This window comes from Bradyrhizobium sp. AC87j1 (genome assembly GCF_002936975.1).
GTDB lineage: Bacteria > Pseudomonadota > Alphaproteobacteria > Rhizobiales > Xanthobacteraceae > Bradyrhizobium > Bradyrhizobium shewense.
Genome location: NZ_PTFE01000051.1, coordinates 1 through 57,671 on the forward strand (window position 1 = coordinate 1; position 57,671 = coordinate 57,671).

50 protein-coding genes and 1 pseudogene are annotated in these 57,671 nt (G+C 58.6%); 27 read left to right on the plus strand and 24 right to left on the minus strand.

The annotated features are described in order from the left end of the window. Together CV770_RS43430 and CV770_RS44250 are read right to left on the minus strand one after the other, a co-directional pair. Nucleotides 1–1,467, minus strand: a 1,467-nt coding sequence (locus CV770_RS43430; RefSeq protein ID WP_245453844.1) for an Ig-like domain-containing protein, incomplete at its 3' end; no start/stop codon positions are given. An 822-nt stretch (nucleotides 1,468–2,289) separates the two neighbouring features. Beyond that, a pseudogene (locus CV770_RS44250) lies at nucleotides 2,290–2,655 on the minus strand (FecR domain-containing protein); the annotation flags it as partial. On the opposite strand from CV770_RS44250, the gene CV770_RS43435 reads away from it, so the two are divergent. Continuing rightward, the gene (locus CV770_RS43435; RefSeq protein WP_245453845.1) at nucleotides 2,548–2,856 is read left to right on the plus strand and encodes a hypothetical protein; all 309 of its coding nucleotides are present in this window, start codon (nucleotides 2,548–2,550) and stop codon (nucleotides 2,854–2,856) included. The pseudogene CV770_RS44250 and the gene CV770_RS43435 overlap by 108 nt on opposite strands. A 661-nt stretch (nucleotides 2,857–3,517) precedes the next feature. On the opposite strand, the gene CV770_RS24050 is transcribed toward CV770_RS43435, so the two are convergent. Continuing rightward, nucleotides 3,518–3,736 carry a hypothetical protein gene (locus CV770_RS24050; protein WP_104464108.1) on the minus strand — a complete coding sequence of 73 codons (219 nt, stop codon included), beginning with the start codon at nucleotides 3,734–3,736 and terminating at the stop codon, nucleotides 3,518–3,520. 137 nt (nucleotides 3,737–3,873) lie between these two features. Further along, on the minus strand, nucleotides 3,874–4,365 hold the full coding sequence (locus tag CV770_RS24055; protein ID WP_245453846.1) for a hypothetical protein: 492 nt from the start codon (nucleotides 4,363–4,365) through the stop codon (nucleotides 3,874–3,876). Nucleotides 4,366–4,549: 184 nt separating this feature from the next. On the opposite strand from CV770_RS24055, the gene CV770_RS42195 reads away from it, so the two are divergent. Together CV770_RS42195 and CV770_RS24065 are read left to right on the plus strand one after the other, a co-directional pair. After that, the gene (locus tag CV770_RS42195; protein WP_161500021.1) at nucleotides 4,550–4,714 is read left to right on the plus strand and encodes a hypothetical protein; all 165 of its coding nucleotides are present in this window, start codon (nucleotides 4,550–4,552) and stop codon (nucleotides 4,712–4,714) included. Between the two features lie 245 nt (nucleotides 4,715–4,959). Continuing rightward, nucleotides 4,960–10,830 carry an AAA family ATPase gene (locus CV770_RS24065; protein ID WP_104464110.1) on the plus strand — a complete coding sequence of 1,957 codons (5,871 nt, stop codon included), beginning with the start codon at nucleotides 4,960–4,962 and terminating at the stop codon, nucleotides 10,828–10,830. 1,063 nt (nucleotides 10,831–11,893) lie between these two features. Here CV770_RS24065 and CV770_RS24075 read toward each other — a convergent pair. Next, nucleotides 11,894–12,751 carry an HD domain-containing protein gene (locus tag CV770_RS24075; protein ID WP_104464112.1) on the minus strand — a complete coding sequence of 286 codons (858 nt, stop codon included), beginning with the start codon at nucleotides 12,749–12,751 and terminating at the stop codon, nucleotides 11,894–11,896. 353 nt (nucleotides 12,752–13,104) lie between these two features. Here CV770_RS24075 and CV770_RS41725 point away from each other — a divergent pair, with 353 nt between their 5' ends. Beyond that, nucleotides 13,105–13,284 carry a hypothetical protein gene (locus CV770_RS41725; protein ID WP_146101338.1) on the plus strand — a complete coding sequence of 60 codons (180 nt, stop codon included), beginning with the start codon at nucleotides 13,105–13,107 and terminating at the stop codon, nucleotides 13,282–13,284. A 154-nt stretch (nucleotides 13,285–13,438) separates the two neighbouring features. On the opposite strand, the gene CV770_RS43440 is transcribed toward CV770_RS41725, so the two are convergent. Beyond that, on the minus strand, nucleotides 13,439–13,648 hold the full coding sequence (locus tag CV770_RS43440; protein WP_104464150.1) for a hypothetical protein: 210 nt from the start codon (nucleotides 13,646–13,648) through the stop codon (nucleotides 13,439–13,441). Between the two features lie 562 nt (nucleotides 13,649–14,210). Between CV770_RS43440 and CV770_RS24085 the strand changes: the two genes are divergently transcribed. The 3 genes from CV770_RS24085 (at nucleotide 14,211) to CV770_RS24095 (ending at nucleotide 16,901) form a co-directional block, all read left to right on the plus strand. Continuing rightward, entirely contained in the window at nucleotides 14,211–14,846 is a 636-nt protein-coding gene (locus tag CV770_RS24085; protein WP_104464113.1) for a hypothetical protein, read from the plus strand. 271 nt (nucleotides 14,847–15,117) lie between these two features. Next, nucleotides 15,118–16,479, plus strand: coding sequence for a DNA modification methylase (locus tag CV770_RS24090; protein ID WP_104464114.1), 1,362 nt, complete (start codon nucleotides 15,118–15,120; stop codon nucleotides 16,477–16,479). After that, nucleotides 16,476–16,901, plus strand: a complete 426-nt coding sequence (locus CV770_RS24095; protein ID WP_104464115.1) for a DUF5681 domain-containing protein — start codon at nucleotides 16,476–16,478, stop codon at nucleotides 16,899–16,901. Before CV770_RS24090 ends, CV770_RS24095 begins: the two co-directional genes overlap by 4 nt. 80 nt (nucleotides 16,902–16,981) lie before the next feature. On the opposite strand, the gene CV770_RS24100 is transcribed toward CV770_RS24095, so the two are convergent. Beyond that, complete coding sequence (locus CV770_RS24100) at nucleotides 16,982–17,911, minus strand: hypothetical protein (RefSeq protein ID WP_104464116.1); 930 nt, start codon at nucleotides 17,909–17,911, stop codon at nucleotides 16,982–16,984. A 114-nt stretch (nucleotides 17,912–18,025) separates the two neighbouring features. Here CV770_RS24100 and CV770_RS24105 point away from each other — a divergent pair, with 114 nt between their 5' ends. Continuing rightward, entirely contained in the window at nucleotides 18,026–18,292 is a 267-nt protein-coding gene (locus tag CV770_RS24105) for a helix-turn-helix domain-containing protein (protein WP_104464117.1), read from the plus strand. Between the two features lie 92 nt (nucleotides 18,293–18,384). Here the strand turns inward: CV770_RS24105 and CV770_RS24110 are convergent, their stop codons facing one another. Beyond that, on the minus strand, nucleotides 18,385–18,780 hold the full coding sequence (locus tag CV770_RS24110; protein ID WP_104464118.1) for a hypothetical protein: 396 nt from the start codon (nucleotides 18,778–18,780) through the stop codon (nucleotides 18,385–18,387). Between the two features lie 249 nt (nucleotides 18,781–19,029). Here CV770_RS24110 and CV770_RS24115 point away from each other — a divergent pair, with 249 nt between their 5' ends. The 4 genes from CV770_RS24115 to gmd all read left to right on the plus strand — a co-directional run bounded on the left by CV770_RS24115 (nucleotide 19,030) and on the right by gmd (nucleotide 23,982). After that, a complete protein-coding gene (locus CV770_RS24115; RefSeq protein WP_502693610.1) occupies nucleotides 19,030–19,881 on the plus strand; it encodes a YqaJ viral recombinase family nuclease in 852 nt (283 codons plus the stop codon). Next, a complete protein-coding gene (locus CV770_RS24120; RefSeq protein WP_104464120.1) occupies nucleotides 19,865–21,007 on the plus strand; it encodes an ERF family protein in 1,143 nt (380 codons plus the stop codon). The genes CV770_RS24115 and CV770_RS24120 overlap by 17 nt, the downstream gene beginning before the upstream one ends. Beyond that, nucleotides 21,004–21,579, plus strand: a complete 576-nt coding sequence (locus CV770_RS24125) for a hypothetical protein (RefSeq protein WP_104464121.1) — start codon at nucleotides 21,004–21,006, stop codon at nucleotides 21,577–21,579. The genes CV770_RS24120 and CV770_RS24125 overlap by 4 nt, the downstream gene beginning before the upstream one ends. 1,311 nt (nucleotides 21,580–22,890) lie before the next feature. After that, nucleotides 22,891–23,982, plus strand: coding sequence for a GDP-mannose 4,6-dehydratase (gmd, locus tag CV770_RS24135; protein WP_104464123.1), 1,092 nt, complete (start codon nucleotides 22,891–22,893; stop codon nucleotides 23,980–23,982). Nucleotides 23,983–24,087: 105 nt separating this feature from the next. Here gmd and CV770_RS24140 read toward each other — a convergent pair whose 3' ends face one another. From CV770_RS24140 to CV770_RS24155, 3 genes are all read right to left on the minus strand, one after another. Next, on the minus strand, nucleotides 24,088–25,395 hold the full coding sequence (locus CV770_RS24140; RefSeq protein WP_104464124.1) for a WcaI family glycosyltransferase: 1,308 nt from the start codon (nucleotides 25,393–25,395) through the stop codon (nucleotides 24,088–24,090). A gap of 59 nt (nucleotides 25,396–25,454) precedes the next feature. Further along, complete coding sequence (locus CV770_RS24145) at nucleotides 25,455–26,429, minus strand: GDP-L-fucose synthase family protein (RefSeq protein ID WP_104464125.1); 975 nt, start codon at nucleotides 26,427–26,429, stop codon at nucleotides 25,455–25,457. A 757-nt stretch (nucleotides 26,430–27,186) separates the two neighbouring features. Further along, complete coding sequence (locus tag CV770_RS24155; RefSeq protein WP_245453848.1) at nucleotides 27,187–28,215, minus strand: ABC transporter substrate-binding protein; 1,029 nt, start codon at nucleotides 28,213–28,215, stop codon at nucleotides 27,187–27,189. A 354-nt stretch (nucleotides 28,216–28,569) separates the two neighbouring features. On the opposite strand from CV770_RS24155, the gene CV770_RS24160 reads away from it, so the two are divergent. From CV770_RS24160 to CV770_RS24195, 9 genes are all read left to right on the plus strand, one after another. After that, nucleotides 28,570–29,937 (plus strand): undecaprenyl-phosphate glucose phosphotransferase, encoded by a 1,368-nt coding sequence (locus CV770_RS24160; protein WP_104464126.1) that lies wholly within the window; start codon nucleotides 28,570–28,572, stop codon nucleotides 29,935–29,937. 35 nt (nucleotides 29,938–29,972) lie between these two features. After that, nucleotides 29,973–31,178: a polysaccharide pyruvyl transferase family protein gene (locus CV770_RS24165; RefSeq protein ID WP_104464127.1), complete on the plus strand. Its 1,206-nt coding sequence runs from the start codon at nucleotides 29,973–29,975 to the stop codon at nucleotides 31,176–31,178. A gap of 263 nt (nucleotides 31,179–31,441) precedes the next feature. Next, the gene (locus CV770_RS44255; protein WP_502693611.1) at nucleotides 31,442–31,753 is read left to right on the plus strand and encodes an LbetaH domain-containing protein; all 312 of its coding nucleotides are present in this window, start codon (nucleotides 31,442–31,444) and stop codon (nucleotides 31,751–31,753) included. Nucleotides 31,754–31,781: 28 nt separating this feature from the next. Next, nucleotides 31,782–32,903 (plus strand): glycosyltransferase family 4 protein, encoded by a 1,122-nt coding sequence (locus CV770_RS24175; protein ID WP_104464129.1) that lies wholly within the window; start codon nucleotides 31,782–31,784, stop codon nucleotides 32,901–32,903. Further along, nucleotides 32,900–33,853, plus strand: a complete 954-nt coding sequence (locus tag CV770_RS24180) for a glycosyltransferase family 2 protein (RefSeq protein WP_104464130.1) — start codon at nucleotides 32,900–32,902, stop codon at nucleotides 33,851–33,853. Before CV770_RS24175 ends, CV770_RS24180 begins: the two co-directional genes overlap by 4 nt. Before the next feature lie 152 nt (nucleotides 33,854–34,005). Further along, nucleotides 34,006–35,211 (plus strand): O-antigen ligase family protein, encoded by a 1,206-nt coding sequence (locus CV770_RS24185; protein WP_161500022.1) that lies wholly within the window; start codon nucleotides 34,006–34,008, stop codon nucleotides 35,209–35,211. A gap of 196 nt (nucleotides 35,212–35,407) precedes the next feature. Further along, on the plus strand, nucleotides 35,408–36,076 hold the full coding sequence (locus CV770_RS41730) for a LamG domain-containing protein (protein ID WP_146101339.1): 669 nt from the start codon (nucleotides 35,408–35,410) through the stop codon (nucleotides 36,074–36,076). 64 nt (nucleotides 36,077–36,140) lie between these two features. Further along, nucleotides 36,141–37,214 (plus strand): acyltransferase family protein, encoded by a 1,074-nt coding sequence (locus tag CV770_RS24190; protein WP_104464132.1) that lies wholly within the window; start codon nucleotides 36,141–36,143, stop codon nucleotides 37,212–37,214. A 159-nt stretch (nucleotides 37,215–37,373) separates the two neighbouring features. Next, on the plus strand, nucleotides 37,374–37,742 hold the full coding sequence (locus CV770_RS24195) for a VanZ family protein (RefSeq protein WP_104464133.1): 369 nt from the start codon (nucleotides 37,374–37,376) through the stop codon (nucleotides 37,740–37,742). 405 nt (nucleotides 37,743–38,147) lie between these two features. On the opposite strand, the gene CV770_RS24200 is transcribed toward CV770_RS24195, so the two are convergent. From CV770_RS24200 to CV770_RS24245, 10 genes are all read right to left on the minus strand, one after another. Continuing rightward, nucleotides 38,148–39,083, minus strand: coding sequence for an aldo/keto reductase (locus CV770_RS24200; protein WP_104464134.1), 936 nt, complete (start codon nucleotides 39,081–39,083; stop codon nucleotides 38,148–38,150). Then, nucleotides 39,080–40,660, minus strand: a complete 1,581-nt coding sequence (locus CV770_RS24205; protein WP_104464135.1) for an FAD-dependent oxidoreductase — start codon at nucleotides 40,658–40,660, stop codon at nucleotides 39,080–39,082. Before CV770_RS24205 ends, CV770_RS24200 begins: the two co-directional genes overlap by 4 nt. Continuing rightward, entirely contained in the window at nucleotides 40,657–41,934 is a 1,278-nt protein-coding gene (locus tag CV770_RS24210; protein WP_104464136.1) for a lipopolysaccharide biosynthesis protein, read from the minus strand. Before CV770_RS24210 ends, CV770_RS24205 begins: the two co-directional genes overlap by 4 nt. A 28-nt stretch (nucleotides 41,935–41,962) precedes the next feature. Then, nucleotides 41,963–42,910 (minus strand): nitroreductase family protein, encoded by a 948-nt coding sequence (locus tag CV770_RS24215; RefSeq protein ID WP_104464137.1) that lies wholly within the window; start codon nucleotides 42,908–42,910, stop codon nucleotides 41,963–41,965. Between the two features lie 467 nt (nucleotides 42,911–43,377). Further along, a complete protein-coding gene (locus CV770_RS24220; protein WP_146101340.1) occupies nucleotides 43,378–44,187 on the minus strand; it encodes a hypothetical protein in 810 nt (269 codons plus the stop codon). Further along, entirely contained in the window at nucleotides 44,135–46,390 is a 2,256-nt protein-coding gene (locus CV770_RS24225) for a polysaccharide biosynthesis tyrosine autokinase (protein ID WP_104464139.1), read from the minus strand. Before CV770_RS24225 ends, CV770_RS24220 begins: the two co-directional genes overlap by 53 nt. Nucleotides 46,391–46,642: 252 nt before the next feature. Beyond that, nucleotides 46,643–47,251 carry a hypothetical protein gene (locus CV770_RS24230; protein ID WP_104464140.1) on the minus strand — a complete coding sequence of 203 codons (609 nt, stop codon included), beginning with the start codon at nucleotides 47,249–47,251 and terminating at the stop codon, nucleotides 46,643–46,645. A 150-nt stretch (nucleotides 47,252–47,401) separates the two neighbouring features. After that, nucleotides 47,402–48,730, minus strand: coding sequence for an O-antigen ligase family protein (locus CV770_RS24235; RefSeq protein ID WP_245453849.1), 1,329 nt, complete (start codon nucleotides 48,728–48,730; stop codon nucleotides 47,402–47,404). A gap of 194 nt (nucleotides 48,731–48,924) precedes the next feature. Continuing rightward, complete coding sequence (locus tag CV770_RS24240) at nucleotides 48,925–49,662, minus strand: hypothetical protein (protein WP_245453850.1); 738 nt, start codon at nucleotides 49,660–49,662, stop codon at nucleotides 48,925–48,927. Nucleotides 49,663–49,671: 9 nt separating this feature from the next. Next, on the minus strand, nucleotides 49,672–50,874 hold the full coding sequence (locus tag CV770_RS24245) for a polysaccharide biosynthesis/export family protein (RefSeq protein WP_104464143.1): 1,203 nt from the start codon (nucleotides 50,872–50,874) through the stop codon (nucleotides 49,672–49,674). 224 nt (nucleotides 50,875–51,098) lie between these two features. On the opposite strand from CV770_RS24245, the gene CV770_RS24250 reads away from it, so the two are divergent. From CV770_RS24250 to CV770_RS24260, 3 genes are all read left to right on the plus strand, one after another. Beyond that, entirely contained in the window at nucleotides 51,099–51,722 is a 624-nt protein-coding gene (locus CV770_RS24250; protein WP_245453851.1) for a hypothetical protein, read from the plus strand. Between the two features lie 76 nt (nucleotides 51,723–51,798). Beyond that, nucleotides 51,799–52,074: a hypothetical protein gene (locus CV770_RS24255; RefSeq protein ID WP_091956213.1), complete on the plus strand. Its 276-nt coding sequence runs from the start codon at nucleotides 51,799–51,801 to the stop codon at nucleotides 52,072–52,074. Nucleotides 52,075–52,219: 145 nt separating this feature from the next. Further along, nucleotides 52,220–53,491: a hypothetical protein gene (locus tag CV770_RS24260; protein ID WP_104464145.1), complete on the plus strand. Its 1,272-nt coding sequence runs from the start codon at nucleotides 52,220–52,222 to the stop codon at nucleotides 53,489–53,491. 11 nt (nucleotides 53,492–53,502) lie between these two features. Here CV770_RS24260 and CV770_RS24265 read toward each other — a convergent pair whose 3' ends face one another. Continuing rightward, nucleotides 53,503–54,129 (minus strand): transglutaminase-like cysteine peptidase, encoded by a 627-nt coding sequence (locus CV770_RS24265; protein ID WP_038949591.1) that lies wholly within the window; start codon nucleotides 54,127–54,129, stop codon nucleotides 53,503–53,505. A 193-nt stretch (nucleotides 54,130–54,322) separates the two neighbouring features. Here CV770_RS24265 and CV770_RS24270 point away from each other — a divergent pair, with 193 nt between their 5' ends. Both CV770_RS24270 and CV770_RS24275 read left to right on the plus strand, forming a co-directional pair. Beyond that, nucleotides 54,323–55,060 carry a metallophosphoesterase family protein gene (locus CV770_RS24270; protein WP_104464146.1) on the plus strand — a complete coding sequence of 246 codons (738 nt, stop codon included), beginning with the start codon at nucleotides 54,323–54,325 and terminating at the stop codon, nucleotides 55,058–55,060. A 62-nt stretch (nucleotides 55,061–55,122) separates the two neighbouring features. Further along, nucleotides 55,123–55,785, plus strand: coding sequence for a hypothetical protein (locus tag CV770_RS24275; protein ID WP_104464147.1), 663 nt, complete (start codon nucleotides 55,123–55,125; stop codon nucleotides 55,783–55,785). A 3-nt stretch (nucleotides 55,786–55,788) separates the two neighbouring features. On the opposite strand, the gene CV770_RS24280 is transcribed toward CV770_RS24275, so the two are convergent. Beyond that, nucleotides 55,789–56,187, minus strand: coding sequence for a hypothetical protein (locus tag CV770_RS24280; protein ID WP_104464148.1), 399 nt, complete (start codon nucleotides 56,185–56,187; stop codon nucleotides 55,789–55,791). 282 nt (nucleotides 56,188–56,469) lie between these two features. Here CV770_RS24280 and CV770_RS24285 point away from each other — a divergent pair, with 282 nt between their 5' ends. After that, nucleotides 56,470–56,847 carry an Ig-like domain-containing protein gene (locus CV770_RS24285; RefSeq protein WP_091956218.1) on the plus strand — a complete coding sequence of 126 codons (378 nt, stop codon included), beginning with the start codon at nucleotides 56,470–56,472 and terminating at the stop codon, nucleotides 56,845–56,847. A gap of 427 nt (nucleotides 56,848–57,274) precedes the next feature. Here the strand turns inward: CV770_RS24285 and CV770_RS24290 are convergent, their stop codons facing one another. After that, a complete protein-coding gene (locus CV770_RS24290) occupies nucleotides 57,275–57,520 on the minus strand; it encodes a hypothetical protein (RefSeq protein ID WP_104464149.1) in 246 nt (81 codons plus the stop codon). Between the last annotated feature and the right edge of the window lie 151 nt (nucleotides 57,521–57,671).

Consider the following 57,671-nt stretch of genomic DNA (forward strand, 5'->3'; position numbering starts at 1 on the left):
GGTGAGGTGGTCGGTGGCCGACGTGCCGGTGTCGGCAACCAGGGCCTCGGTCACGGTCGGGCCGGTGGTGCTGAGGGTGTAGACCACCGCGCCGCTGGTCGCGGTATTACCGGCCGCATCGCTGACCCGTGCGGTCAGGGAGTTGCCACCCTGGTTCAGCGTGACCGTGGTGCTCCAGCTGCCGTTGCCCTGCACGATCGCGGTACCGATCGTCGTGGCGCCATCCAGGATGGTGACGCTGGCGCCGGCATCGGCGACGCCCACCGTGCCGGTGATGGTCTGGCTCGCCTGGTTGACCGGTCCGCCCGCACTGGTGATGGCGACCGCGGGCGCCGACGTGTCGAGGGTGAAGTTTAGCGAGGCCGAGCCGGTGTTGCCAAAAGCGTCGGTTTGGCTCGCCACGATGGTGTGTAATCCGTCAGTCAGCCCGCTCGGCGTAAACGACCAGGCGCCTTGCGCATCGGTGGTGGTCGTCGCCGCGATCGGGCTGCCGTCGATGGTGAAGTGCACCACGGTGTTGGCAAGGCCGGTGCCGCTCAGCGCCGAATTGGCGGTGAGGTGGTCGGTGGCCGACGTGCCGGTGTCGGCAACCAGGGCCTCGGTCACGGTCGGGCCGGTGGTGCTGAGCGTGTAGACCACCGCGCCGCTGGTCGCGATGTTGCCGGCCGCATCGCTGACCCGTGCGGTCAGGGAGTTGCCACCCTGGTTCAGCGTGACCGTGGTGCTCCAGCTGCCGTTGGCCTGCACGACCGCGGTACCGATCGTGGTGGTGCCATCCAGGATGGTGACGCTGGCGCCGGCATCGGCGACGCCCACCGTGCCGGTGATGGTCTGGCTGGCCTGGTTGACCGGCCCGCCCGCGCTGGTGATCGCGACCGCGGGTGCCGTGGTGTCGAGCGTGAAGCTCAGCGAAGCCGAGCCGGTGTTGCCAAAAGTGTCGGTCTGGCTTGCGACAATGGTGTGCAATCCGTCGGCCAGCCCGCTCGGCGTAAACGACCAGCCCCCTTGCGCATCGGTGGTCACTGTCGCCGCGATCGGGCTGCCGTCGATGGTGAAGTGCACCACGGTGTTGGCGAGGCCGGTGCCGCTCAGCGCCGGGTTGGCGGTGACGTGGTCGGTGGCCGAAGCGCCGGTGTCGGAGACGAGACTCTCGGTCACGGTCGGACCGGTGGTGCCGAGGGTGTAGACCACCGCGCCGCTGGTCGCGGTATTACCGGCCGCATCGCTGACCCGTGCGGTCAGGGAGTTGCCACCCTGGTTCAGCGTGACCGTGGTGCTCCAGCTGCCGTTGGCCTGCACGATGGCGGCGCCGACTGCGGTGGCATTATCCAGGATGGTGACGGTCGCCCCGGCATCGGCGACGCCGACCGTGCCGGTGATGGTCTGGCTGGCCTGGTTGACTGGCCCGCCCGCGCTGGTGATCGCGATCGCGGGTGCCGTCGTGTCGAGCGTGAAAACAACGGGCACGCTCGTTGTAACGTTGGCGCTAGGGTCCAAAGCCACGATGCTGTGGTCGCCATCACCAGCCAGGGTGACCGTCAGGCTCCAAACGCCGCCGGAGCCAACGGTAACGGTTCCAATCTGCGTCGTAACACCATTGTATGTGTCGTACAGCGTCACCGCGCTTCCAACGAAGGACGGATCAACTGTTCCGCTGATTGTTTGATTTCCTTGGTTGGTTGGACCGCCTGCGCTGCTGATAAGGACAGGTCCGAATGGAGCCATAACAACAGCTTGCGATGGGTCCAAAGTGGGGACGAGCGGTTTCGAGGCGGAGGCAGAAGTTCCCGCGATGGAAGCGAGGGTCACAACAACTGGAGTGATCGATCCCCCACCAGCTTGGCCTTTTATGTCGCCCCCAATAACGGTGGTTGGAGCTTCAGTGGGTGATGGTGGGGGGCTCCCAGCGAACTTCTGCAGCGACTTTGTGTCGACGTCTCCTCGCTTGCCGTCGCTAGGTGCCGGAGTGTCTGGAGCGATCTGTTTCCCGATATCGTAGGTCGTTAACACCTGTTGAAAAGCGTTGAACTCCTGCGCAACTTGCCCTGGGGTCTTGCTGACGGCTTGGGTGATCACCTCAAAATTCGCGGTTGGCGTGATGGTTAGCGATGGACCGTCGCTGGTCACTATCCCGATCGGATCCCCCGCAGTACAAACGCCTTGAAGCAAGTTCGTCGCTGGAACGCATTTGAAGACTTGTACGGAATGAACTCGGCCGTCTTGCTGATCAGCGACAGAGACCGAGACTTTCCCATCCACAGCATCGACGCTGAGAAGGACGGCAGTACCGCGAATTCCGATCGCGGCAGTAGGCGTCGCGACCTGCATGTCGCCGGTTTTCGCGACCTGCCCAGCGACGAAACTGGCGGCCCCCTGGATGAGAGTGAACATCGAATGGTTCGTGCCACTCGTCAGACTGACTAAGGTGCCACTCGCACTACTCTGCCCCTCATACCCCAATTCGTTCAACATGAACCGAGCATTGGCGCTCAGGTTGAACGTGGTGCCGTCGATAAGGACGAGACCAATGGTAGAGCCGCTTCCAGTTTGCACGACATCGTTCTGATAAACGACATCCCCATTATTCGCCTCGATCGTAACGCCGTTGCGAACGATGCTGGCGCTTCCCGTTACGGTCGCGACACGGCCAATCACCTTTCCAGCAGCGGCATTGCCTCCGGCTTGCGCAAAGGTTTGATAACCGGTGAGGGCTTCGACCACTCTCGCGTCGAGCAGCGCGCCGTCCGAGGAGCTGAGCGGCAAACGCTTCTCACCGAGAAAGTAATTGGGGATCGTGATCCGATGGTCAGAATCGGAAATGATGAGATCATGACCCGAACGTGCATAGTCCCCTGAGAACAGGAGATGCGCGTCCGAAATGATCAGTGCGTGAGCTGGAGCAGGCTCGGGGAAACTAAAGGACGCCCCAGCCATCTCAGATCCGGCAACATCGAACTTTTGGTTCAATGGGGTATTCAAACCAGCGCCCACCCATAAATTTGCCACTTAAATAATTAAATGCTAATAACACCCCGTAAATTTAATTAAAAGAGCTATTTGATCTGGGCTGGAACGCTGAAAGCCTGCGGTGGTTTGGCCCGTGATAATCACGCTGGACCGAGTGTCCGTGGCTGACGATCCAAAACGACACACGCTGGGTCCATCCGCATGGTGCAATCAAGAGGGCTTCATCGCCTGGACCTGTTGGAAGTGCGCCGTCAGCTGGTGCGCGCGCGCAATCGGCACTCCAATAACAGGCGCATTGTGAGGCGCATCAACGGTCTGTTATGTCGAATTTATCACTTGGATGCGATCGACCCCAAAGGAGGTCGGCGAATCCGCGAAGCCATTCAAATTGCGCTGCGAGATACATCCAAGGATTAGTTGACCAAAGTCCCGCGCCCCGCTCCCTTATTATCCGCGATTGCGCGGTGCGTTCACTCGCCAAGCGTATCCTGCCACATCTCGGCCAGTGGACAATTGCGACAGACCGCGGGTTGACCGCTGCTTGCGGTTTTTACCGTTTGCCGCTGGGCGGGTGATTGCACATCTTATGGAAAGCGTTCGCCGCCCCGGCCATCTGAAGCGATAGCTGGTCCATGGCCGATCCTTCTTCAGCCAGGCGCTTCTCAATGTACTGCTGCTCAACGTCGGTCAACGCAGTTTCCAGCAGGCGCAAATACCGCTCAACATTCTTCCTATGGGTCTGCAAACGGACAATCGTTTCGTCGCTCATGTTCTATCCAAATAGGCAGCGGCGCAATATTGCAAAATAGCTCTGAAAAGCCGCTTCAAAAAAACAAAAATAAAATAACAGATTTAAAATGGCAGAAAAATTAAAGCAGATCAAGTCTCAGTCTCGCGGTGAATTGCTTACAGTCGTCGGCATGCAGCTGCTCCCTGGGGTCCTTGCCCCTCCTTGGCAGCCTTGGCGGAACGGCTATTGGCCTCGATGGATTCGTTCCAGTAGCCGACGCGCGTGAAGATGTGCGAGCGCATATGCAAAGCGTGCGGCGCCACCGGCGCGATCTCGGAATAGCGCTTAGCAGCGTCGAGACCTTGTTCTGCGATCCCCGGATAGTCGTAGAGATGAGGTAATGCGCCACGCCGGGGTGGCGCGGGGCTGTCGCTTGAAGATCGGCTCCAGGATGGCAGCGCCCTTGAGCTGGTTAGCATAGTCTTGTCATTTGGTGACGCCGTGACGTTCAGCGTGATGGCGTAGGTGATCTGCGCCTCGTCATCATCAGGATTGCGCGTGGCGACGGCTTTGGTTGCCTTGGGATAGGCCTGCGCGCGCTGGTCAAACGTCGTCGCTTCGTCGCCCGAATAAAAGGCCAGCAGCGCGTCGATATAGTCGAACTCCACCGCCCGCCAATGAAATCCTGACGGATAGCGAAGCTAGCCCGCCATTCCACCCCACACCGATTTCCCGCCGGAATACTGGCAGGCGCTCCTCGACGATCCACGCTTCGGCCCGTCGGGCAAACTCTAGATGGCACCCGTAAATTTCCCAATGTCGCCTGCCTCGGGCCGGCGGCAACATGACAACATGAAAGCATCGAAGCCGAAGGAGTGGAGCGACCTCGAACGCAGGAAGCTTTCGGCAATGAGCCGCCGGCGGTACGGCGCGGCGGAGATTGCCGCGGCCCTTCGCCGGCATGTCGGCTCAGTCAAGCGGATGGCGCGAGAAATGGGGTTACTTCTGAAAAAATGACGATCAGACGAATTTCATCGATCTATTGCAAGACAGAACGCCTGTCCGCGTTCGACCGATGCCGCACCTGATCGGCAGCCAGAATTCAGGACCGCTCCGTTGGTAGTCGAGCTTAGCTCGGCTGGCCACGCCGCTCCATCTGTGGCAAGCTCGATTTTATTCAACGAGCTCAACAGGTATCTCGCCACCCGACATCGGGTTCCGTAGAGGCCAGCAGTTGAACCCAGTCTTTCGGTTCGGCGCGCATGGACAGCGACTTCCAGGCGTTATGGGAGGACGACGACCGCATCTTTTGCCGGGCATCGCGCCAGGGCTCCGATGGTGGCCGCAAAACTGTGCTGGCCGTGCTTCCCGCCGAGCATGCCCCATCAACGAGCCGGGATCGCCTGGTGCACGAATATGCACTAAAGGACGAACTCGACAGCGCGTGGGCCTTGCGGCCGCTCGAACTTGTCAGTGAGGGCGGCCGGCCCGTGCTGCTGCTCGAGGATCCCGGCGGCGAGCCGCTGGAGCGCCAGCTCCAAGCGCCTATGCAGGTGGGATCATTCTTGCATCTCGCCGTCCACATCACGGCGGCTCTTGGCAAGGTCCATCAGCGTGGGCTCGTGCACAAAGACATCAAGCCGCACAACATCATCGTGAATCGCGCGACCGGCGAAGTCAGACTCACGGGTTTCGGCATTGCCTCGCGACTCCCGCGCGAGCGCCAATCACCCGAACCGCCTGAAACCATCGCCGGCACCCTCGCCTATATGGCACCCGAGCAGACCGGACGAATGAACCGCTCGATCGACGCGCGCAGTGATCTATACGCGCTGGGCGTCACCTTCTATCAGATGCTCGCCGGCGCGCCCCCGTTTACCGCAGCCGATCCGATGGAATGGGTGCACTGCCATATCGCCAGGAGGCCTGTGCCACCCGCCCAGCGTCGGAAGCAAGTGCCCAATCTCCTTTCGGCCATCATCATGAAGCTGCTCGCCAAGACCGCCGAGGAGCGCTATCAGACCGCGGCCGGTCTGGAGAGCGATCTCCGGCGCTGCCTCGCCGCCTGGGAGGCTCGGCAGGGGATCGACGACTTCCCCCTGGGCGAGCGCGACATCCCGGACCGGCTGCTCATCCCCGAGACGCTCTATGGGCGCGCGCGAGACATCGAAGTCTTGCTCGCGGCCTTCGACCGTATGGTCCAGAGCGGCACGCCTGAGTTGGTGTTGGTCTCGGGATACGCCGGCATCGGCAAGTCAGCTGTCGTCAACGAGCTGCACAAGGTGCTGGTGCCCTCGGGCGGCCTGTTCGCCGACGGCAAATTCGACCAATACAAACGCGACATTCCCTATGCCACACTGGCGCAGGCGTTCCGCAGCCTGCTCCGGGGCCTTCTGGCGAAGAGTGAGGTCGAGCTGGCGCCCTGGCGCGATGCCCTGCACAAGGCGTTAGGCCCGAACGGCGGGCTTTTGGTGGACCTCGTCCCCGAGCTGAGGCTCATCATCGGCGAGCCGCCTCGGGTACCCGACCTGGCTCTGCAGGATGCGCAAAGGCGCTTCCACCAAGTGGTGCGGCACTTCATCGGCGTGTTCGCGCGACCGGAGCATCCACTGGCGCTATTCCTCGACGACCTGCAATGGCTAGACTCGGCGACGCTGGACCTGCTCGAGGATCTGCTGACTCAGGCGGATGTGAGCCATCTGCTGATGATCGGCGCTTACCGCGATAACGAGGTCGACGCCGCGCATCCTCTGCGGCGCAAGATCGCCGCCATCAAGAATTGCAGCGGCATCGTTGAGGAGATCGCGCTAGCGCCGCTTGCCACCGAGCATGTCGGGCAGCTGATTGCCGACTCGTTGCGTTGCGAGCCGAGTTATGCCGCGTCCCTGGTGCAGTTAGTGCAGGAGAAAGCGGGCGGCAATCCGTTCTTCGCCATCCAGTTTCTTTACGAGCTCGTCGAGGAGCGTCTGCTTGCGTTCGATCATACGTCGTCGTGCTGGACGTGGGATCTCGATCTCATTCGCGCCAAGGGCTATACCGACAATGTGGTGGACCTCATGGTCGGCAAACTCGCGCGCCTTCCGGCCGAGACGCAGGCATCGTTGCAGCAGCTCGCCTGTCTCGGTAACACCGCCACGATCACGCTGTTGGCTCTTGTTCTGGGGAGATCGGCGGCTGAAGTCGACGCAGCGCTGTGGGAAGCCGCGCACGAGGAGCTGGTCGAGCGACGGCAAGGCTATTACAGATTCACCCACGACCGGGTGCAGGAAGCGGCCTATTCAAGCAAACCGGAAGCCGAGCGTGCGGAAGCCCATCTCGCCATCGGCCGGCTGCTCGTGGCGAATACTCCCACAGAACAGCACGGGGACGTGATCTTCGACATCGTCAATCAGCTCAACCGCGGCGTTGCGTTGATCACCTCACGAGACGAACGAGCGAAGCTGACCGAGCTCAACCTGCTCGCAGCCAAGCGCGCCAAAGCGTCCACCGCCTATGACTCGGCACTGACTTATCTCAAAGCCGGCGCGGCCCTGTTGCTGGAGGATTGCTGGGAGAGCAGGCATGAACTGGCCTTCTCGCTGGAGATCAACCGGGCAGAATGCGAGTTTCTGACCGGCGCGCTGGCGGAAGCGGAGCGACGCCTGATGGCTCTCTCAGCCCGCGCGGCCGGCCCTGTCGAGTTAGCCATGGTCTCATGCCTGCGTATCGACCTGTACACGAGGCTCGATCGGAGTAGCGATGCAATTGCTGTTGCTCTCGATTACCTCCGCCACCTGGCCATCGACTGGCCAGCCCATCCGACGGAGGAGGAGGCGCGAGGTGAATACGACCGCGTCCGGTCCCAACTTGGCGGGCGCCATATCGAAGCTCTGATCGAACTGCCCTTGATGAGTGATCCGGTGTCTCTCGCGACTCTGGGCGTGCTGACCAGGCTGCTGCCGCCTGCACTATTCACGGATTTGAACCTCTTTTCCTTGACCGTTTGTCGAGCGGTTAATCTCAGCCTTGAACACGGAAACTGCGATGCCTCGTGCGTTGCCTATATGAGGCTTGGGATGATTGCCGGTCCTCGCTTCGGCGACTACGAGGCGGGATTTGGATTTGGTCTGCTCGGATATGAATTGGTCGAACGGCGCGGATTGACGCGATTTCATGCGCAGACCTATATGCTCTTCGGAGCGCACCTCGCGCCATGGACGCGACATGTCCGGAGTGCGCGTGATTCGCTGCTTCGGGCTTTCGACGTCGCAAACAAAACCGGCGATCTCACGTTCGCCGCGTATGCCCGTGTCAATCTGAATTCGAATCTGCTCGCGGCTGGTGACCCGCTCGCCGAGGTGCAACGCGAAGTCGAGAGTGGCCTCGCATTTGCAAAAACGGCACAGTTCGGGCTGGTCGTTGACGTTGTCGTCAGCCAACTGCAGCTCATCCGGACCCTGCGGGGGCTGACGTCGAAATTCGGCTCCTTTGACGACGAGCACTTTGAAGAGCTTCAGACCGAGCGCCGGTTCGCCGAGAATGCCAACCTCATGCGAGCGGACTGCTGGTATTGGATCCGAAAGCAGCAGGCGCGCTTTTTTGCAGGCGACTACGCGGCTGCGATTGAGGCGTCACAAAGGGCGCAGCGGCTGCTGTGGACGTCTATATCGCAGCTCGAAACTGCCGAACACGAATTCTATGGTGCATTGTCCCTCGCGATGGCCTGCGCCTCCGCCGCGCCTACCCAGCACCGGGAGTACCTCGCGGCACTGGCGGCGCACCGGCGACAGCTCCAGATCTGGGCAAGGAATTGTCCGGAGAATTTCGAGAATCGCGCCGCACTCGTCGAGGCGGAGGTCGCCCGCTTGGAAGGCCGCGAGCTCGATGCCGAACGCCTCTATGAACACGCTATCCGCTCGGCCCGCGCCAATGGCTTTGTTCAGAACGACGCGCTTGCCAACGAACTCGCCGCACGCTTCTACGCGGCGCGCGGGTTTGAGAGAATCGCTCGAGCGTACTTGGCCGACGCTCGGCGTGCTTATTTGCGGTGGGGGGCTGATGGCAAGGTGCGGCAACTCGACCGCGTCTATGCCCACCTGGCAGAGGAAACAGCGGCGCCCGGCCCGACGAGCACGATCGGGACCCCCTTGGAGCAGCTCGACCTCGCCACCGTCATCAAGTTGTCGCAAGCGGTCTCGGGCGCAATCGTCCGGGAGAAGCTGCTCATCACCGTCATGCGCACCGCTATCGAGAACGCGGGCGCCGAGCGCGGCCTGTTGGTTCTGTCGCACGGGACCGAGTTGCGAATTGCCGCCGAAGCGACCACCGAGGGCGACACGGTCGTCGTACAGCTGCGCGACGAGCCCGTGACTGCAGCGCTCCTGCCGGAGGCGATCCTCAACTACATCTTGCGTACGCGGGAGAGCATCATTCTCGATGATGCCGCAGCCCAGAAACCGTTTTCAGCGGATCCCTACATCATTCATCGCCAAGCGCGCTCCGTGCTCGGCCTGCCGGTGATCGCTCATGTCAATTTCATCGGCGTGCTGTACCTGGAAAACAATCTGGCTGCGCACGTCTTCGCACCGGGTCGGATTGCGGTGCTAAAGCTGCTCGCCTCGCAGGCGGCAATCGCGCTGGAGAACGCTCACTTGTACCAGGATCTCGCAGAACGCGAGGCTAGGATTCGGCGCCTGGTCGAGGCCAACATCATCGGGATTATCATCTGGGAGCTTGGAGGTCGGATTCTGGAGGCGAATGATGCGTTTCTCCGCATCGTGGGATACGACCGCGAGTATCTCATTTCGGGCCGCCTACGCTGGACTGACCTTACACCGCCGGAGTGGCTCGACCGCCACATGCGATTGTGGATCCCGGAGCTAAAGATGATGGGGAGCGTGCAGCCGTTCGAGAAGGAATATTTCCGCAAGGACGGCAGCCGCGTGCCCGTGTTGATCGGCATGGCTGCATTCGACGAGCGACGAGATTACGGCGTCTCTTTTGTCGTCGACCTGACGGAGCGCAAGCGGTCGGAAGAGGCTCTGCGGCAGAGCGAGGAGCGCTTTCGCACCCTTGTGCAATTCTCCTTCGACGTCTACTGGGAATCCGATGCGCAGCATCGCTTCACCCGCCAGGAGTTCGGCGAGGGTCTTGCCGATGCGCCAGCGCCTGGCTCCGAAATTGGGAAGACGTGGTGGGAAGTGCCCTATTTGGAGCCCGACGCGGAGGCCTGGCGCAAGCACCGGGAGACTCTCGATGCGCACCTGCCGTTCCGTGATTTCGAGCTGGCGCGGCCTACGCCTGACGGCGGCAAACGCTACATGTCCATCTCGGGACTGCCGGTCCTCGACAATGCAGGGCGCTTCATCGGTTACCGCGGCGTCGGACGGGACACCACCGAGCGCAAGCGAGCCGAAGAGACCTTGCGGGAGGCGCAAAGGGAATTGGCGCATGCGAACCGCCTCGCCACCATGGGTGAGCTCACGGCCTCGATCGCCCATGAAGTAAGCCAGCCGATCGCTGGCGCATCGATGAATGCCGATGCCGCCCTGCATTTCCTGGACAGAAACCCGCCGGATGTCGGGAGAGCCAGGGATACGCTCGGTTATGTTGTGAACGATACTGATCGAGCCCGCGACATCATCGGGCGGATACGTGATCTCATCAAAAAAGCACCGCCACGGAAGGATCGGTTGGATATCAACGAGGCGATCCGGGACGTGATCGAGCTCGCCCGCAGCGAAGCGGTGAAGAACGACGTCGCGATGCAGACGGAACTCGGAGACGGTTTGCCACTCGTCGAAGGTGATCGCGTCCAATTGCAGCAAGTGATCCTCAACCTGATCGTCAATGCCATCCAAGCCATGGGCACGGTCGCGAGGGGATCGCGAAGCGTGCTCATTACGACCGCTCGGGCCGAATCTGACGGCATTATCGTCGCGGTGAAGGATTCGGGACCAGGATTGGTCCCGGACGCTCTCAAGCGCATCTTCGACCCCTTCTACACGACGAAGCCTGGCGGTCTGGGGATGGGACTGTCGATCTGCCGCTCGATCATCGAAGCGCATTCCGGGCGCCTGTGGGTGACCTCCAATGCGCCCCATGGCGCGACTTTCCACTTCACGGTGCCAGCCCATCCGGGCAGCGCGTCGTGACGATCCCGCATGGCTGCTTTTGATGTGTCATAGCGATGTCGGTACCACCGCTGTCGGCAATAACTTGCTCCACTGCCAATGCGAGCACGTCAAGGTGTTCAGCCAATCTGGCAAACAGCTCGCGCTTCTTGGGATCAGTCGCCAAGTCGCGAATAAGGGCGCACTCAGCGGCGCCTCGGCGAAGCTTCTCAGACTGGGCCTGCATGTCTCATAGCCAGCCGCCATGTTCCTTTGTTGGAACATTACAAATAGCTGTCCCGGTCACAAGTGAACACAGCGATTTCGCCGACTGGGCCTAGCCTCAATTGCGTGGCGCTCCTCAGCGCCATCCGTCGGACCGCCTTGGCCCCGCACTGTCCCCTCCAGCCCCCAAGGGGCCAAGGCTGGCCCGAGGGGGCTTGCAGCATCAAGGTGAGAGCCTGCCATCCCGATCGTTAGGAGCGATGCCGCGAATTCGGAAACGCAAGACCTCAGGCAAGAGATCGCACGGCAGCTCAGCAAAGCAGCAGATGGGGAGTGCCCACGCTGCGCTTCACATTGATCCAACCTCAACGCGTGGGGCGCGCGCCCGGACGGCGGCGGGAGAAAGAGTTCGTTAGCTTTCTTGTGGCTTGCTGGGAGCGTGCCGATTACCGCTGATTACGGCACACGGAATGGGAATGTCGGCCCCGGCTGTTTCTCCCAACCTGCGGCTGGGGCCGTTTTGAACTTTCGCTGCATCGTTCAACCCGGTCCACAACCATGTTTAGAGGCATTGCCATCGCGCTGTTTGGAATGGGCATCTTTTCGCAGCTTGATCGAGCGTTCTTCTATGGTCGCAATACCGACGCCGCGCTCAAGCTTGCGCGGGAGATTGGCCGAGGCTTTGGGCTGTAGGTCAGCCGCGCTCCGCTCAAGATCGCTCGGGGACTACTAATTCAACAATATTGGTCACTTGCGGACTTTCGGCCAAACGACAACGGACGTCAGCACGCGCCTAAAGCCGCCGGCAATGTCAGCTATCGTCAGTTCTGAGCGTCGGAGGATTGATCGGAATCAACCCGAAATCACAGTATTGGAATGCCTATAGCTCCGGACCAGAAAGTCCCACCTCTCGCTCAGCGCGAAGGATGTTGCCATAGAGACTGCCGATCCATTGTCTTCCGCTCGAGGTTACATTCAAATAGCGGATGGCAGTTTGGACGTGCGGTGCGACCTTGGTCCAGTAGAACTGAGGATATTTGTACACCACGTCCGCGGGTGTGGTGTATCCGAGCGACTTGTTGAGTCCTATCTCCTCGAACTCGTAGAACAGCGCATTTGATTTCTTCATGTAATTCGGGTCGCCGAGCTGACCGATCAGGTCGGCGGCGCGAAGCAACAAACCTTCCTCTTCGTCAAGATCATCCTTGAGTTCGTTCGCTGATGCGTCTGCATAAGGAAAACGAGTGTATTCGATGGCTTGGGTAACGCGAGCAGCGTCAATTTCGTCAACTGCGTCGAGACGCTCCATGGCGAATAATTTGGAGCGGTCGACATGATAGGGCGCAAGCGCTGCATCGGAAGAGCCGATCGGTAACTCAACCGTTCGGCCGGTACCATCAACCACATAGGCACCGTCCTGGTCTCCGTGAACTATTCCCCGAACGTAGCCAATATCGTGAAGCAGGCACGCCAGGATGAAGTGAGCATAGTCACCAGCCGTCGTTGGCCTAAGAAGGGAGCGCCCGATCAGGATGTCATGCCCCACCAGCGTGACCAACAAGGTGTGCTCGACGTTGTGGTAGAGTGCATCGCTGTTACCAATACATTCCAGGGCCAGCTTTGCTGCATAGGGCAGCAATTCCGGCAAGCTGGCGTGGGACGAGCCGAAGCGACCGCTTGTCTCCGAGATCAGGAACGCACCAAGAGCCTGGGACGTCAGTTCTGGGATTGTTATCATGAGCAATCTCTCACTTTGGCGCCGAACCTTCAGGAGGCCTTCTGCAGGATCGGGAGGAGAGGACGACTTTAATAGTTTGAAGCCAAAGGATGGGCGATAATTGACATAGATCAACAGCAGCGACGCCGCACTACGCATGTGCCCAGTAGCGACTTCCTCTGAGGGTCACACGCGGCGGTCAGGAAGCCCTAGCCCGCGTCCGCTCTGCCTCCCAAAACCGACATTGCGAATGCCTCGGCCCGGTTGGGCTAATCGTGTCGAGCTAGTCGCGTTCTCGGCACGTTCGGGGTTACCTTATCTGCCGACATGCCGAGCTGAACCGCGATCTTCGCCTCAGGGCTAGGAGCATAAGCATGACTTCGTCATTCGATCACTTCGTCGGCGCGAGCGAGGATAGCGACCTCGAACGCAGGAAGCTTTCGGCAATGAGCCGCCGGCGTTACTGCGCGGCGGAGATTGCCGCGGCCCTTCGCCGGCATGTCGGCTCAGTCAAGCGGATGGCGCGAGAAATGGGGTTACTTCTGAAAAAATGACGATCAGACGAATTTCATCGATCTATTGCAAGACAGAACGCCTGTCCGCGTTCGACCGATGCCGGGCCTTAGGTGCGGCATCTTACCGAGCATCGCATTACTCTCATTCGGTGTAGGAGCGGCGGCGCTCGGCTTCGACCGATTCGTTTGAGGCCTAACAACGGCGCGCCCGCTCGATCTGTGCTTCGGTGGCGCCGCGACTTCGGGCATAAATCTCGGCCACGGGCGCCGAGTACTTCGCGACATAGTATCTGACGTCCGTACAAGATACGCGTCCGGTGGGGCTGTGATTGCGCGCTGCGAACGCTTCGGAGCTCAGAGAGATCAGCAAGACGGTAGCAGCGCCGAGAGCACGCACAATCATTCTGGTCATTCCCCGCATCTGAAGACTTCACCGCAGCAGGCCTGAATCGCGTCGAGTGCGCAAATGAACAATCACGCGTTGGCGCAAAGTACTGCGACACTGTTGCTTTCATGCGTCGACTTCGCCGATAGGGCTGAGTTTCGGCTCCTGCGGCGGAAAGCAATGCTCGAGCGCATGTCTAACCGGCATCCCATCAGCCGCCTCGACGAGCTCCTACCTTGGAACTCGCGACCATCGACCGCTGTCAACTGGCATCACGTCAAAAATGGAGCTCCAGCAGCGAAAAGGCACTGGCCTTGGAGGTGCGGATCGCTGCAAACTGATGGACACGGGACATCCGCCAGCATTGAAAACCGACCAGGCCTCGACCTAACGATCGAAATGAGAGATGGAGCTCTGTCGCCAGCGGACGAGGTTGCGCCACGTGCAATCACCTGCACGGCGAGCGTCGCCGCAAGCACCTCAAGCGGGCTTACGCCTCCCCGAACAGTACCGCGAGCGGGCCCACCATGATGTCCAGACCCTCTGGACAGCCCGGTTTGTAACCTGATATCATGCTCCAATGACTGCCTACAAGCGCAACCAGGTCGAGGACGCCATTGTGGCTGGGCTCGGCGCCGATGACGCCAAGTCAGAGGCGAACCTGGTGACGCGCCTAAAACGCCTATTGGATACCGACCGTGCGTTGGACGTACGTCCGCAATCGAACCGCGCCGAACTAGCTAACTACGCTTTTGTTACTGGCGATGCTCCGGGTAAGGGCGGCGAGATCCAGTTTTCGGAATATGAGAGCTTTGCCTTGCTGATCGGCTTGCAAATGCTCAATCACAGATGGCCACAGAAGTTTGTCGTCGAATCGTTGCGGCGCATCAGGCCGGCGCTGGAACGCCAGCACAAAAAGATCATGAGGCTCGATCGCGCCAAGTTGTTCGATCCGGATCAGATCCGGCTGCAAGCCAAACCTGGGAGTCCAGCTTTGGCCACGAACTCACCGGTAATTTTACTGATTTGGTCGGATCAACGGACCGCGGAAGACCCCGCCCCGAACGTCGAGATTTTCGAGGACCCGAGCGCGGCGTTCAAGCGTGGGATTGAAAAGCCGGGCCGTTCCATGACCTGGCTCGAACTCACGCGATCAGCCCACGCGTTGTCAGAACAGCTCGCCAAAACGCGACCGCGCAAGCGAGGACGCAGCTGAACCTGCCGAATAGAAAGGAGAAGGACCATGCACTCACGTCTAATTGAACCCCATATCAACGCTTCAAAACAAAGTTGGCGCCACTGGTACATCGGCTGGCGTAGCCACCGCGGCCATGGACGCGCGCATACGGGACGAGCGGACTGAATGAGCCGAAGGAAAAGTACGATGCACGCACGTCCAATTGAAACCTATATCGACGCTTCTAACAAGCTCGCACGCGACCCAACATCCGCGCTGCGGCGCCAAGGTCAACCCAAAGGAGTAGATTATGACGACATCATCCAAACACAACGAGGTCTTCACAGAAGTGGGACCGGTCGAGCGGCTTGCCATCGATGCAATTTCGCTGCCGCGGCGATTGGTCCGCAAACACACCGATCGCCACAAGAAACAATACGCGAAATGCATCGAGGCCTTAGGCTTGATCAGCCCTGTTATCATCGATTCTGCGGGCGTGATCGTCGCCGGTTTGATCTGGTACCTTGGCGCGCTGCAGCTTGGCTTACGCCACCTCTCGGTCATCCGGGTCACGCATCTCACTCCAGAACAACTCGAACTCCACCGGATTGCTGAGCAGCGGCTCGGCGAGCTAGCGCCTTGGGACGATCGCGCTGTTGCGGAAACCTTCAAGGAGCTCTCTCAGCTCGACCTCGGGTTCAGTCTCGAGGTCACCGGCTTCTCCCAGGGAGAGATCGATTTTCGAATCGAGAACCTCGAATCTCTGCAGGTTGAGCCGTCTCCTGACCCAGCCGACATCGTTCCTGCGGCTCTCCCGACCACGGTTTCGGCTGTCAACGATCTCTGGCAAGCCGGACCACATCGGATATTGTGCCAAAGCGCGCTTCATGCCGATTCATTTTCCGCCCTCATGGCCGGCGAACGCGCCCGCGCCGTGATCACCGATCCGCCATTCAACCTCCCTATTCAAGGGCACGTCTCAGGCAAAGGACGCATTCGCCACCCCGAGTTTGCGATGGCGTCCGGCGAAATGTCCAACGAGGAGTTTACCGCATTCCTGCACGGCTACCTTGGCCGCTCAACCGAGCACCTCTCCCAGGGATCCCTCCTCTACATCTTCATGGATTGGCGTCATTCCGCCGAGATTCTTGCTGCCGCTACGCAATTTGGACTCGAGCTCAAGAACATATGCGCATGGGTCAAATCAAACGCTGGCATGGGATCACTCTATCGCAGCCAGCACGAATTGGTCTTTGTCTTTAAGCACGGCAAGGTGCCCCATCGCAACAACGTCGAGCTTGGCCGACACGGTCGCTTCAGAACCAACGTATGGCAATATCCAGGATGCAATAGCTTCGAACGGAGGGGCGAAGAAGGTAACCTGCTTGCCTTACACCCCACTGTGAAGCCGGTTCAGTTGCTCGCCGATGCAATCCTCGACTGCACAGAACGCAATGACATTGTTTTGGACAACTTCCTGGGCAGCGGCTCGACGTTGCTGGCAGCCGAAAGGGTCGGCCGGCGCCTCTATGCGACCGAGCTAGAGCCGCTTTACGTTGACGTCGCGATAAGGCGCTGGCAGCGCCACACCGGCCAAAGCGCTGTCCACGTCCAAACCGGGCGCTTGTTCGACGAAATTGCCGCAGATCAGCAACGGGGGTGCGCGGAATGACCAAGCGCAACTCCGAAAACTATTCAGTTGGTTACGGAAAACCTCCCAAAGAGCGACGCTTCAAGCCCGGCCAGTCCGGCAATCCACGCGGTAGGCCGAAAAAATGTCTCTCTTTGATTGAACTTTTTGCGCGCGAGTTGAAGCGGAAGCGAACCATTGTCGAAGATGGACAACGATTGCGCATCCAGACAGACGAGGTATTGGTGAAGCGAGTAGTCGATCTCGCGGTCAAGGGCAATGAGAAAGTCTTGAGGATGACAATGAAACTGACCGAGCAAATTCGCGAAATCGAAAGTGCAAAGATCGAACGCGATTATGACGCGAGGTCGATAGAGGAGATAAGGGCCGACTTCAATCGGATGCGGGCCATCACGCTGGCCGACCTCACCCGCGCCAAGGGGATTGACGATTCTTTCCCGTAGCCCGGAGAAGATCCAGTTGCGATGTTGTGCGACCCAGCGTGCAGCCTCGCGCTGAGTCGTCTCTGATCGATCGCGGTTGGCTAGGTGAGTCTCTCCATCACCCAATCGTGCAGCCCGAGCCGCATGATGGTCGAACCTAACTCGCGACCGGTCCAGACGTGAATGTCAGAGCGGTCGTCGGGGGCGCTCAGCGCCCCCTTTGGCGAATGACAAATGAAGAAGAACCGGTCGAACTGCTCGGTGGCGTCCATCCGGCGGATATAGGCATCCAAGGTCTTTTGGCTGGCGGCAGACTTGACCTGAACTGCTGCCCGCTCGTTGATCACCGCATGCTCCAGCTCGAGGTCGACCAGCTTCTTGGTGCCGCCGAGCACGGAGATCCGGTTCCAGCCACTGCGCGCAAAGATGATGTCAACAAGGGTTTCGAAATCGGCCCAGTGCAGCAGCTGCAGGGCCTCGATCGTCACCTCGAGCAGCGCGGTTCGGGCTTGGCTCGCCTTTGCGACGATCGGCTCTTCGATGCCATTGATCCGCCGTAGCAGGTAGTCCTGCGCTTTGACGGCGCAGATCGTCCGACGATAGCTTGCGACCTTGGTTAGCTTGGTGCTCAGCGAATTTATTTTGAGCGGGGTCCCATTGATGTCGGTGTTGCGCCACCCGGCGATGGCCTTCCTGAAGCGTTCGCCTGCACGCGTTGGTTCAGGTTTGACCCAGGTGACCTCTCGCTCCGCAAACGTCCACCACAAATGATCGCGCGCGATTGTGATCCAAAGACACCTTTCGTCCAATTCGTAGAAGTCGGCGACTTCCTGCGCGTCGCGCCCCGCCGCTTGTGGCGATCGGCCCAGCGCAATCAGATGCGCGATGATCTTCGCCCGGTTGCCGTCAACGGCAAGTTCATGGCTGACCGAACCATAGCCGAAGTGCAGCTCAGCGCGGTCCAGGCTGTTCTCCCAGCGGCCGCCGGCGCCGAGCTTGATGTACCGAACCGTTGTCGCTGAAACCTTCATCAGGTGCCCCGTAGCTGCCGCCACTGATAGCTCGGGCCGCCAAATTTATCCAGTTTTGGGATAATCCATCTTCGGGATCAAATTGACCGCCGCCGATTCCCTGGCCCGGCGGTCATGCAGAAGTCCCTAAGATCCGCGCAACATGCCCGCCTGATCGAACTTCTTGTCGCAGCGCGACAGCAGGCCGGCATCCGCCAGCATGCATTGGCCAAGAAGCTCGGCCGGCCGCAATCGTTCATCGCCAAATGCGAAGGCGGCGAACGGCGGATCGACGTCGTGGAATTTGTCGCCATCGCCCAGGCGCTGGGCGTTGATCCGTTAAAGTTGTTTCGCGACTTTCTGTCGGCTCGTGGTTCGGCGCCGAAGCAGCCCAGGCGCTAAGCCCATCACCTTCGGTACGCAGTGGAGGAGCTTTGCCGCAGCACCACAGGGCCATTCGACCGAAAGTGCAGAACGAAGCCAAGTGACCAGGCTCAACCTCGTTCGAGGCTGAGCAAGCGAAGCGCCCGCCTCTGCTGCACCAAAGCAGCCCGGTCGTAGCGCTCCAGGCCTTGAAGGCCTTTCAGATCTGCCGCCAACGGGCCGGTCAAAAGCGCGCCTAACATCGCCTGCCGCAGGCTGCGGATCCTCAGCAGCGCCAGCTTGGAGCGTGCCAGCGCCGTCGCCGCATCGGGCGTGATCGGATGCCGGAGCCCCGAAGCAATCGCGACGGCAAGATTCTCCACCTCGGCAGGATCGCTGATAATGCTCCGCGCCAGCCCATGGCGCAGCGCATTGCGGCTGGACCTCGTCTTTCCGGCCGCCGTTTTCGGCCCCGTGCTGCGCTTCGCATTGCCGCGATTGGCTTTGATTTGTCGAATGGACGCCATGTCCGAGGCCCTCGGCCGATGCTGATCGTGGCGGCCGAAAGCTCGCTCCAACGCATTGAGAGATCAAGGGTTTTCAGACCCATAGAACAACGATTTTGCTGCAGAAAGGACTGGCATTCCCGCGCAAAAGGAGCGTTAATCATTAAACCGGCCGGCGGGCCCTTGGTCCCGGTCTCTCCCCTCGCAGTGGCGGGGCTTTTGGTGGTGCGGCGGCAAGCCGCGTCAACCCAGGAGAGACCGGTGAGCACGATTGCATCCGACGGCGCCGCGGCGCCCCACTCCGTCATCACATTCAACCGCCACGACCGCCGCGCCTTCATCGGCGGCTCGGACGCCCGCATCATCATGGGCCAGGACCAGGACGAGCTCCTGCGCCTGTGGCGGGAAAAACGCGGCGAGATCGCGCCGCAAGATTTGTCGCGCAACCTGATCGTCCAGCTTGGCAGTGCCACCGAAGACCTCAACCGCAGCTGGTACCAGCGCGCCACCGGGCATGCGATCACCGACATCCAGAAGCGGGTGCGGCACCCCGTCCATTCCTGGATGGCAGCTACCCTGGACGGCATCGTCGCGCCGACCGGCGCGGTGTTCGAGGCCAAGTTCATGCTGCCCTGGGCCTTTACTGAAGAGGCGGCGGCCGACAAGCACATGGCGCAGCTGCAGCACAACATGTGGGTGGTGGCGGCGCGCTCGGCCGTGCTCTCGATCATCACCGGCGGCGGCAAATGGGTCGAGATCACCGTGCATGCCGACCCGCTCTATCAGCACCTGCTGCTGACCGCGGAAAAGAAATTCTGGCGCTGCGTGCAGAGCGGCGAGCCGCCGCTATTGTTTGGGATCGAGACCCCACGGCCGCGGCTTGCCGCCGTCAAGGTCGTCGACATGACCGCCTCCAATCTCTGGGCAGAATGCGCGGCGACCTATCTGCGCACCCGAGAGGCCCATGCCGAGCATGAGCTGGCCAAGACCGAGCTCAAGAAGCTGCTGCCGGAGGATGCCAAGGAGGCGTTTGGCCACGGCGTTCGCGCCAAGCGCTCAAAGGCCGGCGCCGTCAGCTTTGATCCGGTCGAGATGGAGGCCGTCCATGCACCAGGCCAGTGAGCATATCGGCGCGATCGCAGCAGCCTTGGCCCGCGCGCAAGCCGAACTGACCAATCCGGAAAAGACTCTGACGGCTCAGATCCGCTCGCCATTCCTGCGCGATGACGACCGCACCTTTCGCTACGCCTCGCTGGCGAGCGGCCTCGACATCGTGCGCAAGACGCTGAGCCAGCAGGAGATCGCCGCCATCCAGACCACCCGGGTCGAACAGACCACCGGCCACATCCATCTCACCACCCTGCTCGCCCATTCCTCGGGCGAGTGGATCTCCTCGGACTGGCCGGTCTGCGCCGCACGGGACATCGAGGCGCCGCATCGCATGGGTGCGGCACTCACCTACGCGCGACGCTACGCCCTGTTCGCGCTGGTCGGGATTGCCGGCGAGGATGATCTGGACGCCCCGGTTACGGCCGCCGGTTCCCCTGCACCACCTAACCTCAAGGCCTCGCCCGGCAAGGGCGCTCTCAACCGTGCCCCGGTGCTGCGGCCGGGCGAGTCCGCCGCACTCCGGGAGCAGCTGTTGCGCCAGCTCGAAGCGCTGCCTGCCAGCACCGATCTGCTCAGCTGGGCCATGGCGAGCCTCCCGCTCAAGAACAGCCTGCAGGAGCCGGATGCCCGGCACGTCGAGGCAGCTTATCAGGCCAAGCTTGAGGACGCTGGCCGTGCTCAGGCCGAGCAGACGCCCGACTTGAACGGCACGCCAAGCCTGCCCGCAGCACCTGCTGCTGACGCCGAGGCCGCGCTGCAGCCAACGCTACCTGAGGCCGGGCTCGCCTATCCCAAGGAGCCGCCCCGCAAACGCAGCAAGACGCACCTGTCGTTTGTTAGGGGGCAGCCCTGCCTGGTGTGCCGGCAAACCCCGTGCGATGCCCATCATCTGAAATTCGCTCAAGCCCGGGCGCTCGGCCGCAAGGTCAGCGATGAGTTCACTGTCCCCCTGTGCCGCGAGCATCACCAGGAGCTGCATCAGCATGGCAATGAACGGGCGTGGTGGGCCAACCTGCAGATCGCGCCGCTGCCGGTGGCGCAGGAGCTGTGGACGGCGAGCCCCGTCCACGATCCCGCCAACGTCGCCGTCGGCGCCGCGTCGCTTGCGGCAAACCTGGATTCGGAGGCCGCCGGATGAACGGTCTGTTCCAAACCGCGCGCGAGCTTACCGCCACGGCGCTGCCGGTCGAGTTTGAGTCCTTGGCGCCGCCGCCCCTGCTGCTGCCGGGCGAACAGCTCGAACACTACCAGGCACTCCAGCAGGCGATCTTTGCCGACCTCGCGCCGCGGTCCGCCATCGAGTGGCTGCTCGCCATCGACGTCGCCGAGCTGTCCTGGGACATCCAGCGCTACCGCATGCTGCGGCATAAATTGCTTGAGACCTATCGCCAAAAGGCGGTTGAGGCGGCGCTGCGGCGCATCGACATGGTCGGAATTGATCCCGAGTTCGAAGCGGAGGCCGAAACCTATACGCTACAAAATGCCCTGAGCTGGCGGTGTGATCCCGTCGCGGCGTCCGAGATCGAGGCGCGGCTTGCGACCTATGGCTTCGACCAACGCGGCATCACCACCGAAGTCTACGTTCAGGCGCGCGAGGTCCTGGTCTTGTTCGAGGGGCTGCTCAACGCAGCACAAACCAAGCGCATGCTGCTCCTTCGCGAGATCAGGAATCAGCGCTTCCTCAATGGACCGCTGCGCAGGCCGCGTTGAGAGCTTTGGTCATGGAGCTCGTGCCCCCTATTCAGACTTACGCTCAAGGACAATTTCAGTCGGATCGCACTTTGAACGGCGCCGAACCCGTGTGAGAACCGGATTCTTCGCAATGCCTCATGTCCGGAATTGGCCCGTGGCCGCCCTTCGCTCACAGGACTGCGATGTTAGCTTTCGGAATTGAGCCGAACAGCGCAATTCGAACTAGAAGGGCAGCCTTTCACCGGTCCGTCAATTCGTCTTCATGCAACCATAAGAAGCGTCAGCCAGCTTCCGCACACGTATATTTTTCCAGCGCTGGCGTCCCAAGATCGAAAATCACCGCGCAATGGCCCGGAAGACCGACGAAGCAATCAAACGTTAAGGCATTCACCGCGTCCCTGAGCGAGATATTCCCGCCGCAACTGCCATGGGACGACGCAGTCGCCAGGGCGAGTAGGTCTGGGTGAGTATGTCTAGGTAAAGGTGCTCCGGCAGTATCTCTAGCTTGAGCAATGAATTGCAACTGGGGGGAAGACAACGTTATAGGCCCGTGTAATAGATGTTAGCTTCACTTCCTCATCCGACTGTCGCTTCATCGGCCCAGCCGGCTGCGCAAATTGTCACGCTCCTCGCGCAGTTCTCGGAGCCGTTGAGCATTGTTCGATTGTGTCTCCTGCCACTCGATGCGATCCTCTGCAGTCCACAAGTAAGACTCGCGATTGAACCGATCTTTCTCTTCTTGATCAAACTGTATGTACATTCTTATGTCGCGTTCAACTTGATCCAGTTGCTCTGGGAGAGTTCTTGGCATTAGCCTTCCTTCGGCTCTGCCTCCAGCCCGCCCTGATCTTCGACGATTCGGCGCGCCGATCAATGGGCAATGTCCCTCCCGGCTGATACGATCATCTTGTCTAAAATTGCTCTGGCCGATTTTCCCGCCTCGGCACGAAATGCCGCATGACAGCGTGCGCATGGTTTACTCGGGTCCCTCAGATTGTGCGGACAATCTGAAATCCCGAAGCCAGTGGCACAACCCCCGCGCGCGGGATCTAATTCGAATCCAAAGCGGACATGTACACCGTCTGGCCAGACTGCTGGTAAACTATCAGGCCAAGCCTGAAAGCTGTCATCATATCCAATCCTGCTCTTTCTCTGCGTCTTGGGCTGAACACGGTGGGAGTTTCCACTGAGACCTCGCACACACGTCTGTCGGAGGTCTTTTGCCCGCTGCAGGAAAATGCCGTTAATCTAAGCTTGATTTTGGTTCTGTTTCACCCTCCCTAACCAAGTCAATTTCGTGTAACCACAAATCTCCATTTTGGGATCGTTATGACAAAGAAACGAGCACTTATTACCGGCGTCACCGGCCAGGACGGTGCCTATTTGGCCGAACTTCTTCTGCAGAAGGGATACGAGGTCCACGGCATCAAGCGCAGGACTTCCCTCTTCAATACGGACCGAATTGATCATCTTTATTTGGATCCGCACGAGCCCGATCCGCCCTTCCGGCTTCATTACGGCGATCTGACGGATTCCTCCAGCCTCATTCGGATCGTCGGCCAAGTGCAGCCAGACGAAATCTACAATCTCGCAGCCCAGAGCCACGTTGCCGTTTCATTCGAGGAACCGGAATACACGGCGAATTCCGATGCCCTCGGCACTTTGCGCATCCTCGAGGCAATGCGCATTACCGGTTTGGAGAGGAAGGCGCGCTTCTATCAAGCGTCAACATCCGAACTGTATGGTTTGGTCCAGGAGATCCCGCAAAAGGAGACCACGCCTTTCTATCCGCGCTCACCGTACGCGGTCGCCAAGCTTTATGCCTACTGGATCACGGTCAACTACCGCGAAGCTTACGACATGTATGCCTGCAACGGGATCCTTTTTAACCACGAATCTCCCGTCCGCGGTGAGACCTTCGTCACTCGGAAGATCACGCGAGCTTTGGCACGGATCCATCTGGGCCTGCAGGAACGGCTGTATCTCGGCAACCTCGACGCCCTGCGCGATTGGGGACACGCGCGTGACTATGTCGAAATGCAATGGCTGATGCTGCAGCAGGATAAGCCGGAGGATTTCGTGATTGCTACCGGCGTGCAGCATTCTGTCCGAGATTTCGTCAATGTCGCTGCCAACGAGGTCGGCATGACAGTTCGCTGGGAAGGAAGTGGCGTCGAAGAAAAAGGATATGACGTCAAGACGGGCAAGTGCGTCGTTTCCGTCGATCCCCGCTATTTCCGCCCCACCGAGGTCGCGACGCTTCTTGGTGATCCATCAAAGGCCAAGCAGAAACTCGGCTGGGAGCCCAAGACGTCGTTCGAAAGCCTGGTTCGAGAAATGATGAAGGAAGATCTCGAAGCCGCAAAGCGCGACGAACTCATCAAGCAGCACGGGTTTAGATATTATCCGCGACACGAGTAGTTCTTGTAGATCGGTCAGTAAGGCGACCACGCCAAGCAAATGAGCACCCATCGCGGCGCTCATTTCTTTGGACGACATCACTGCATCCAACTGCGGTCGAATGCCTCAGGGCGACCGAACGGCATCCTCCACCGGAATCCCAATATCGTTGGCCGCGCCGGTCAGGCCGACATTCGTCTGCCCTGTCGCATTGCCCTGCCCTGTCATAGCCTCCGACCACCGACGTGCGATCGTGCGTCGGTCCCAACGATCAAGGGCTCGCTTTCTTCCTTCTTCGCCGTAGCGCTCGCGGAGAGCCGGCGCTTCACTAAGCTGGCAAATTGCAAGCTCAAGAGCCGATGAATCTCCCGGTGGAATCACAAGACCCGCATTCGTGACTTCCGCCGCGAGGCCGGTGCCTTCCTCAGCCATTGCAATGACCGGCCGGGCAGATGCGAAGATCGCGCCGAGTTTCGAGGGCAACACCAGATCGGCGGCCTCGGCCTTCTGCGGAATCAGATGGAAATCGGCCGTGGCCATCAACTGATTGAAGCTGTCATTGGGCTGAAGCCCTAGAAAGTGGATATTGCGATGTCCGGCAGCAAGCCGCTTGAGCCTCATTTTATCAGGCCCCTCGCCAGCAAGGATGAAGTGAATATGCGGATGACTTTTCTCTAAGCCAATCGCAGCCTCGATCACGAGTTCAAGGCCTTGCTTGTTGGACATCGTTCCAGAATAGAGTGCAACGATATCGTCCTCGCCAAAGTTTAGCTCCTGCCGGTATTTGGTCGCGCGAGAGTCCGGACAGATCGCGGTGGTGTCGATCCAGTTTCTCACTTCGGCGGTTCTGTCGGGCCTCAGACCCTTGATCCTCAACCGTTCTACCATCGCTTGAGAGATGGTTGAAACGTTGTCAAACGATTTGAGGATCGCCGCTTCTACTCGAAGCATCCACTTTCGCAGAGACGGATTTCGCAGCAAACCAAGATCGAACGCCGCATCCACCTCGAAATCCTGCACGTGAAGCCATGATTTGGCGCCGACGCGGCGAGCGACGAAAGAGACGAAGGCAGCCGACATTAGTGATGGGGCGACGGCGATCATGACGTCGGGCCGCCAGGATAGCGCCTCAAAAAGAACCGGCGCCGCGCTGGTGAGCGCGAACGAAGCGTGATGGACCAACCGTTTTGCGCCCGAGGGATGTCTGGGCACATAAATCGGTGTCCGTGTTACTCGAACGCCGTTGATATCTCTCGATCTGAAGTACGACGATTTGAACGCGGGGGGGATCTTCCAGGCCGGATAATAGGGAGGCGCCGTAATCACTCTGACTTCATGACCTTCGGCTACCAAACTGTCGCAGAGCTCGGCATTGTATTTCGCCACACCGATCAGATCGGGGGCATAATTGATGCCGACCAAGAGAATGCGCATAAAGCCCGCCCCAATTCAAACTTCAGAATAAAAAAGGTCTTGCAATCTAAGTAGTCTACTCAGCGCGTCGCGCCGACTTCCAGATGACGTCCGTGGCCTTGGAGATAATCTGCGTAGGCCGCTGCGAGGCCGGCCCGCAGAGCAACCTTCGGCTGCCAACCAAGCCCTCGGATTCTCGAGCTATCCAGCAACTTGCGTGGTGTTCCGTCAGGCTTGGAAGTATCGAATGCGAGCTTGCCTCCATAGCCTACGACGTCCGCGACTGCTGTCGCGAATTCGGCAATAGACAATTCGTCGCCACTGCCAACATTGATCGGCAGGTCACTCGAATAGTTCTTCAGAAGGAAAACGCAGGCATCTGCAAAATCCTCGACGTTGAGAAATTCGCGGAGCGGCGTGCCCGTGCCCCACACAGTGACGGTCGGGGCCTTGGCAAGCTTGGCTTCGTGGAAGCGCCGTATTAGGGCCGCCGGAACGTGGCTATGATCGGGATGATAATTGTCGCCGCGGCCGTAGAGATTGGTCGGCATGACCGAGATGAAATCATCGCCATATTGCCGACGAAAGGCCTGGCACATCTTGAGGCCGGCGATCTTCGCGATTGCATACCACTCGTTGGTCGGCTCCAGCGGACCGGTCAACAATTCGCTTTCGGCCATCGGCTGCTTGGCGTGCTTGGGATAGATGCAGGACGAGCCGAGGAATAGCAGGCGTTGCACGCCGATCGCGTGACTCGCGCGAATGACGTTCAGCTCCACTGCAAGGTTGTCGCAGAGAAAGTCGACCGGAAAATTATTGTTGGCTGCGATACCACCGACCTTTGCCGCCGCGTGGACCACGACCTCGGGACGATTCGCCTCGAGCCATTTCAGCGTGGGCTCTTCCTTGGTGAGATCAAGCTCACGCCGATCGGCGACCAGCACGGTGCAATTCTCTGACGCAAGCCTTCGGACGACAGCCGATCCGACCATGCCGCGGTGACCCGCGACAAAGACACGTTTGCCCGTGAGATCGTAGGTTGAAACCCCTGTCATCGTATCCTCTACCGGCATTGGATAGGCCGGCTCGTCACTTCCGTGAGATCCGGCTGCCGCCGCACTACGCAATCACGCTGCCGATGCAGCCCCGCCAAACTGGTAACACAATCTTCACCATGCAACAGCCTATCCCGGCCCGACAAAGATATTCATGATGAACCCGTGCTGCGCGCACAAAAGAGCAGCACGCGGCGAAACAAAAATGAGCAAGGCAGCCGCATGAGCTGTGCGGCTGCCTTGTAAATCTTCTAAAAAGCGGCGCTCGCCGCTTAGGTCAGCCGAAGCTCAGTATGCCCGACGCAGGACAGGGCCGACGGGCGCGCAAACACGGTCCATATACCAGCCATAGGGCGTCTCGACCCGCACCAAGGGGCAATGGCGCGCCGGCACATATCTATATGGGTAAGGCTGCGCCCAGAACGTGACAGGCGTCGCCTGGCTTGCACCCGTCAGGAGGGCCGCCGGCACCGGCATTTGCATCGCCGCGCTTGCTCCGCTCGCCGCACAGAAGGAAACGGTGGCGGCCAAAAGGCCTGCTCGCATCAAGGTCTTAAACATCCCAAACAGCTCCTCGCTTCCGCGAATTCGGTCCATTCCCCGCGCCCCCAACAGGAGGCCGCAACCCGAGAACCACCGCGAACCAGCCTAAATAGTAAAGCCTAGATTACCAAGGCTAGGGCCAAAAAGGCAACCGACGCCGGAGCTTGGGGAGGCCCTTTGTAGCGATATGGCGCGCAACTGTGGCTTCTTGGTCCTATTTTTTCTCGCTCCAGGCGCCCGGGGCAGCAAGGTCGGGTGAACGTCGGTACACATCTCGAAGGAACTGATAGTTGACGGTCTGGGCCAGCGGCACGTCCTCTTCGCCCAGTTTGGCGAAGAGGAGAATGTCCCGAAGCGTCCGCCAACGGCTTTCGTCGTAATCGCCGATGCGCCCCCCTGTCGGCAACACGAGCGGACGTAGCTGCTGCAGTTCGAATTTCAGCCGCTCTGAATTCGGCTTGGCCGGTCCGGCGCCGGCCAGAACGGGCACGCTCCGTGCATAGTCCGCGTAGGTGAATTGCCATCCTCGAATGAGGCCCTGAAGGACATCGGCAATCATGGATGGCTGTTCATGGACGAGAGCGTTACTCGCGAAGTAGACCAAGCCAGGAACATGGATGCCGTAGTCTTGCGGTTTGATGACATTCAGCTTCGTGAACGTCGAACTGGAGGGATCCGGTTGCTCGTCGATGGCGGCGATGATCGCATCCACCTCACCGGCCCGCAGAGCCTCGAAGCTGTCGCGGTCAGGCACCTTGGTGATCTGGCTGCGGGGAAGCCCGAGCTGCGCCATCATGGCGTCGAAAACGACGTCGCCCTCACTCGCCCTACGGTATCCGACCCGCTTTCCGACCAGGTCGGCCGGACGCCGCAATCCCGAGCTTTCGAGCGTGAAAATCGCGACGGAGGTATCGAGGAAGCTTGCAGCAAATGCAGTCACGGGGACGCCGCCCCAGCTCGCAAGCAGGAACTTCTGGCCGCTCGTCACGCCGATGGCATGTTGGCGTGCAATCGTCTGGACGAAGTCAGGGTCGGGCTGGGGCGCCACCTCAATGCGGGAGGAGAAATAACCCTGCTGAGATGCAGCAAGTTCGCCCGCAAACCGCGCGCTATACTGACCATCCAGCGAGAGCTTGACCACCGCGGTACGAGAGGCAGCCGGCTCACGCAGGGGAGCCACGTCGGGTCGCAGAATCAAAAGAACAGTGCCAACCAGCGCCACGGCGGCGAGGCCAATGGCCAAGTATCGATTGCGTCTCAACTGGGTTCGCCGCCGGGACTGGGTACGAGGCAACGAGATCTTCCTAACAAGTTGTGAAATTTAACATATCAGTCGAGGCGAGATGGGCTACAATGCAGCTTGTGGGGTAAGGTTAATTTTTTCTTCGCCTTGTTTTAACAGCGATTTCGACCGATAGCACGGCTAGTTCGGGTAAATGAATTTTGCATCAATGGGTTTGTCAGGATGACAATTCTTTCCACTCGACCGGTGCCCGTCCCTGATTCTGCGACGGAAATTCGCGTGATAGAGCAATCTGCGTCGACAGCTGGAGGGTTTACACCGAGCTGGCTGCGACCTGTAGCTGTCGAGCGGCTGATGGCTGTGGTCGATGCGGCGCTAATCGTGGCCAGCGGGATCGGCTGCGCGGTCGGCTATCTGTTGGCAAGCGTGGGCGTGGTCGGCAAGGCAGATGTCTATGCGGCGGCGAGCGTTCTGGTTGCAATAAATTTCATCCTGCTAACGATCGTGCAGCAGGGCTACCGCCTTAAAATTATCACCGACCTGCCACGCACATTCCGGATGACACTGACGACGTGGACCGGGCTGTTCGGCGCCCTGCTCGCGATCGCCTTCACGATGAAGGTCAGCGAAGAGTTCTCCCGCGGCGCTACGATCTCGTTCTATCTGGTCGGCCTCGCAGTTCTCCTGACCTGGAAGTCCGCAGCCGCGCGCTGGACCGCGCATGGCTTACGCACCGGCGCCTTCGCCAACGGCCGCGCGATCATGATCGCCGAGTTCGGCCTTGCCACCTCGTCCAACGCGGTCGACGACCTCGGCCAGCACGGCTACCGCCTGATGCGGGTCATGGAGATTCCCGCCAAGGAGCTCGCCTCGCCGCTGCTGCTCTCCTCGCAGGCGGCGCGCTTCGAGGAGCTGATCACTTATGCGCGCGAGAACCGGATCGAGCACGTCTTCCTCTTGATGAACTGGAGCCGGCAGCACGCGATCGACAGCATTCTGGACGCGCTGAAGATCCTCCCCGTCCCGGTGCATCTGGTGCCGGACGCCAACACGGCGCGCTTCCTGCGCTATCCGCTGGTCGGCACAGGCAATACCTTCACCGCCGAGCTGCGCCGCGCTCCGCTGACCTTTCGCGAACGTGCGCTCAAGCGGGCGCTGGATCTCGTCGGGGCGAGCTTTGCGCTGCTGGTGTTCGCGCCCGTGATGCTGGTGACCGCGCTCCTGATCAAGCTGACCTCGAAGGGTCCGGTGTTCTTCCGTCAGACCCGCCACGGCTTTGGCGGGCGCGCGTTCAAGATCTTCAAATTCCGCACCATGCGCGTGCTGGAGGACGGCCCGACCATCGTCCAGGCGCAGAAGAACGACCCGCGCGTCACGAGAATCGGCAAATGGCTGCGCAAGACCTCGATCGACGAGCTGCCGCAGCTTCTCAACGTGCTCAAGGGCGACATGTCGCTGGTCGGCCCCCGCCCGCACGCGGCCGCCCACAACACCGAATATGAGCAGATCATCGGCAACTACGCCTTCCGCCACCACGTCAAGCCCGGCATCACCGGCTGGGCCCAGGTTAATGGTTACCGCGGAGAAACCCGCACGCTCGACATGATGCAGAAGCGCGTGGAGTATGATCTGTGGTACATCAACAACTGGAACTTGTGGCTGGATGTCTCAATTGCGATCCGCACATTGCTAATCGGATTTGGGCAGCGCTCAGCATATTAGCGCAACGCCGCGGCAAGATAGGGACGAGCAGGCACTTGGAGCAGATTGACACGCACACAACGCACCTATCCGTGCGACCGAAGCCGCACATTGGCATCCTCACCTTTCACTTCAGCGACAACTACGGGGCGCTGATGCAGGCCTACGGGCTGAGGGAATGGCTTCTGCGATCAGGGGTCTCAGCGGAGTTCATCAACTATCATCCTACGCATGTCGAGCAAGGCGGAGCATTCGTCCTCGGAGCAGACCTCAGGACCTTCAAAGCAAATGCAAAGATTGCCTTCCTCAAGTTATCAGCGTTCCGCCGCTTTCTTTTTGGCAACAAGAGGCAGAGCCTTTTATTTGAAGAGTTCAGAAGAAACATGCTGGGTGTGAAGGGGATCCCTCTACGCACACAGATAGACGTCGAACGCTTCCTAAGTTCGGCGGAAGGACGCTTCGACCTGATAATTTGCGGAAGCGACCAAATTTGGAGTCCATCCGCGCAGCGCGGACTGGACCCCACCTATTTTGCCTATTTCCCCTCCCTAACTAAAGCGACAAGACGCATATCCTACGCAGCAAGCTTTGGTCGAGATCTAGCCGGAGACCCGGCAGAACCGCAATTTCTAAAGTACCTTGGCGCTCTTGATGCGATCTCAGTTCGAGAAAAGAGTGGGGAGGACTTCGTGGCCAAGATCCTGGGCTGCAAACCTAATCGTGCCCCCGATCCCACAATACTCTTGGCCGACTTCAGTCCGTTGTATGCAAATATTCCGGTCTCAGTCGAGAGTTACGTCTTCTGCTATGCCCTGCGCACTGGTAATAAAATCCGGAGCGCGGCCACCATCGTCAGTAACGAACTCGATTGCAGCATTAAATCTCCGTTCAATGCGCATCGTCGGTGGCGGGAGATCGGCAGCACGGTCTATTCGTCGCCTTCCGAGTGGCTCGCTGCCATGCGCGACGCGAAGTTCGTCGTGACCAACTCATTCCATGGCGCAGTCTTCAGCGTACTCCTAAGAAAGCCCTTCATTGTGGTTAGACTGCCCGGCACCAAATCGCCTTCCAACGATCGAGCGATTAATCTGCTACACGAGCTTGGATTGGAATCAAGGCTTGTCTCCGGCGATGATCCTGCGGCGATAAAGAAGTTGATTAACGAACCGGTCGACTGGGAAGGATGCGCCGGCAAGCTTCTCGAATTGAAGCGGGTCGGTGAAGACTATCTGCGGCACCAGATCTGCGCGACAGTAAAATGACGAGTTGGGAGCGATACAAGTATCGCGATACAATGGCTCGTGGCCTCAAGCTACGCAGGCTGGTGTGGAACATCGTTTGGACGGTCGTGTTCCGGCCAACTCCTCGGGGCATTCTGAACGGATGGAGAAGAACACTCCTCCGGATGTTCGGAGCCAAGATAGGTGAGGGATCGTTGATAGCCCCCTCCTGCTTTGTTTGGGCTCCATGGAATCTCGAGATGGGGCAATATTCCGTTTTAGGTGACGATGTCGATTGCTACACAATGGCAAAGATATCGATCGGTTCGAAGGTGGCCGTAAGCCAGCGCAGCTTCTTGTGCGCCGGCTCGCACGACGTGACGAGCCTATTAAGACCACTAGTGACAGCCCCGATCTCGATCGGAGATCACTGTTGGGTTTCTGCAGAGTGCATGGTCCTCCCCGGCGTCAATATAGCCGACGGTGTTGTGGTCGGCGCTCGCTCCCTCGTCACGAAAGACTTGCCCGCGTGGCACATTTGCGCTGGCAATCCGTGCCGTCCGTTGAAGATTCGCAACATTGTTCAAGACGTGGAAGCTGCAGCTCCCTCCACCTAACGACAACTTACTGCTTAGAAAATTGATCATGTCCAAGCGCTACACAATCTACCTGTGGGAGCCGGAAACGTCCCCACACAAGCTGCCTCTGTTCTACGAACTCCTGCGTCACGAGCGGGTTTCCAAAGTAACGTTCATCGCTCAGAAGGAATTGGGCAAAAAGCGACAAGCCCAAGGTTGGCAGACCGAGCTCCGCGAAGATGCACCGATCATAGTGGGGCCCACACCCGAAGAGATACGGGCTCTCGTGGTGAGTTCCCCGACAGACTCCATTCATATATTTTCCGGGCTGCGCCGAATCCCGTGCATTGTTGAAGGACTGCGAGCAGTTATTGCGCATAAGCGGAGATTTGGAATCTTGCACGAGCCGCGCGTTTTTGAGGGATTGGGAGGCATTGCTCGCCTGGCCCAATCCTGGGCCACCGAGAGCAGCCTTCGGAGAAATGCAGCATTCGTACTTGCAATAGGAGCGCATGGCCCAGACTGGTTTCAAATGTCTGGCTATCCATCCAAGCGCATTTTCCCTTTTGCCTACTTCCTGCCGCCACCGATCGCTGCGGGGAGCAGCTTTGAAGTCAGCAGATCCGCCGGCCCCGTAATTTCCTTCCTCGGCCGTCTCGAGAAACTCAAGGGAATACACCTATTCGTTGAAGCAATGAATGAGCTCACCCACGGCGCCAGTGTCTATGTTGCTGGTCACGGAAGCTGCTCCGAGCTGGTCCTCAAAGCTGAGAAGTCCCTCAGCAATCTTCGGTATCTCGGCCCAATCAAAATGAACGAAGTGCCCTACTTTCTATCGATGACGGACATACTCGTTTTGCCTTCCATCACAATGGATGATGGCTGGGGAGCGGTCGTCAGCGAGGCACTTATGGCGGGAGCGGCGGTGGTCACCTCATCAAAGGTGGGGGCCTCGATGTGCCTGGCCGAGGAGACGAGAGGAGCAGTGGTAAACGAACTCGATAGCAAGCAATTCGCTCGAACCATAGACGGCATGATAAATAAGGAGCTTTACAGGCCAGAATTCAGAAAGGCACGCAGCGAATGGGCAATGGGTCACCTAACTCAGAAGAGTGGCGCCAGCTACCTTCTCCAGATCTTTGATCATCTCTTCGAGGGCACGCCCCGACCCGCGTCGTTTGTGCAATGAACCAAGCCCCTGTGACAGCCCTCGGCTCGATCGACGTCGTGATCCTCACGTACAATGAGGAGGTTCATATTGCGCGAGCCATCCAGACCGTTTCAAAGTTAACGCGCAACATATTCGTCATTGACAGCTATTCTTCAGATCAGACGGTCGAGATCGCGCGCTCGCTCGGAGCCACTGTCCTGCAAAACAAGTTTGTCAACCAAGCCAAACAGTTCAACTGGGCCCTAGACAATGCCGCACTGTCCTCCAACTGGATCATGCGGCTAGATGCAGATGAAGTTCTGGAACCAGAGTTGATCCAGGAAATACAGTCCAAGCTTCCCCAGCTTGGTCCCGAGGTCACGGGTATCAATCTGAAGCGCAAGCATATCTTTATGGGGCGCTGGATCAAACACGGCGATCGTTATCCGCTCGTAATGCTGAGAATCTGGCGGCGCGGGTGTGCGCGAGTCGAAGATCGATGGATGGACGAGCATGTCGCAGTGCTGCACGGCAAAACGGTGACCTTAGCTGGAAATTTCGCTGATTGGAATTTACGCAGCTTGAGTCATTTCATTGACAAGCACAACGGGTACGCGACCCGAGAAGCAGTCGAACTTCTCAATGCCAAGCTTAAATTTCTTGACACACGCTCATCACTCACCTCTGGAAATAGCTCCGGTCAAGCAGCATTGAAACGTCTCATCAAAGATGAAATCTATAATCGAATTCCATTTCCACTAAGTTCCTTGGGCTATTTTCTATATAGATATATTTTAAGGCTCGGCTTCTTAGACGGCAGAGAAGGGCTAATCTATCATTTTCTCCAAGGGTACTGGTATCGATTTCTCGTCGGAGCGAGGGCATTCGAGCTAAATAGCAAAATTGCCGGGCTGTCGGACGCTCAAGAAGCAAGGCGTGTCCTCACCAAACTCACCGGCCTCCGCATAGAATCTGATCCTCAAGGATAACGAAGGTCTGCATGCCTGAGCTTCACCAAGGTGGTCTCGCGCCCTTACGCCCAACTCGGCGCTTAGTAGCATTCAGAAACTCCTCACGGAGACAAAGCAAGTGGCGGTTCGGATTTCGCCATATGTTGCTTTGTGGCTCAGTAGTCGCATTGATGTTCTCAAACGACGAGCAGAACGCGGTCATCTTCCAATTGGCCGGCGTCGGTCTTGTCACAATGGCCGCGATCTTCTTTCTTGCCGCCGATCCCTTCAGAGCAATAGTCATCGGCCAATTCGATGCGGTGATGCTCTTTTCTATTTTCCTATCATATTTTGTTGCCGTTCTTTCACAAGAGACTTACGTCTTTCTGCACACGAGCGTCTTCTTAGTTACATACGTATCAATAATGATCATTGCTCAACACACCAACGATGACGAACTGATCGCCTGCATACAACTGTCAATCGTTGCTGTCTTGGCCATCGTTTTGGTTGTCTTCGGCGGCACTTTGTTTTCAGCGCTGATGCCGGGCGCGCTAAAACGTTGGGAGTTGCGGCAGGCTCCTTTTGACATGCACCCCAATTTGGCCGGGTTCGTCTATGGCGGCTTCATCGTGATGATCGCCAATTCTCGTTTCAGCCTGTGGGGGCAAGACAAACTCTTCCGGATATCTGTTGTCGTGCTCTGCTTAGCAATTATGATCGTTGCCTCTGCACGAGGGGGCATTCTTGCGGTAGCCCTAACCCTCCTCGTCTATGGAGCAGTTCGAGTTATCACTCAAAGCGCATCATTGATCCGGCTTCTCTTCGCCGGCTTTGCGGCGCTAATTATCGTCGTCGTTTTCTCCGACCGCATACTTCCGTACGCAACTGAAATGCTTGATCTCGATTCGAAGAGACGCGGCTTGGAATCCGGAGGAACAGGCCGCTTTGAGCTATGGCAGCAGGGTATCGATTATATTGCTGGCCGAACTTGGCAGATCTTTATTGGTAGTGGTCTGCGCTCCGCAACCATTAGTAATATGGGCTTCCCGACGGAGAATTCTTATATTAATTTGACAGTCGAGTCTGGAATCTTCCTGACGGCAGTAATTCTTTTCAGTTTTGTCTCGCTTATTGCGCGCTCCTATCGACGTCAACTCGCGGGGGATCATCTGTATCAGTTAGTCTTTTACAGTCTGATCTTTGCGATGTTCCAATCAGTTTTTAATAGATACTTGATTGCCATCGGAAATCCATTCTCTATCTGCGTGCTCCTAATTGCATCCAAAGCTTCTGCGGGCCTAAAGATAGACCAGTTGAGATTCTGCCGGGTCCGCCAATTCACTCTCTCCCGAACCTACTCTCGGCGAAACCTTAGATCGTCAAGCGGTGCTTAGGCATCGGCGTTTTCCTTTGGTGCCCATTGGGGGATTGATGAAAATTGCGAGACACTTGCTTGTCGTTACTTTGATCGCGTCCGCCGCATCAGCACCGTCGATGGCTTGCGAGGAAAGGCCGGTCCCGCGGGGTGCGCAAGTACTAAATTACAGAACGGTCGCCTTCGATCTCTGTCCAAGCCGTTCGGATATCGCGATGAACGGACGAGACCTTTCGAAGCCCCTCTTCAATGGCGTGTGGTGGCAAACGTCTTTGCCAGATGCATCAGTTTACGTTGATAACTCCGACGGCTCGTTGTCGCTTAAGCTAGGGGGGGTGCTAGCGACAGTACCCACAGATATGAGAGAGGGAAAAGTACCCCTACTCATCGGAAAGCGTGGGTTCTACGTCGAATTTGAGACAAGCCTTTCCGACAACGATCCGGATCATTTTCCCGCGGTTTGGCTAATGCCAATCGAGCATAACTCCCGCCGAGAAGATAGCTATCCGCCCGATGAACCAGGCTTTGAACGATGGCTCGAAATCGACATCGATGAGGGGGGGTTTGCCCCTGGACCGATGGCAACGGCAATCCATTGGCATGGCAAATGGCCAAATTACAACAAGATCCGCAGCTCCCCAAATCTATCTAACTCCAAAATTGATCGCACCCAAAAGCATCGCTTCGGCGCAAGTTTCGATCCAAACGTTATGAAGCTCACGTTCTGGCACAATGATCAAGTCCAGTACGTTGCGTCAAAAGAGAGCGTGCCCGAAGTTGCCCTCAAGCAGCACTTCTACGTCATCATGAATGCCGCAAGTCGAAAGGCCCGCACGCCATATACTATGAATATTTATAGAGTTCGGGCATTTGTTCCCGAATGAGCTAACTTCAAGTATTGTGAAGTCGGTGGAGCATCTACCGCCGTTGTCAAGGGATCATTAACTTATGGCCGCGCGATCAGAAACAGCCGGGTACTTAGATCTTCTTCGGGCTGTAGCAATCGTCTTAGTGACCAACTCCCACCTAGATACGCTCTATCCCATTCCGCAACTTGGGACGGGAGGCATGTTTGGCAATGAGCTTTTCTTTTTTGTATCCGGATTCGGGTTGTTCTTGGGATTTGAAAAATCGAACGAAAAACTGGGATCATGGATCCGGCGTCGGATGCGCCGCATCTATGAGCCACTCTTCATAATCGCTACTTTTTTTGTGCTTGTAGGTTACATTCAGATTACGAGCATTTCAGATTTCTTCTGGCTTTATATCGTGTCGATGTGGTTCTGGTTTCTGCCAGCGATTGCTGCTTGCTACCTTCCAATTTTTTATTCGATGAAGTCGATATCCACGAAAAGTGGCTATAGGGCTCTCTTCGCTAGCTTGGGTCTTGCGTATCTCTTAATCTTCGTACTGTTTGCGAAGAAAACCGAATGGATCACAGAGAACTGGCACGTACAAACCGCGGTAACATTCCCCCTGAGAATGATTTACTACTTTGCAGCAATGGCCGCTGGCGTTTACGCTGCGCGATATCATCGCAAGATCTCTGGCCGTTGGTCTGACCTCGCTTGGCTCGTGTTATCAGCCGCTACGTATTACGCATTTGTAGCTGCGCTTGGCCGGATCATCCCGTTTGAACTTCAAATCATTGATCGCATTCCTGCCATCGCTTTCCTGGTGTTTGCGTATCGCAGCTCTCGTCATCCTGCCGTGGAAAGATTGATGACCACTCCACTCAAAGCAGTCGTGACGCTCATCGCTGGGCTCTCACTGCAGATCTACATGGTCCATGGATTCATTCTTCATCTTGAACCACTTCAAAGGATTGCCTTTCCGGGCAACTTAATTGTCTTCGTGATCGGAACCCTTGCACTGGCAATCGCCTTCGAAAAGATTGCATTCAGTGCTCAAGGCGCTAGCACTAATCCCAGCCGATCAAACAGCGATCACAAAGAGTCTCGATCGCCTGCCTCGACGTCGGTTCGAGATAAGGCCACGCTAAGGTTGCACTCTGCAGAGTGATGATCCAGGTTCTTAAGTGAAGTGTCGACTATGCTCGCATGTTGGATGCGAAAGTGTTCGGCACGCCGCTAGGGCTCTCAGCCCTGTGGGTTCGTTTAGGTCTTAATAGACGTTCAGCTCACTAAGGCATATTAGAAACCGATTTCGTACGGTGGCCTAATGATACGTGTACTCACCGCCACCGCGGCTGCCATTTGCGCCGCATTTATTGCTTACGTGACCTTAGCACACAGCAGCGAGCGACCATTCTTCGTTGGCCCTGGTGAGCCTTATTTCGTGGCCGTCGTTGAGCGCTTTTGCGCGTATGGCTTGCTTGGCCTGCTCATTGCTTGGGCGATGCCCCAATGGCTGCTCGTCTCTTTCGCTATCGTCTTAGCTATGGCGCTCGGGCTCGAGATCTTCCAGTACCTTCAGCCAGGACGAGATCCGGCAGTTTTTGACGCCTTGCAGAAGGCTCTCGGAGGATTAATGGGCTTTGCGGCGGGACGAGCAAGCATCCGGTACAGCACCCGCTTTCGAAAAACATAGCCTTTGGCGGATGTTGTATCACTCGCTTCCTCGCGCGCTTTGGGGTGGATTCAGCGGGACGATATAGCCTTAACTCGACAACTCTCTCTTGAACTTCACTAAAGTTCTCTGCAATCATTGCATGCATAGGACGGCACGAGTACATTTTCTTACTAATACCATTGTCGATTGTCGCACCGTCAAGATTGGCAGGCTTGCTCGACTTTCCTCTCTATGAACGGAGCGAGGTACTCGGCTAAGTGCCAGTCCGGTAGAGAACGGGGGAGGTTGATGGATCGCCCCCATAAACGTATTACTACCCACGAACGACCTGCCGACCCACATGCACTCGATGGATGGGATATTGCTCAGCGCGGTCTCGCCAGAGATTTTCAGTTCGTTGTTTGGATCTTCTTTGCTTCAAGCTCATGCTCTCAAGAGTCGGATGAGTTCTCTACCAACTTGAATGGAATCCCTCCCTTGTATGAATCGGATGCAGCTTTCGACGCGGGCTGAACGTCGAGAGCTAAATAGCGTAATGCCGCCTGCATTCGCGGCAAGCGACGTCGAAACTAAAATCTTCGCGACGTCTTCCGCCGAATGACAGCTCATCCCACTCACCTCCTGCACCGACATGCAGAGCGCTGGGTCCCCGCGAAGCTTTGTCGCTACGGCATCGATAGAACGGCCGATCGCCCCATGGAAGATCTGATACTTGTGAGTGAACGCGTCCTCATCTGGCACAAATATCGACCACGGACGCTGATACACTTCAAACTGATGACCGCTTTCCTGAATTTCCCCGATCTCGGGGACGCCCGTCCCTAGCCCCAACCTGCGCACCTTGCCCTGAGCAACAATGTCATTGAGGCCTTTTTTCAATTCGTCCGACAGATCAGAAGCTCGAACCTCGTGAAGAAGTAGGAGATCAATGTAGTCCGTTCGCAGGCTTCTCAGTGACTTTTCAATCGATCCTTGCATTGAGGGCCATGAGAAGTCTGTCGCGGGCCCTGAACTATAGATTTGGCTCACCGCCTTCTTGGAAACCGCGGGAAACCATCGACGCAGCGGACGTGCAAGGTATCTGACGATCTGCTTCCTACGCGTAAGCGTTGGATGGGGGATACCAACTTTCGTGGCAATTACGATACGGTGCCTGTCATGCCGGAAAGCCTGGCCAACGACCTCTTCTGACGTACCGTGACCATACAGAGGCGCGGTATCAAAATAGCGGAGCCCAAGATCATAAGCTGAACGAAGAAGTCTAACATTTGAACGAGTCTCGAATCCACCTGTGATGTGAGAGCATCCGAACCCAAGCCCGTGACCGAAGAGGCTCTTTGCATTCCCAGAGGGATTCATTGCGACCCCACCTTCTCTCTGATGAACTCCGCAGTCCGCAAAGCAATGGCCATCGCAGTAAAGGTGGGATTTGCAAAGCCCGAAACGGGAAAGGTTGCAGCTCCCATCACGTAGAGATTTTGACTTCCGAAAACGCGGGCTGTCGGATCGACGACACCATCCTTCTCCGAAGAGGCCATGCGGACGCCGCCCATGTGATGATAAGTGTCAACGAACGAGTCGAGCAGTTCCGGGCTCCCTTTTAAGATCTCCTTCGAGGGATCGACCTTTGCAATTCCTCGCGACTCAAAATAATCCTTCACGATCCCGACCGCTTTCTGGATCGTTCTCATTTCTGTCTCGGATGAGACCCTCCAGCATAGTTCCGGAAGGTACATTCCGTGCTGGTCTCTCTCTCGCGTCAGGTTTAGCGCGCTCGAGAACACGGGTGTCTGCTCCAGCATAATGCGCAACTGAATGTCCCCGCCTGCGGGGGACAGTATTCTTTGATGCTTGATGTAATGCCAGCTCATCGGAACGCCTACGCGAGCTGCTGACCAAAGCTCTGGAATAATCCGCTTGGGATTAGAGAACCTGCCCTTCAGCAACCCAGACACGAAGATCTTGGCATTCTGAACGTGCTCCTCCATCTGCGAGTCAAACTTGACGTGGAACGCCGCCCCAAGCAGCCGTTCCTTCCGCTGCAGCTCCTCTGCCAGTTTGAGACGGGGCTGCAATTTCATGCCCTTCAAAAAGACATTGTCGAAAAGCTGGTGAAACAGCTTTCTGTCGACCGGTGTGACCTTAGCCACCGTACCTTCGAGATGATCCATGAATCCTCGGCCCAGCCAGGGATTCTGAGACCATGGCGCTTCTTCCTCGCCAACAGTGGGATGTTGAAGAAGTCGTACCATCTCGATGGTTCCGTTTGCGAGAACCACAAATCTTGACGACACTTGGGTCGGCCCGCGTGGACCGGAAACAATCACCGAAGCAACGTTCCGCCGGCTACCGTCAAGCTTCAACATCGTCACCGGGGCCTCCGTTACCACAGTGACGTTCTGATTTGACTTCAGCAAATGCGAGAAGCGAAACCTGAAATTCTTCTCCGTCAGCCACCGGCTGAAGAAATAGGTGAGGTTGGTATCTAAGTGTACGTCTGGAGTTTTGGACAGCTGAAGCAGCTTCTGATCGTCGGCCAAGTCAGATGGCACATCCAGTAGGTTCTCGCAGATCCCATAGAACTGCTCAATTTCGTCGTAGCCTATAGGCCAAGCATCGCCTGAGACCCAATCTCGACGAGAAAAAACGAGGCGATCGAAACGAACGAGCTGACCGCCCCAGAAATTGGTGGTACCGCCGAGCGCCCTGAAGCGACCCTGGTATATGCCCAGATGTTTTCGACCGGTGGAGCGAGCGGCCTCAAAGACGTGCTGGGAGTTCGGGTCTACCTGGAGAGGTCCGGCTTCGAGTACGAGAACTTTGACATTTCGGCTCGCAAGATACACTGCCGCAATCAGACCAACTGCTCCTCCTCCCACGATCGTTACATCGGGCGTCAACGAGGAAATATCGATATCTTCTGAGGAAATGATCACGGACGTGCAATCTTGAAATGATCGTTCAAAAGCCAGAACGCAATGAACGTGGCGAATTCTAGCGCGAGGAGATTACTAGCTAGCCCTGTCATTCCAAAGAGCTTGACCGAAGGAATTCCAAGAGACGTGAAGACAAGCGTCAAACCGACCAGGGCCCAACCGAATCTGACATGCTTGTTGATCGAGACAAGCAGATTGGTTCTGAAGAACCAAAGCCCGTGAAAGAGTGCACCAGCCGCGATAATCCAAACGAAGCTTCCGTCAGGAACGATATGCCCATGGGTCCATAGGCTTATCAATTGGACACCAAACAACCCAAAAGCCGCGCATCCCGGAAGGAGCAGAATGAGCATTAGCAACCGATCAATCCGCTGGATAATATCGCGCGATCTAACGTTATTCGTAGCAACGCTTGCCGAGTAGATAGGCATCGCAGCGCGACTAAATATGCCGACGAGCTGAATTATCACGCGGCTTGCGGTGCGAACCGTGGACAGGACCGCCGCGGCTGTCGGCCCGAGCGAGCTGCCGACAATCCAGATCATGCCCTGGAAGTTCAATGCGAGCGCGACGGGCATCGCCATGGCTGCAAGCGCGGGAGACAGCAACTCCCTTACGGTTTTCCAATTGCAGAATTCGAGCCCCCAAGACAACCAATTCATCCATTTCCGTATCATTCCGACAAGCGCGGCTATGTTGATCAATCTCATCAATACATAAACGAAACTGCAGAAAACAAAGGACTTTCCGCTGTACGCGCATATGAGAAGACCAATACCTTCGAGCGCTTGAAGAGCGTCATACACGAGGGTTGATTCGGCATACCGACGACCAGCTCGGAGACAGGCGAGGAAGAGCTTCGACATAATTAACAAAGCCGAATAGCACACGAACAGAAACGCGGCTCTCAGCGATTCTTCGCCAAAACTTGCCTTCCCGATGGTCAGATGATCTGCGACCAACAATAAAGCGCCACTCGCAGCCAGCGCCAAACAGACCGCTCCGGTCAATGCAAATATCGATTGAAAGATTCGGGTAGCCTCGTCCCGGTTTCCTTTTGCCACTTCCATTGTCATCCGCGACGCCGCTGCATCGGCGAATCCGAGATCGGCAACCGAAAGGAGAAGCGGCAAAGAGGTTATAAAAAGCCATTCGCCATACCGGTCAGCTCCCCACCAGGCAATTAGAGTGGGGGGAATAACCAGCTGGACAAGAATCCTCCAGAAAATGCTTCCAGCGCTAGCAACGTTGTTTGCTAGCATTTCTCGCTTCATAATCCCCTGCTCGCGGTTAAGTTGTCACCTACTCGACGACTAACACCTCTGAAAGGGGGCGCCTGGGCGAGGCCGCCGCCCGAATAGACTCGTCGCTGACTGGCTTCCCGAAGGCAATCATCATTATCAGACGTTCTCCCGCGGGTATTCCACCGACAGATCGAATTTCGTGTTCAACACGATGTCTCACGGCCAGATTGAGCGGGCATGCGACATATCCTCGTTCTTGGCACGCCAACAGAAACGCCAACGAAAAAAGGCCGCCGTCGACGTAGGGCTGATTCCTTTGCTGCGCTCCACCCCAAGCCGAAAGTTCGGATGACACAATTGCGAGATTGTTCACCAAATGGCCGAATCCGGCGGCACCTCCCTGCAATTCGAGCAGCCGTTCAATCTTAGACCGGCTTTGGAAGACGTAGACCTTGGTCGCCTGCCGATTACACTGTGAGGGAGCTCGCTGGGCGGCCGAAACGATTTTTTCAATATCAGCTCGGGGCACCCGATACTGATCAAACATGCGGCAGCTGAACCTCGCTTCCAGCACCGATTCCCCGCCCGGGTGTTCCGGAGTTATGATTCGAGTGCCGGGATTAGAGATCAGCTCTTTCTGGTGCGTGGCGTCTCGGAGGGCAGCTTCTATGTCGACAAGGATTGGATCGGAAACTGCTTGTTCGACATGAAGTTGCTTATAGCCCAACAGAGCCCCTGCGGCCATTTGAACAGAGAAATTCGAGTTGCCGCGGGTGGTGCGCCTGAGCTCACCGACGATGTAAGATATTTTGGCCCGACCGAATAGCTTCCTTGGCCTTGGCAAGGAAAGCCCCTTTTCAATTGCGTGACTTTCTATGACGAGCTTGTACGAACCACTCGAGCCAACGTCACGGAAGGGTGACACGCCACAGTACCGCGCATAAAGAAGCGCATCCTTCATAAACTCACTGAGAAACAGCGAGATTTTACTCAGCGAACTCTGCATCAAAACGGCCTTACTAGAACAAAAAGCAAATGTATATGGTCGGGAAGTAGGTACTTACTTTCTCGGCGTTACCGTGTATCTGAAGTACTGCACGCTCACCATAGTCCCCAGAATGGTATCGACGCGCTTGTAACTGCCGATGTCGACGTCGTTGCACTGTTCAGATCGAAAGTAGCAGATTCGGGCCTTAATCGTTTTGGGGCAACTGTTCCGAACACTAACAACGTGATCGAGCACAGCTCGGTTTGTGACGTGGGAACGAGCGATCGCTTCGGTAGTCAAGCAGGGCTTTCCAAATGCATCACGTGGCACCGCTGAATCGCTTGCTTCTGCGGGGCCCTGAACGGTAAACGCTCGCGTCGATTGCGCTAGCGCAGCCCCGCCCCCCCAATCGAAGCCGGCTGCTGCAAAGGCGAAGCACAAGCCTGATACCAAACGCATGCCATTCTTAAAAAAACAACGATTCATCATCGTCCGAACCGCTCTTCGAGAACAATCCCGGGTACGTCCACTTTCACCCCCTCGCGGGCCAGCCACTTGGCAAACTGCTCACGCGAAATGACATCCGCCCGATCGAGGCTCGCGAGCAAACGATCTCTCTGGAGCCAACCGACGTTAGTCAAGCTGATTGCAGCCGCCTCGACGAAACCCGAGTCGACGATCGCAGCAAACTCGATCTCCGCCTTCTGCCGCGTCACTTCACTTAGCATTGAAAATGCAGCGAGCGCCAAGCGATTGCGCTGAAGCGCGATCCAACCTTCGAAGGGACCAGTCGCGTAGGATTGGTCGAGATACGCGATGTTTCGAACATCAAAGCCGTGTAGGGCACTGGAGAGGGAATAGAGCTTGAGCCAGAGGAAGCTATCCACCGGACTTATAGTTAACGAATGTCGCACCTTCTGTTCAGAGATGGCCGCTCGTAGGTCCCCCTCGTCCGTCCCCCTGCGCATCATCGCTTCCTCAGCCCAGCGAACGCGCAAGATTGCCTCAGTCCTTGTGACAGCGTGAGACATGAGAGGCAGCTCAGGCGACCGATCGATGCTTGCAAGTACGCCATCGATCACTCCTGGCTTGAAGCGATCATCTGCCAAAATACGAGAAGCTATCTCGCGTACTGGAGTCGACATGCGGAATACTGGGAACACGGTAGAAGCCCAGACCACGGCGGCAATACCGGCCAACCCGAATGTGAGCCTCACCATCGCTAAGCTCATCCCAAAGCCGCTACTCCACATAGCCATAACGGGCATAATATTTCTGGTAGTAATAACGACCATGATAGGATTCGTAACGGGCGAGAAGCCTCGTGTCCGCCTTGTTCAGCACCACTCCAAGCAACTTTTCCTGGATTTCCGGGGCAGAGCGAAGATTGTGCCGGACAACGTCGATGCTCGTCTTTCCCCACTCGACCACAAATACATAGGAGTCGACGTAAGACGAGGTTACGCGAACGTCGACCACCGGAGCCATCGGCGGCATGTCAATCACGACGTAATCGTACTTAGCGCGAAGCAGGTCGACGACTGCTTGCATAGCCTTGGATGCCAGAATTTCATTCGTGTGCAGCAGCTTATTTGTGCTGCCAGCCGAAAGAATGGCAAGCCCAGTAACCTGATCAACGACGAGCACGTCCTCCAGCGACGCCTTTTGCGCAATGACCTCTATCAAGCCGACGGCTGCGTCTGGCACGAGAGCGCGCGACAGCGAGGGGTTGCGCAAGTCCGCGTCAACGAGGACTACGCGGGCTCCGCCGTGGGCCATCAGCTGCGCAAGGTTCGTAGAAAGTGTACTCTTGCCCTCATTGGGCAGTGCAGAAGTAATTGCCAGAACACGATTTTCTCGAACTGTGGAATTGAGATCCACTGCGACCTTCAAAGATCGAACAGCTTCCGAGAAGCGTGACAGAGGGTTCTCGACCACGTACCGAAGTAAGTCTGGCGATCTCTCGTCTTTCCTCTTGCCCAACTTACCGCGGAGCGGAGCCGTCGGAGTCGCAGCGCCTAGGGCAGGCAGAATCGCAATACAGTTCGCGCCTAGAGAATCCTCCACCTGCCCCGTCGTGCGGAATACGCGATCCGTCAATTCACGCGCCATTGCCGCACCAAAGCTAAGCATTAGTCCGCCGAGCAGTCCTGCGGCCAAGATGATGAGCGTCTTCGGATAAGTTTTAACCAGAGGCTTCGAGGCCGCACTGATCACCCGCGCCTCGGTGATTGGAAAGGATTGCTGCTGCACCGACTCCATGTAACGCTGAAGGAAATTGTCGTACATAGCTTGGTAGGATTGTGCGCTACTTTCCAGTTCGCGGAGTTGCACCTGGGCATTGCTCGTAAGCTGGGATTCAGAAACGGCGTTGTTCAAGCTCGTCTTGATGCTGTCCTCGCGCGTCACGGCAATATCGTAGTCACTCTTGTAAGACTCTTGAATGCGCTTTAGCTCGTCGACGATATTCCTCTTAATCTCAGCCATTTGCTTGCGCAGGTTTACCGCAGCAAGATGATCAGAGCCGTACTTCGCCGACCAGATGGCTTCCTTTGAGGCCATGTCGACATACTGCCCGCGCAGCTTCACGATAGTTTCGTTCTTCAGTGCGTCGGCGACATTGGCATCAGGTATCTCCTGCTTGAGAATGTCATTTATGCGATCAAGCCGCGCTTTAGCCTCCGCGGTAGATGCATGCGCCAGGATAAGCTGACTGTTCACCTCGGCAAGCTGTTGCTCGTTCATCAACCGGCCACCGGTATCGATGATGTTATTCTGCGTTTTGAAATCCACCACAGCCTTTTGCGCGGCGGACGCCTGCGTGCGCAATTCCTTAATACGATCCTGAAGCCATACGCTCGCTCGACGTGTTGCCTGATACTTCGCCTCTAGCTGATCGACAATGTAAGCATCAGCGATTGCGTTTGCGACTCCGGCTGCCCTCCCTGGATCCTTAGAGGTGAAACCGATCTCCATGACGTAAGTCTGACCGAGACGTTTTACCGTGCGGTTTTTCTCGAAGCGCTCTAACGCCTTCCGCGTCAGCTCATACTCAGAGAGCGAGCGGCCGTTGGAAAACACACCGATGACAGCGCCCGCGATTGCGCCAAGAATGCCGCCGCCGGAGCCGGTGAACTCAGGATCTTCAATCAAATGCAGGTCGCGGATGACAGCGAGGCTGATATTCTCTGACTTCAGAATCTCAACCTGCGTCTCGACGGTGGCTGAATCGACTGCGATGTCCCCCAGCCCAGATTGCTGCTGGAAAAGCTGCAACTTGCGGGTGTCAATCACCATGGAGGCAGTCGACGTGAACTCCGGTGCTGCCGTGAAGAGATAAAGCAACGCAAGGATCATGCAGCTCGACAGAACGGCGAGCATCATCGGAAACTGACGACGGATGATCTCAAGGTACGAGGCGAGCGGCTGCGAGGAACTGCTTTCGAAATCGACATTTTCCCGATTGATCTCAGAGGCCGTCTTGTTTACTCGCAACATCTATCGGTTCCTAAAATGGATCAGTTGTCTCTGGGACTGAATGCGCCCATTCCGGCCTTCAAAGTGAAGCTAAGCAACAAAGTTCACATCGCGGCAACTTAACACAAGCCTAGTTGCAATTGAACGTTGTTGATGCAGTGCATCGAGCCGACGGCTAGAGAGTTGCTGTGAAGCTTAACGGCACAAAAGCAATGCGGCGCCCACGGGCGCCGCACTCGTGAGGCCTCATGGGCCGACCCAGAGTCAGCCCGATCAGCGAGGGCTGACGCTGTTCGTGCTGCCCCCTACGCCACCGCTTCCGGTATTGGGCGCGTTGTTGGTCCTCGTGTTATTGCCGAACACAACGACACCGCCGCCTCCGCCGCCGGTTGGGAAGCCGTTGCCAGTCGGGCCGCCTGCGCCGGTGCCGCCACCGCCTGCGCCGGCCGCAGCGATCGCTACATCGCCGGTTGCCGCCTGGTACGCGGCAATCACGTCAGCATCGCCGATGCCGGCGATCGCGGTCTGGATCTCATTGGCAAAAGCCTGGTCGGTCTGCGCGGCCATGCGGGCGACCTGGGCGAGACCGGCGACGATCGCGCGCATCTGGTCCTTGGTGGTCGCGGGATCCTTCAAAAGCGCGATCAGGCCCGGCAGCGTGGTCGGATCGGAGGCGCCAAGATCGCGCACGCGCGAGATCAGCTGCGGGCCGCCGGTCGGATATTGCTGCAACAGGCTGTTGGGAGTGGCCTTGAACTCGGAAATGACGGTGGCCGGCAGCTGGCGCTGCGGCGGGTAAATGGCGGCGCTCGCGACTGATGTGATCGTCGCGACGAGGGCCGCGGTCGCAGCCATGCGAAGCGCGATTCTGATAACGCTCATCAATAAACCTCCAAAAAATCAGCTGCCCCGATGTGCTTCCTCGGCCCGGGCAAATGGCTGTGCAGTGCAGGAACCTATCCGAAGAGAAAAGGGCTGTCCATTTATTCTAAAGACTTCGTAAACGGTGCAACTGCTTCAAATCTAGACACTTTAATGAACCTCGGCATCGAGCGAGGCTGCGTCAGCAGTTATCGGACGGCCCTCGCTTCGCCGGCTAATGAAGTTGGCTTCCGCTGCCAGCCGGCCCTCCTTGCTGCGGAAGGATTGCGAAAGGCCCGCGCCAAAAAGCGCAAAGAATGGAATGCTGTAACCCGGCACCTGGAGTGTGAAGTCCAGACATGAGTGCAGCAGCGAGAGCGTAGCGGTCGCAGCCGCCGCCAGCGGGATGATGGCATCGCGACGGCGCCTGAACACGCCCTTCGCCAGCACGAGCAGCATGATGGCCCAGGCGAGCGCCACCAGCAGAGCCATGGGAATGCCTACCTCGGAGACAAGCTCCAGCGGCGTCGAATGCGCGGCATCCCAGACCCCGCGAATCGAGATGTTGGGGCTGCGGTATGGCGGGAAAGCCCATTGGAAGGTGCCCATGCCGGTGCCGAACCAGGGATTTTCGCCGATGATCCGCAGGGTGGACGTCCAAGCCTCTAGCCGGCCCTCATCGACCAAGCCTTGGCTATCGAAGCGGCTGGAGATGCGCCCGCCTAACAGCTGAAGCAATCCCAGCGCGATCGCGAATCCCGCTCCCAACGAAATCCAGATACCGGCGCGTCGCGGCAAGTCTTTCCTCAGGAAGGTCGTGAACGAGACGATCATCGCGAGCAGCGACAGGCCGACGCCAGCCCGCGAAGTCGTCATGAACATAGCCATAAGGCAGATCAGCAGACCTGTAAGTTGCGGAAGCAACTTACGGAGTGGGATCTCGGCAAGGTCTCGCGAAAGTCGTCGCCAGACAAGATGCCGCTCGGGGATTCGGAAACGGACTTTGCTTAGGATGATGAGCATCCAAACGACCGCGCAAGAGCCAAAATAAGCCGCGGCAGTGTTGCGGTTGATGAACGTGCCCGTAACGTTCCCGAGGTAATATTGCTTGTCCCGCCACAGGATCATGGTGGGCTCGATCAGGAACGAGAGCACGCCATAGAGCGCGTAGGCCGCGCCCGAGATCGCGATCACCCACAACAGGCGGCGGGCGCGGTCGCGGTTCGCCCCGACGGTGATGCCAAGAATGATGGCAAGGATGTTGGCGAGCGGCGCGCCGAGCGCGAAGAACGCTTCGTTCTTGACGATGGAAGCAGACGGAGCGATCGGCACGCCCAGCAGCTCCGAGGCCTGCTTCCAGATCGGCTGGAACGGTGCGACCCAGGGATGGTCGGAGAGCTGCTCATGCAGCACGAAGGCATAAGCCACAACGATCACGCCGATCCCCGCGAGCAGCCACAGATGCGGCCGACGCAGATCGCGCGTCGGCGCGAAGATCACCGCTACCCCGAGACACAGGCACCAGAACGCGATCGACAGATCATTGGTCGAGCCGAACGGGAACGGCGCACCGGCCACCACAAAGAACAGGATGAAGGTCGCGGGCAAGCTCCATGACCAACGAATCCTGAACCAGATCATATTGGGAGGCCAAAGGCGCATCGTGCTTTCTTAAGGCAGGCTTTGCTTTAGGCTTAGAGGAAGCAATCGATCGGATAGATCTTCAGATCCACGTTGAGGCGGCTGTTCCGGGTTTGCGCCCGGAATGCCAAGAATACTCCAAAGCTATCACTGCCCGGATCGAGTTTTATTCCAGGGGTTAATTCATCGGGCGGGACCAGAACGCCGATGTGCCGGTTGATGGCCGAAACCTCGATCCGCCCCTCCCCCTCGCCGAAATGCCCGCCGAGCTGCGTCACCGTGACTTTGGGCAGGCCGCGGCGCTGATGGCAGACCTCCTCCTCCCATAGCTTGGTCTGCTGGACCAGCGGTTTGCCCGCGCTATCGGGGACGAGGATATCCGGGAAGGACGGACGCAGCATTCCGAAGAACTTGCTCTCCTTGGAGTTCGCCGACAGCCGCACCGTGAACGACAGCTCGCCCTTGGCGCCCTTGAGGCGCGACAGGACCGGAGCATCAGGCTCCGCGGAGACCATCACGTCGATGCGGTGGCGGACGCCTAGCTCTGCAGCAGCGCCGAGAGCCTGCCCGAGCGGTGCAAGCCCGAAGCCGACGGGGACGAGAGCCAAAAGACGGCAAAGTGTCCGAAAGCGCATGAAGCCCCTTGCAAAAGTGCGGGGTGCCCGATGACCGGCGCCCTGCCCAGTGGCGCCTTGATCTTTCCCGAACTCGTAGCCGCAGCAGAACCGCTTCGATCTAAACGAAAATGGCACCGGGACAAAGCCCCGGTGCCATCGGTTTCGCTGGATCAAGTCGGCGTCTTACGGCGCCAGCTTGACGTTGTTGCGGAAGATCAGGGCGTCGTTGGAGAGATTCACCGCATCCGAGCCGGTGGCCATGATCACGCGCAGGAACTGCAGGAATTTCGTAACTTCGACGTTGCGGGAGTTTGAGACGTAGATCACGTCGCCGTTCTTCATCATGACCTTGGTGGTAAGGAAGAAGCCGCCGGGATCGCGGAGGTTCACGTTGAAGATGACCGGAACGGTCTCGGACGTGTACTTGCTCACGTCGATACCGAGCTGGGCCGCAACCTCGCGCGGCTCGCGGCGATACATGTACACGGCGGCCGGATCGGCTTGGCCATCGAGAAGACCGCCGGCCTTGCCCATGGCTTCGCCGAGGTTGATGCGCCAGGCATCGAAGTTGAACTCGCCACTCTGGCCGCTGGCGCCGAACGCCAGGAACTTCTGCTGCTCGCGATAGACGTAGATGCTGTCATCGGGGCGAACATAAACGTTGTTCTCGGGCGCCATCACGAGATTTTCGAACGGCACGGTGGCCCGCCGTCCGCCACGCTCCAGCATGACCCAGGTCTCGAAGCCCTGGCCCTTGATGCCGCCGGCGCGGGTGATCGCATCGAGCACCTTGTCCTTGGCACCCGCCGCGCTCGCGGGATAACGCGCCGGCGAATTGACTTCGCCGAGCACGCTGATGAGCTGGGTGCGCTGCGAGGACATCGCGACGACCGCCTGCGGCTCGATGGCGCGGTTGCCGATCTTGTCGATGATCGCGCGCTGGATTTGCACCGCCGTAAGCCCCGCGGCCTTGATCTGGCCGGCATAGGGCACCGTGATGAAGCCGTCATTGTCGACCGACTGATCCGGGATCGTCACATAGTTGCCCGGGCGGACGCCGGCTTCCGCCGGGATGAACAGACCGCCTGCCGCGGCTTCGAAGATGGTGACGCTGACGACGTCGCCGATGCCGAATACGATGCTGGCCGGCGGCCGCTTGTCCGTGAACGCTCCCGCGAGCCCCTTGGGCTCATGGGTGTGCAGGATCTTCACCGTCGCCGGATTGAGCGGCACCAGCTCGTAGGCCGGAGCGTTTTCAGTCTGGATCTTGTTGTTGACGTCGTCCGTCAGCGGACCCGAGCCGGGATTGGTCGAGCACGCTCCGAGCGCCAAAGCAGCCACCAGCAACGCAGGCTTCAACATATAGGTCTTGGCAATAGATGACATGAATCGCGCCCGAAGCTCCCCAAGTGACGTAAATTGGTACGGCCTAGGGGGTGGTGCGACAAGTGTTCCCGGTGGTTAACGGTGCGATCGGTCGGCTACTGTGGCGCCCGGGCCACTCTTTGGGGCTTGGTTTAACCCTTTGTGACTATTTGTTGTATTTCGTGTGCTCCGTTGGCGCGCAAACCGCCCAAGCCGAGGACTCAGTGTGTCGAGCGTGAGGCTTCTTGACCTCGCTGCCCTCTGCTAAGGCTGGAACCATTAAGATAGGATTCCCCGTGTCTGGCCTCCTTTTGATCACGCTGCTGGCAGGTTCGCTCCTTGGCGGCGTGGATCTCCCCTCGCAATGGATGAGCCCCTGCCCGGACAACACAACATCATCGTGTCGCGGGACGGCTATCGTTGAAGCCGCCAACCCCGCCCCCTCCTCCGTCTGGAAGTTCAGCCGCACGCAAGGGGCTAAGGACGGCGAAAGCTTCGCCGCCATCACGAAGACCGCGGATACCACCCAATCCGACCCGGACTTTGCCGGCCTCATCGTGCGCTGTGCGCCAAAGGGCAAGATCGACGTGCTGGTGGCTCTGATCCGGCCCTTTCCGCCGCGGAGCCACCCCAAGGTCACCATCGCCGCGAGCGGCGGCGGTACCCTGACCTTTGACGCCAGCATGGCGGCCGCAGGCGCCGCGGTGCTGCTGCCCGACGAGGTCGCGGCCTTTGCCGCCGGCAAGTGGCAGTCAACGGCCTCGCTGTCGGTGGTGGTCAGGGAAAGCGACAGCGAGATCAAGGGCGTGGTGGCCCTGAACGGCTTGCGTGAGGCCTATCATTCGCTGCTGGCAAATTGCAGCCAATAGGCCAAATTTAGCCATACAGCTTAAGGGTCTTTTTAGGGTGGGGAACCTAGGGTCCGAAGCACGGAGAGTGTTTCGGATGACCGCGCTTTTGATTTTCAGCTTTTTGGTGGGTGCCGTGCTGGGCCAGCGCTTTCGCGTCCTGGTGCTGCTGCCGTTGACCTTCGTCATGGTGCTCGCCGCCATCCCGGTCGGCTTGATGCTCGACCTCACCTTGCTCGAGAGCCTGAAAGGCGTGGCACTCGCGGCCATCGCCCTCCAGGGCGGCTATCTCTTCGGCTCGGCCGCGCGCTTTGGCCTTGCCGCTACACGTGCCGCCCGCGTCTTCGGCCGTCCGATCAAGGCCACCCGTTGATCGGCCGATCAACGCTGCCACCGACGAGCCCGCGCGCAAACGGCCCAAGGTTTAAGCGTTGGACCGAGGCAGGCCTCTGTTTGAAAACCGCCCGCCCGCTTGTATGGTGACCTGACCGTTTCAGGATTCCCTTCGAGCGCGCCGTTTGTCCCTCGCTTATTTTGCCCTCATCGTTTCCATCGTCTCCGCTTCCACTCTCGAAATCGCCGGCGCCAAATTCGGTGCGCAGCTCGGGACGATGGCCGCCGCGCTAAGCCTGATCGCGGCCACCGCGAGCGCGCGAAAAGCCGATTACGATCACTATGTCCGCGCGACCTCCTGGGGCCGCTGGATCCCGATCGCCATTCCGCTGTGTATCGCGGCCCAGCTCGTCCCGCTTCCGCTGAGCTTTGCCCATCCGATCTGGGCCAGCACCCGCGATGCCATAGGTGGCCTGCCGTTCGGACCGATCACGGCCGATGTCGGCCTGACCGTCAGCGCGCTGCTGCTGGCGCTTGCGGCGATCTCGTTGCTCGGCGTCACCATCCTGGTGGTCCGTAACCGCAGCCGTGCGGAGCTGGTTCTCTTTGTGCTGAGCGGCGTAACTGCGGTCTCCGCCTTGATGTTGGACCTGCATCGGCTGTCGCCGGCGCTTGCGGGGGCCGCTCCCTCGGATTTCACGACGACTTTGGCCGGCCTCGGCCTCATGCTCAATCTGGCGGTGATGCAGCTCGCTGCCGAACGGGCCGAGACGCATCACTCGGTCCTTCGCTCGGTGGCGATCGGCCTTTGCGGGCTTATGGGCGCGCTGGCAAGCGCGCTTGCGGTGTTCGGCCTGTCGGGCACGAACAGCGCGATCGCCGCGGCCTTCGGCATTGTGCTGATCCTGCTGATCCTCGTCATTCGCAGGCTCGATCTATCGCCATTGGCCGCGGGCGCCTTGTCGGCCGCCGCCTTGATCGGGGCGGCGATCGTCCTGTCATTCCTGTTCGAAAAGGGCTCCGGACCGGTCCAGTTGCGGCTCGTCCCGGATGTGGGGGCCGAAACGCGGGCCGCATTGGAGCGGATGTTGACCGACACGCGCTGGTTCGGCGCGGGCGCCGGGACCTTTGCTGCGGTGGGCCGGATCTATCAGAGCGATGTCGGAGCCGCTTTGACCGCGCCGTCGACAGCCACGGCGGCCTTTGCCGGCATAGGATGGATCGGCCTGGCTGCCGCGCTGACGGTGAGCTCGATCGTTCTGGTACGCCTGTTCTTCGGCGCCTTGCAGCGCGGACGCGACTCGTTCTTCCCTGCCGCCACCGCGGCCTGTGTTTTGTTTGCGCTGGTTCAGAGCTTGGCCGGTCCCGGGCTGCTGCGGCCCGCAGCAATCCTGTGCCTTGCAGTGATCGTGGGACTGGGGCTGTCGCAGAGCGTCAGCCAATCCGGATCACGATAGAGCGCGGGTGATCAGACCGCGCGATCGCCGAGTGAGGCCCAGTAGTTCGGGTTCTTGGGCGACTGAATGCGGACCCAGCGATAGGGCTTCTTCGACCACGGCAAGATGTGGCCGGAGAGATTGTCCAGCACGAGATCGCCGGCGAAGGTGCGCACTACGACCACGAGATGATGCTCGCCCCAGGTGGTCACGACCTCGCTGAGCAGCACCGAGCGCGCCGGAAAGCCCTTGGCGATCAGTTCGTGGCGTTTTGTCACAGCGTAATCGTTGCAGTCGCCGCTGGTCGGATGCAGCAGCCATTTCTCGCCGCGCAGCCCTTCCAGATTGGCCTCGGGACGGATGGCGGTATTGACCTTCTGGTTGACCTCTTGCATCTGCGCCAGCCGCTCCGCCGTAAGCTTCAGGCGCCCGCCCCTGAACACGATGTGCTGCGGCCGCGGCTTGCACTCGTCCTTGTACTTCAGGCAAAACAGCGTGAACGCCATTGGCGCCAGCGTCGGCTGGTCGAACTTGATGTACTGGATGGCCCCGCGCAGCCCCAAGGGCGCACCGACGAATGCGGCTTCAGCGCGCTGCTGCACCCCTGCAGCAACGACGATGGCGGCCACGGCCGCCAGGAACTTTACAACTTTGCGCATGTCGCGCTCCCCGTTTTTGTTGGGGAGACGCTACGCGAGACGTCTTGAAATACGGCTCAAAGGCCGCGCGATCCTTTAATCAAAATGCAGGCGCCTTGGTCGGAAACAATTAAGAATACCGATGTGTGACTTGTTCTGCTAAGAGCCATCGCGACGTTCCGCTCGTGACGCTGGAAGCGATTCGACCGACCTGATGGGCCTTTCCTCACGCTTTCGAAAGAAGACCAAGCCTCGGCTTCCCGACGGCGTTCGCGTCTATGCCATCGGCGACGTGCACGGCCGCGCCGATCTGCTTCAATCGCTGTTAACCGTCATCGACGTCGATCTGGCCCGCTCGGCCCCCGAACGGGCCATCCAGGTCTTTCTCGGCGACTACGTCGACCGCGGCCCGGACTCGCGCGCCGTTCTTGATCTGTTGATCGAACGCTCGAAGACACACGAGACGGTTTGCCTCAAGGGCAACCACGAGATCTTCCTGCTCGAGGTCCTCAAGGATCCGGCGCGACTGCAGGAGTGGCGCCACTATGGCGGCCTCCTGACGCTGGTCTCCTACGGCATCACGCCGACCATGAATCCGTCCGCGGAGCAGCAGGTCGAGCTGATCGAAGGATTGCAGCGCGCGCTGCCGCCCGAGCACTTGGCTTTCCTGCAGCAATTGCCTTCGTCCTTTACCTGCGGCGACTTCTTCTTCGTGCATGCCGGCGTCAAGCCTGGCGTCCCGCTCGAGCGCCAGAAGGATGAGGACCTGCTCTGGATCCGCGAGGAATTCCTCGCATCCGAGGAGCGCTTCGGCAAATATATCGTCCACGGTCACACCCCGGTCAGCGTGCCAGATATTCGCCCGAACCGCATCAACATCGACACCGGCGCCTATGCGACCGGAAACTTGACGCTGCTGACGATCCAAGGCGATAGTCTGCTCGCAATTTAAGAGCCCTGCTCTCGTTTCAATCCCGTGCTCACTTCGCCCTCACAGGGCTCGTCGATTTCACCATGAACCGCATGTTCCTGCTTCGCGTCATCGGCATCTGCACCGCCATCGTGCTGGCGCTTCATGCCGGCATGGAATTCTACGGCGATCTCGTCCGACCGAACTTTCGCGCGAGCGACCTGTTCTCGGGTGAGATTCCGCCCGAGAAGGCCAAGCTGGCGGCCGGCGGTGTCTTGGCATCGGTTTCGCTGGATGGCGACCTGCTCGCGAATTACGCGGCGGCAATGGCCGCTGACGTTCTTCACCGTCCGTCGACCGATGCGGCCGGACGGGCCAGCGAGAACAAGGCCGCCCAAGGCGCCGTCGTCGCTGCCTTGAAGGTGTCACCGATCAGGCCCGCGCTCTGGCTCACGCTCGGCACGCTGCAGGCCCAGGCTGGCGAAGCGGCGACGCCCGCTGTGAAGATGTCCTACTTGACCGGATCGGTGCCGATCGATGTCGCCTTCGCTCGCGTCCGGACCGTGACCTCGGGCGCGGCTGCGACGGACGAGGAGATCAAGCTGCTGGCGCAATCCGACATCCGCTCGGCGCTCGCCAACCGCTCGCGTTACGAACCGCTGCTGATCGCGGCCTATGTGCAGGCAACTCCGCAAGGCAAGGCGCTGCTGCTCGAGACCACGAAAGTGACCGATCCCAAATTCAACGAGATCTTGCGGCGGTACTGAATTTCAGCGCATCGATTTCGGGTTGACCGGCACGAAGTCCTGATCGCGACGCGGTTGGTCGGATCGCCCCTGATAGACGAACATGCCCTTCTTGGTCGTGACGATATCGCCTCGCTGCAGGCTGTCGTCGCGGAGAAGGCGTTCGGTCGCGACAAGGTCCGGATCCTCCGGAATCGGCTTGTAGAGCTCGGGATGGTCCCGCCGCTCGCGCGAAACCTCCTTGGCGCGTCGCCGTGCGTCCTCGATCCGCTGACGCCATTCGTCGCGCGTTACTTCTGGCTCGCTTGGTGGAAGATAGTCGCTGAGCGAGGGCTCCGGTTCGGCCTGAGCAAGACAGAAGCAAGGGCAGGCGAGACCAAGGCCGAGGGCAGCGGCAAGGGAAACGACAGCTTGAGACAGCATCCCAAACCGCCTTCCGTCATCTAGCGAATGGCCACATCGAGCGGTTCGCACGCTGATAACTCCAAAGACAGAGCATAAGGACGACCATTGGCCGGAAACCCCTTATGCCCGGCTCTATACCTTTGCCAATTGCAAGAAAGCGAATTCGCAGGCAAGCTTTGCGCTTTAGCTTGCAACCTCGTCTGGCACGAAGTTGACGAGCACCTGGCGAGCCCGAGGAGTCGAAGACCTCGTTAGCTCGCTGATATTCTCTTCGGGAATTGCGCGTGGAGCTGCCGTCGCATGCCTCAAAAACCCTTGTTGCTGCTAGCTGCCTGCATCGCAGCTTCCGCTGCGCTAGTCATGGCGGCTCACGCCAGTCCGCTCTGCATCAAGGAACGGACGCCGTTCGAACTATCGGGGGACACGGTGACGTGGACGCTGACCATCCAGCCTGGATCCGACTGCATCCAGGGCCTGCGTTGGTCGTACATGCAGATCTTCAAGGTATCGGTCGTGAGCGGACCATCAAGGGGACAATTGACCGTGGTCGGGTCCGGCTTCCGCTATCTGGCAGCAGCCGACAAGCAAGGCCCCGATAAATTCACCCTTCTGATCTCGGGTAAAAACCTTCACGGTGCAGGGACATCGACCCTGGAGGTCGAGGTCAATCCTCAATAGCTCGCCAAGACGCCGCTCTCTTAGGGGACAGGAGCGTTCCTGGATTTACCGAAAATCGAGCACGGCGGCCGAATGGCTGATGGTTGGCGATGTTCTCTTAGGCCAGCCGGCGGCACACCTACCGCCTACTTGAGGCACTGCCCCGGGTCCTGTTTCCGTAATAGGGTATGGCTCGCCCGCCGCGGGTCAGGGGCGCCTGGATCCGGCTCGGGTAATTCGGCGTGGCCGTGCTGCCCGACGGCTGCGACGGATTGACAATGATCACGTTGCGATTGGGCGTCGATGGGTCATTGACGCCCTGGGCCCAGGCAGCGGCGGGCACAAGCAACGCAATGGCGATCAGAACTGGTCGTTTCATACGATATCTCCCGAGCATGAACGTCAGGGAGGCGATCACCGTTCCTTCACGGTTCGTTGGGCGGCGGCCTCAGCGGGGAACGGCAACCAGCTTGCCGTCTCGCCAGACGCCCTGGGCCGACTTTCCAGCAGGCAGCCTGCCTGAAAGGTTCCGAACGGCGGTCGGCCGCGAGGCAGCCTGATTGGTCTGCGCCTTTTTCGTGGGGGTCGTGATGATGCTGGAGCTCGTGGTGTTGGCCTGATCCTTGGTCCCTTGCCCAACGGCAGGCGAAACCAGGAAGGTCAAAACCGTGAGGACTGCCAGAACGCCGCGCATGGTCGAGCACCAGAAAGAGAAGAGCTTGGCGAAATGTCACAGGTTCTCGCCCAAAAGCAAGCACCTTCGAACACCGCGCGAGGCCTTTGCGGACCCGCTAATCGAAGCCAAACCGCCTCAACTCGAGACGTTTGAAGCGGAAAGACCTAGC

Excerpts from the sequence above, each read along its gene's own strand:
- CV770_RS24195 (WP_104464133.1), top strand. The coding sequence starts at position 37,374 with ATGATACGTGTACTCACCGCCACCGCGGCTGCCATTTGCGCCGCATTT.
- CV770_RS41725 (WP_146101338.1), top strand. The coding sequence starts at position 13,105 with ATGACTTCGTCATTCGATCACTTCGTCGGCGCGAGCGAGGATAGCGAC.
- CV770_RS24275 (WP_104464147.1), top strand. The coding sequence starts at position 55,123 with ATGAACCGCATGTTCCTGCTTCGCGTCATCGGCATCTGCACCGCCATC.
- CV770_RS44255 (WP_502693611.1), top strand. The coding sequence starts at position 31,442 with ATGGCAAAGATATCGATCGGTTCGAAGGTGGCCGTAAGCCAGCGCAGC.
- CV770_RS24095 (WP_104464115.1), top strand. The coding sequence starts at position 16,476 with ATGACCAAGCGCAACTCCGAAAACTATTCAGTTGGTTACGGAAAACCT.
- CV770_RS24200 (WP_104464134.1), bottom strand. The coding sequence starts at position 39,083 with ATGAATCCCTCTGGGAATGCAAAGAGCCTCTTCGGTCACGGGCTTGGG.
- CV770_RS24210 (WP_104464136.1), bottom strand. The coding sequence starts at position 41,934 with ATGAAGCGAGAAATGCTAGCAAACAACGTTGCTAGCGCTGGAAGCATT.
- CV770_RS24085 (WP_104464113.1), top strand. The coding sequence starts at position 14,211 with ATGACTGCCTACAAGCGCAACCAGGTCGAGGACGCCATTGTGGCTGGG.
- CV770_RS24285 (WP_091956218.1), top strand. The coding sequence starts at position 56,470 with ATGCCTCAAAAACCCTTGTTGCTGCTAGCTGCCTGCATCGCAGCTTCC.
- CV770_RS24145 (WP_104464125.1), bottom strand. The coding sequence starts at position 26,429 with ATGACAGGGGTTTCAACCTACGATCTCACGGGCAAACGTGTCTTTGTC.
- CV770_RS24245 (WP_104464143.1), bottom strand. The coding sequence starts at position 50,874 with ATGTCATCTATTGCCAAGACCTATATGTTGAAGCCTGCGTTGCTGGTG.
- CV770_RS24185 (WP_161500022.1), top strand. The coding sequence starts at position 34,006 with ATGTTCTCAAACGACGAGCAGAACGCGGTCATCTTCCAATTGGCCGGC.
- CV770_RS42195 (WP_161500021.1), top strand. The coding sequence starts at position 4,550 with ATGAAAGCATCGAAGCCGAAGGAGTGGAGCGACCTCGAACGCAGGAAG.
- CV770_RS24175 (WP_104464129.1), top strand. The coding sequence starts at position 31,782 with ATGTCCAAGCGCTACACAATCTACCTGTGGGAGCCGGAAACGTCCCCA.
- CV770_RS24180 (WP_104464130.1), top strand. The coding sequence starts at position 32,900 with ATGAACCAAGCCCCTGTGACAGCCCTCGGCTCGATCGACGTCGTGATC.
- CV770_RS24225 (WP_104464139.1), bottom strand. The coding sequence starts at position 46,390 with ATGTTGCGAGTAAACAAGACGGCCTCTGAGATCAATCGGGAAAATGTC.
- CV770_RS24230 (WP_104464140.1), bottom strand. The coding sequence starts at position 47,251 with ATGAGCGTTATCAGAATCGCGCTTCGCATGGCTGCGACCGCGGCCCTC.
- CV770_RS24140 (WP_104464124.1), bottom strand. The coding sequence starts at position 25,395 with ATGCGCATTCTCTTGGTCGGCATCAATTATGCCCCCGATCTGATCGGT.
- CV770_RS24255 (WP_091956213.1), top strand. The coding sequence starts at position 51,799 with ATGACCGCGCTTTTGATTTTCAGCTTTTTGGTGGGTGCCGTGCTGGGC.
- CV770_RS24215 (WP_104464137.1), bottom strand. The coding sequence starts at position 42,910 with ATGCAGAGTTCGCTGAGTAAAATCTCGCTGTTTCTCAGTGAGTTTATG.
- CV770_RS24280 (WP_104464148.1), bottom strand. The coding sequence starts at position 56,187 with ATGCTGTCTCAAGCTGTCGTTTCCCTTGCCGCTGCCCTCGGCCTTGGT.
- gmd (WP_104464123.1), top strand. The coding sequence starts at position 22,891 with ATGACAAAGAAACGAGCACTTATTACCGGCGTCACCGGCCAGGACGGT.
- CV770_RS24075 (WP_104464112.1), bottom strand. The coding sequence starts at position 12,751 with ATGATAACAATCCCAGAACTGACGTCCCAGGCTCTTGGTGCGTTCCTG.
- CV770_RS24290 (WP_104464149.1), bottom strand. The coding sequence starts at position 57,520 with ATGCGCGGCGTTCTGGCAGTCCTCACGGTTTTGACCTTCCTGGTTTCG.
- CV770_RS24125 (WP_104464121.1), top strand. The coding sequence starts at position 21,004 with ATGAACGGTCTGTTCCAAACCGCGCGCGAGCTTACCGCCACGGCGCTG.
- CV770_RS43440 (WP_104464150.1), bottom strand. The coding sequence starts at position 13,648 with ATGATTGTGCGTGCTCTCGGCGCTGCTACCGTCTTGCTGATCTCTCTG.
- CV770_RS24065 (WP_104464110.1), top strand. The coding sequence starts at position 4,960 with ATGGACAGCGACTTCCAGGCGTTATGGGAGGACGACGACCGCATCTTT.
- CV770_RS24105 (WP_104464117.1), top strand. The coding sequence starts at position 18,026 with ATGCAGAAGTCCCTAAGATCCGCGCAACATGCCCGCCTGATCGAACTT.
- CV770_RS24160 (WP_104464126.1), top strand. The coding sequence starts at position 28,570 with ATGGCTGTGGTCGATGCGGCGCTAATCGTGGCCAGCGGGATCGGCTGC.
- CV770_RS24190 (WP_104464132.1), top strand. The coding sequence starts at position 36,141 with ATGGCCGCGCGATCAGAAACAGCCGGGTACTTAGATCTTCTTCGGGCT.
- CV770_RS24220 (WP_146101340.1), bottom strand. The coding sequence starts at position 44,187 with ATGGTCGTTATTACTACCAGAAATATTATGCCCGTTATGGCTATGTGG.
- CV770_RS24110 (WP_104464118.1), bottom strand. The coding sequence starts at position 18,780 with ATGGCGTCCATTCGACAAATCAAAGCCAATCGCGGCAATGCGAAGCGC.
- CV770_RS24270 (WP_104464146.1), top strand. The coding sequence starts at position 54,323 with ATGGGCCTTTCCTCACGCTTTCGAAAGAAGACCAAGCCTCGGCTTCCC.
- CV770_RS24265 (WP_038949591.1), bottom strand. The coding sequence starts at position 54,129 with ATGCGCAAAGTTGTAAAGTTCCTGGCGGCCGTGGCCGCCATCGTCGTT.
- CV770_RS24090 (WP_104464114.1), top strand. The coding sequence starts at position 15,118 with ATGACGACATCATCCAAACACAACGAGGTCTTCACAGAAGTGGGACCG.
- CV770_RS41730 (WP_146101339.1), top strand. The coding sequence starts at position 35,408 with ATGAACGGACGAGACCTTTCGAAGCCCCTCTTCAATGGCGTGTGGTGG.
- CV770_RS24120 (WP_104464120.1), top strand. The coding sequence starts at position 19,865 with ATGCACCAGGCCAGTGAGCATATCGGCGCGATCGCAGCAGCCTTGGCC.
- CV770_RS24100 (WP_104464116.1), bottom strand. The coding sequence starts at position 17,911 with ATGAAGGTTTCAGCGACAACGGTTCGGTACATCAAGCTCGGCGCCGGC.
- CV770_RS24050 (WP_104464108.1), bottom strand. The coding sequence starts at position 3,736 with ATGAGCGACGAAACGATTGTCCGTTTGCAGACCCATAGGAAGAATGTT.